Annotated in this window: 49 protein-coding genes (2 of these 49 cut by a window edge); 28 read left to right on the top strand and 21 right to left on the bottom strand. The window is 44.5% G+C overall.

Annotation, left to right across the window (positions count from 1 at the left end):
* Positions 1–1,509, bottom strand: partial view of a phenylalanine--tRNA ligase subunit beta gene (pheT, locus tag E5358_RS08040; protein ID WP_135939714.1) — the 5' portion only. It extends 972 nt beyond the left edge of the window; 1,509 of the gene's 2,481 nt are visible here — the first part of the coding sequence; it begins with the start codon at positions 1,507–1,509; its stop codon lies off the left edge, out of view.
* Positions 1,510–1,695: 186 nt separating this feature from the next.
* Here pheT and E5358_RS08035 point away from each other — a divergent pair, with 186 nt between their 5' ends.
* The 5 genes from E5358_RS08035 (at position 1,696) to E5358_RS08015 (ending at position 6,998) form a co-directional block, all read left to right on the top strand.
* Positions 1,696–1,878 (top strand): hypothetical protein, encoded by a 183-nt coding sequence (locus E5358_RS08035; protein ID WP_135939713.1) that lies wholly within the window; start codon positions 1,696–1,698, stop codon positions 1,876–1,878.
* Between the two features lie 149 nt (positions 1,879–2,027).
* Positions 2,028–2,252, top strand: a complete 225-nt coding sequence (locus E5358_RS08030; RefSeq protein WP_135939712.1) for a hypothetical protein — start codon at positions 2,028–2,030, stop codon at positions 2,250–2,252.
* An 807-nt stretch (positions 2,253–3,059) separates the two neighbouring features.
* Positions 3,060–4,373 (top strand): TolC family protein, encoded by a 1,314-nt coding sequence (locus E5358_RS08025; RefSeq protein WP_135939711.1) that lies wholly within the window; start codon positions 3,060–3,062, stop codon positions 4,371–4,373.
* Positions 4,370–5,404: an HlyD family secretion protein gene (locus E5358_RS08020; protein ID WP_135939710.1), complete on the top strand. Its 1,035-nt coding sequence runs from the start codon at positions 4,370–4,372 to the stop codon at positions 5,402–5,404. Before E5358_RS08025 ends, E5358_RS08020 begins: the two co-directional genes overlap by 4 nt.
* A 1-nt stretch (position 5,405) precedes the next feature.
* The gene (locus E5358_RS08015) at positions 5,406–6,998 is read left to right on the top strand and encodes a hypothetical protein (RefSeq protein ID WP_135939709.1); all 1,593 of its coding nucleotides are present in this window, start codon (positions 5,406–5,408) and stop codon (positions 6,996–6,998) included.
* A 377-nt stretch (positions 6,999–7,375) separates the two neighbouring features.
* Here the strand turns inward: E5358_RS08015 and pfkA are convergent, their stop codons facing one another.
* The 5 genes from pfkA to E5358_RS07990 all read right to left on the bottom strand — a co-directional run bounded on the left by pfkA (position 7,376) and on the right by E5358_RS07990 (position 12,786).
* On the bottom strand, positions 7,376–8,353 hold the full coding sequence (gene pfkA / locus E5358_RS08010; protein WP_135939708.1) for a 6-phosphofructokinase: 978 nt from the start codon (positions 8,351–8,353) through the stop codon (positions 7,376–7,378).
* Positions 8,354–8,400: 47 nt separating this feature from the next.
* A complete protein-coding gene (locus tag E5358_RS08005; protein ID WP_277821224.1) occupies positions 8,401–9,795 on the bottom strand; it encodes an SLC13 family permease in 1,395 nt (464 codons plus the stop codon).
* A 49-nt stretch (positions 9,796–9,844) separates the two neighbouring features.
* Entirely contained in the window at positions 9,845–10,639 is a 795-nt protein-coding gene (locus E5358_RS08000) for a thymidylate synthase (protein ID WP_135939706.1), read from the bottom strand.
* Positions 10,636–11,376 (bottom strand): porin family protein, encoded by a 741-nt coding sequence (locus E5358_RS07995; RefSeq protein ID WP_422121069.1) that lies wholly within the window; start codon positions 11,374–11,376, stop codon positions 10,636–10,638. Before E5358_RS07995 ends, E5358_RS08000 begins: the two co-directional genes overlap by 4 nt.
* Positions 11,377–11,457: 81 nt before the next feature.
* Positions 11,458–12,786 (bottom strand): amino acid ABC transporter substrate-binding protein, encoded by a 1,329-nt coding sequence (locus E5358_RS07990; RefSeq protein ID WP_135939704.1) that lies wholly within the window; start codon positions 12,784–12,786, stop codon positions 11,458–11,460.
* Positions 12,787–13,106: 320 nt separating this feature from the next.
* Between E5358_RS07990 and E5358_RS07985 the strand changes: the two genes are divergently transcribed.
* The 4 genes from E5358_RS07985 to E5358_RS07970 all read left to right on the top strand — a co-directional run bounded on the left by E5358_RS07985 (position 13,107) and on the right by E5358_RS07970 (position 19,448).
* Positions 13,107–13,757 (top strand): T9SS type B sorting domain-containing protein, encoded by a 651-nt coding sequence (locus E5358_RS07985; RefSeq protein ID WP_277821220.1) that lies wholly within the window; start codon positions 13,107–13,109, stop codon positions 13,755–13,757.
* On the top strand, positions 13,754–16,594 hold the full coding sequence (gene uvrA / locus E5358_RS07980) for an excinuclease ABC subunit UvrA (RefSeq protein ID WP_135939702.1): 2,841 nt from the start codon (positions 13,754–13,756) through the stop codon (positions 16,592–16,594). Before E5358_RS07985 ends, uvrA begins: the two co-directional genes overlap by 4 nt.
* 60 nt (positions 16,595–16,654) lie before the next feature.
* Positions 16,655–17,314 (top strand): DUF2461 domain-containing protein, encoded by a 660-nt coding sequence (locus tag E5358_RS07975; RefSeq protein ID WP_135939701.1) that lies wholly within the window; start codon positions 16,655–16,657, stop codon positions 17,312–17,314.
* A gap of 88 nt (positions 17,315–17,402) precedes the next feature.
* Positions 17,403–19,448, top strand: coding sequence for a helix-hairpin-helix domain-containing protein (locus E5358_RS07970; RefSeq protein ID WP_135939700.1), 2,046 nt, complete (start codon positions 17,403–17,405; stop codon positions 19,446–19,448).
* A gap of 588 nt (positions 19,449–20,036) precedes the next feature.
* On the opposite strand, the gene E5358_RS07965 is transcribed toward E5358_RS07970, so the two are convergent.
* Both E5358_RS07965 and E5358_RS07960 read right to left on the bottom strand, forming a co-directional pair.
* Positions 20,037–22,214 (bottom strand): TonB-dependent receptor, encoded by a 2,178-nt coding sequence (locus tag E5358_RS07965; RefSeq protein WP_135939699.1) that lies wholly within the window; start codon positions 22,212–22,214, stop codon positions 20,037–20,039.
* A gap of 894 nt (positions 22,215–23,108) precedes the next feature.
* Positions 23,109–24,005 carry a helix-turn-helix domain-containing protein gene (locus E5358_RS07960; protein ID WP_135939698.1) on the bottom strand — a complete coding sequence of 299 codons (897 nt, stop codon included), beginning with the start codon at positions 24,003–24,005 and terminating at the stop codon, positions 23,109–23,111.
* A 406-nt stretch (positions 24,006–24,411) separates the two neighbouring features.
* On the opposite strand from E5358_RS07960, the gene E5358_RS07955 reads away from it, so the two are divergent.
* Together E5358_RS07955 and E5358_RS07950 are read left to right on the top strand one after the other, a co-directional pair.
* Positions 24,412–25,860 (top strand): tryptophanase, encoded by a 1,449-nt coding sequence (locus E5358_RS07955; RefSeq protein ID WP_135939697.1) that lies wholly within the window; start codon positions 24,412–24,414, stop codon positions 25,858–25,860.
* A 444-nt stretch (positions 25,861–26,304) separates the two neighbouring features.
* Positions 26,305–26,901: an N-acetyltransferase gene (locus E5358_RS07950; protein WP_135939696.1), complete on the top strand. Its 597-nt coding sequence runs from the start codon at positions 26,305–26,307 to the stop codon at positions 26,899–26,901.
* A gap of 183 nt (positions 26,902–27,084) precedes the next feature.
* Here E5358_RS07950 and E5358_RS15580 read toward each other — a convergent pair whose 3' ends face one another.
* From E5358_RS15580 to E5358_RS07935, 3 genes are all read right to left on the bottom strand, one after another.
* Positions 27,085–27,681, bottom strand: a complete 597-nt coding sequence (locus tag E5358_RS15580) for a transposase (RefSeq protein WP_135939695.1) — start codon at positions 27,679–27,681, stop codon at positions 27,085–27,087.
* A gap of 539 nt (positions 27,682–28,220) precedes the next feature.
* Positions 28,221–29,231, bottom strand: coding sequence for a GGGtGRT protein (locus E5358_RS07940; RefSeq protein WP_135939694.1), 1,011 nt, complete (start codon positions 29,229–29,231; stop codon positions 28,221–28,223).
* 18 nt (positions 29,232–29,249) lie between these two features.
* Positions 29,250–29,951, bottom strand: a complete 702-nt coding sequence (locus E5358_RS07935; protein ID WP_135939693.1) for an iron-sulfur cluster assembly scaffold protein — start codon at positions 29,949–29,951, stop codon at positions 29,250–29,252.
* Between the two features lie 274 nt (positions 29,952–30,225).
* Here E5358_RS07935 and E5358_RS07930 point away from each other — a divergent pair, with 274 nt between their 5' ends.
* The 7 genes from E5358_RS07930 to E5358_RS07900 all read left to right on the top strand — a co-directional run bounded on the left by E5358_RS07930 (position 30,226) and on the right by E5358_RS07900 (position 35,722).
* Positions 30,226–30,741, top strand: a complete 516-nt coding sequence (locus tag E5358_RS07930) for a DMP19 family protein (RefSeq protein WP_135939692.1) — start codon at positions 30,226–30,228, stop codon at positions 30,739–30,741.
* Complete coding sequence (gene smpB, locus E5358_RS07925; RefSeq protein WP_277821219.1) at positions 30,725–31,201, top strand: SsrA-binding protein SmpB; 477 nt, start codon at positions 30,725–30,727, stop codon at positions 31,199–31,201. The genes E5358_RS07930 and smpB overlap by 17 nt, the downstream gene beginning before the upstream one ends.
* A gap of 70 nt (positions 31,202–31,271) precedes the next feature.
* Positions 31,272–32,804 carry a RapZ C-terminal domain-containing protein gene (locus E5358_RS07920; RefSeq protein ID WP_135939691.1) on the top strand — a complete coding sequence of 511 codons (1,533 nt, stop codon included), beginning with the start codon at positions 31,272–31,274 and terminating at the stop codon, positions 32,802–32,804.
* Positions 32,789–33,439: a deoxynucleoside kinase gene (locus tag E5358_RS07915; RefSeq protein ID WP_135939690.1), complete on the top strand. Its 651-nt coding sequence runs from the start codon at positions 32,789–32,791 to the stop codon at positions 33,437–33,439. The genes E5358_RS07920 and E5358_RS07915 overlap by 16 nt, the downstream gene beginning before the upstream one ends.
* A 31-nt stretch (positions 33,440–33,470) precedes the next feature.
* Complete coding sequence (locus tag E5358_RS07910) at positions 33,471–34,085, top strand: deoxynucleoside kinase (RefSeq protein WP_135939689.1); 615 nt, start codon at positions 33,471–33,473, stop codon at positions 34,083–34,085.
* A gap of 37 nt (positions 34,086–34,122) precedes the next feature.
* Complete coding sequence (locus E5358_RS07905) at positions 34,123–34,995, top strand: GSCFA domain-containing protein (RefSeq protein WP_135939688.1); 873 nt, start codon at positions 34,123–34,125, stop codon at positions 34,993–34,995.
* Between the two features lie 19 nt (positions 34,996–35,014).
* Positions 35,015–35,722, top strand: coding sequence for a phosphorylase family protein (locus E5358_RS07900; RefSeq protein ID WP_135939687.1), 708 nt, complete (start codon positions 35,015–35,017; stop codon positions 35,720–35,722).
* Positions 35,723–35,995: 273 nt separating this feature from the next.
* Here the strand turns inward: E5358_RS07900 and E5358_RS07895 are convergent, their stop codons facing one another.
* The 8 genes from E5358_RS07895 to E5358_RS15335 all read right to left on the bottom strand — a co-directional run bounded on the left by E5358_RS07895 (position 35,996) and on the right by E5358_RS15335 (position 41,841).
* Positions 35,996–36,424 carry an HU family DNA-binding protein gene (locus E5358_RS07895; RefSeq protein ID WP_135939686.1) on the bottom strand — a complete coding sequence of 143 codons (429 nt, stop codon included), beginning with the start codon at positions 36,422–36,424 and terminating at the stop codon, positions 35,996–35,998.
* A 209-nt stretch (positions 36,425–36,633) separates the two neighbouring features.
* A complete protein-coding gene (locus E5358_RS07890; protein ID WP_135939685.1) occupies positions 36,634–38,973 on the bottom strand; it encodes a TonB-dependent receptor in 2,340 nt (779 codons plus the stop codon).
* A 54-nt stretch (positions 38,974–39,027) separates the two neighbouring features.
* The gene (locus E5358_RS07885) at positions 39,028–39,744 is read right to left on the bottom strand and encodes a response regulator transcription factor (protein ID WP_168354615.1); all 717 of its coding nucleotides are present in this window, start codon (positions 39,742–39,744) and stop codon (positions 39,028–39,030) included.
* Positions 39,745–39,858: 114 nt separating this feature from the next.
* Positions 39,859–40,422 (bottom strand): very short patch repair endonuclease, encoded by a 564-nt coding sequence (locus E5358_RS07880; RefSeq protein ID WP_135939683.1) that lies wholly within the window; start codon positions 40,420–40,422, stop codon positions 39,859–39,861.
* Between the two features lie 26 nt (positions 40,423–40,448).
* Positions 40,449–40,667 carry a DUF3791 domain-containing protein gene (locus E5358_RS07875; protein ID WP_135939682.1) on the bottom strand — a complete coding sequence of 73 codons (219 nt, stop codon included), beginning with the start codon at positions 40,665–40,667 and terminating at the stop codon, positions 40,449–40,451.
* Positions 40,664–41,140 (bottom strand): DUF3990 domain-containing protein, encoded by a 477-nt coding sequence (locus E5358_RS07870; RefSeq protein WP_277821218.1) that lies wholly within the window; start codon positions 41,138–41,140, stop codon positions 40,664–40,666. The genes E5358_RS07875 and E5358_RS07870 overlap by 4 nt, the downstream gene beginning before the upstream one ends.
* Positions 41,137–41,355 carry a DUF3791 domain-containing protein gene (locus E5358_RS07865; RefSeq protein WP_135939681.1) on the bottom strand — a complete coding sequence of 73 codons (219 nt, stop codon included), beginning with the start codon at positions 41,353–41,355 and terminating at the stop codon, positions 41,137–41,139. Before E5358_RS07865 ends, E5358_RS07870 begins: the two co-directional genes overlap by 4 nt.
* Positions 41,356–41,391: 36 nt before the next feature.
* Positions 41,392–41,841, bottom strand: a complete 450-nt coding sequence (locus tag E5358_RS15335) for a hypothetical protein (RefSeq protein ID WP_277821225.1) — start codon at positions 41,839–41,841, stop codon at positions 41,392–41,394.
* On the opposite strand from E5358_RS15335, the gene E5358_RS07855 reads away from it, so the two are divergent.
* The 10 genes from E5358_RS07855 to E5358_RS07810 all read left to right on the top strand — a co-directional run bounded on the left by E5358_RS07855 (position 41,744) and on the right by E5358_RS07810 (position 55,224).
* The gene (locus tag E5358_RS07855; RefSeq protein WP_277821223.1) at positions 41,744–42,565 is read left to right on the top strand and encodes a leucine-rich repeat protein; all 822 of its coding nucleotides are present in this window, start codon (positions 41,744–41,746) and stop codon (positions 42,563–42,565) included. The two genes, E5358_RS15335 and E5358_RS07855, sit on opposite strands and share 98 nt — an antisense overlap.
* Before the next feature lie 601 nt (positions 42,566–43,166).
* Entirely contained in the window at positions 43,167–43,772 is a 606-nt protein-coding gene (locus E5358_RS07850; protein ID WP_135939678.1) for a DUF6088 family protein, read from the top strand.
* Positions 43,769–44,806, top strand: coding sequence for a nucleotidyl transferase AbiEii/AbiGii toxin family protein (locus E5358_RS07845; protein ID WP_135939677.1), 1,038 nt, complete (start codon positions 43,769–43,771; stop codon positions 44,804–44,806). The genes E5358_RS07850 and E5358_RS07845 overlap by 4 nt, the downstream gene beginning before the upstream one ends.
* An 83-nt stretch (positions 44,807–44,889) precedes the next feature.
* Positions 44,890–45,654 carry a DUF2971 domain-containing protein gene (locus E5358_RS07840; protein ID WP_277821217.1) on the top strand — a complete coding sequence of 255 codons (765 nt, stop codon included), beginning with the start codon at positions 44,890–44,892 and terminating at the stop codon, positions 45,652–45,654.
* A 4-nt stretch (positions 45,655–45,658) separates the two neighbouring features.
* Positions 45,659–47,248, top strand: a complete 1,590-nt coding sequence (locus E5358_RS07835) for a class I SAM-dependent DNA methyltransferase (protein ID WP_135939676.1) — start codon at positions 45,659–45,661, stop codon at positions 47,246–47,248.
* Complete coding sequence (locus tag E5358_RS07830) at positions 47,235–48,281, top strand: PDDEXK nuclease domain-containing protein (RefSeq protein ID WP_135939675.1); 1,047 nt, start codon at positions 47,235–47,237, stop codon at positions 48,279–48,281. The genes E5358_RS07835 and E5358_RS07830 overlap by 14 nt, the downstream gene beginning before the upstream one ends.
* Before the next feature lie 3 nt (positions 48,282–48,284).
* Entirely contained in the window at positions 48,285–49,409 is a 1,125-nt protein-coding gene (locus tag E5358_RS07825) for a restriction endonuclease subunit S (protein ID WP_135939674.1), read from the top strand.
* Between the two features lie 12 nt (positions 49,410–49,421).
* On the top strand, positions 49,422–52,649 hold the full coding sequence (locus tag E5358_RS07820) for a type I restriction endonuclease subunit R (RefSeq protein ID WP_135939673.1): 3,228 nt from the start codon (positions 49,422–49,424) through the stop codon (positions 52,647–52,649).
* Positions 52,650–52,669: 20 nt separating this feature from the next.
* Complete coding sequence (locus E5358_RS07815; RefSeq protein WP_135939672.1) at positions 52,670–54,973, top strand: PHP domain-containing protein; 2,304 nt, start codon at positions 52,670–52,672, stop codon at positions 54,971–54,973.
* Positions 54,974–54,975: 2 nt separating this feature from the next.
* Positions 54,976–55,224, top strand: a complete 249-nt coding sequence (locus E5358_RS07810) for a hypothetical protein (RefSeq protein ID WP_135939671.1) — start codon at positions 54,976–54,978, stop codon at positions 55,222–55,224.
* Between the two features lie 463 nt (positions 55,225–55,687).
* Here the strand turns inward: E5358_RS07810 and E5358_RS07805 are convergent, their stop codons facing one another.
* Together E5358_RS07805 and E5358_RS07800 are read right to left on the bottom strand one after the other, a co-directional pair.
* Positions 55,688–56,332: an HNH endonuclease family protein gene (locus E5358_RS07805; protein ID WP_135939670.1), complete on the bottom strand. Its 645-nt coding sequence runs from the start codon at positions 56,330–56,332 to the stop codon at positions 55,688–55,690.
* Positions 56,333–56,334: 2 nt separating this feature from the next.
* Positions 56,335–57,671, bottom strand: the 3' portion of a protein-coding gene (locus tag E5358_RS07800; RefSeq protein ID WP_135939669.1) for an AAA family ATPase. Its footprint extends 31 nt past the window's final position; 1,337 of the gene's 1,368 nt are visible here — the last part of the coding sequence; its start codon lies beyond the right edge, outside the window; the stop codon is at positions 56,335–56,337.

Below are 57,671 nucleotides of genomic sequence, written 5' to 3'. Positions count from 1 at the left end.
AAGCGAGGACTTCAACTGTGTAGGAATCTCCACATTATTATATCCGTATATGCGCAGGATGTCCTCGACAACATCGCAAGGACGCCGGACATCGACACGGTAAGCAGGCACGGAAAGTTCCAAACCTTCGGCTGTCTCCTCGTCGATTGTCATTTCAAGTGATGTCACAATAGACTTGATAGTGTCGTTGCCTATCTTCTTGCCGATAAGGTTATCGACATAATCGTATTTCAATGACACCTTTGCCGGTGCGATAGGATTAGGGTATTCGTCACAGATTTCCATTGAAACCTTACCGCCGGCAAGCTCTTGGCAAAGGATTGCAGCCTGCTTCAGAGCGTAGATAGTTCCCTCCGGGTCTATACCGCGCTCGAAACGGAACGACGCATCTGTGGAAAGACCGTGACGGCGTGCCGACTTGCGAATCCATGTCGGGTGGAAATAGGCCGACTCTATGACAACATTCTTTGTCGTCTCGTAAGTTCCGGAGCCTTTGCCTCCGAACACTCCGGCAATGCACATCGGCTCTTCCTCATTGCAGATGGCGAGGTCATGCTCACCGAGAGTGTGCTCCTCACCGTCAAGAGTGATGAACTTTTTGCCTTCGTTGTTGTCCTTGACAATGATATGGTTGCCTGTCACCATGTCGGCGTCAAAGCAGTGGAGCGGCTGTCCATAGGCCATCATCACATAGTTTGTGATGTCCACAATGTTGTTTATCGGACGCAGACCGATGATTGAGAGCTTGTTCTTCAGCCATTCCGGAGACTCCTTCACCTCACATCCTGTGAGTGAGACGCACGCATAACGGCGGCAAGCCTCTGTGTTTTCTATCGTGACCTTTACAGGCAGGTTCTCATTGTCCACCTTGAAAGCGTCGCATGAAGGACGGTGGAGGGTGGACGGCTTACCATTGTTCACAAGCCATGCGTTAAGGTCGCGGGCAACACCGTAATGAGAGAGTGCATCGGCACGGTTGGCAGTGATGTCCACCTCTATGAGCCAGTCGCTCTCAAGGTTATAGTACTCCGCAGCAGGCATACCGACAGTGGTGTCCCCAGGCAGTACAATGATGCCGTCGTGGTTTGTTCCCACACCGATTTCGTCCTCGGCACATATCATGCCGTTAGACTCCACACCGCGCAATTTTGACTTCTTGATGACAAACTCTTTATCGCCGTCATAAAGCACACAGCCCAAATCAGCGACAATAACCTTCTGACCGGCAGCGACATTAGGCGCACCGCAGACAATCTGCTGTGCCACTGGATTTCCCTCAGCATCCTTCTTGCCGAGGTCAACGGTGGTAACATGGAGATGGTCGGAGTTAGGATGTTCCTCACAAGTGAGGACCTCGCCGACATAAAGTCCTTTCAATCCACCCTTGACACTCTGAACTTCCTCAAGGGCACCAACCTCAAGACCAATGGATGTAAGGGCAGCGCAGACTTCCTCAGCAGTGAGGTCGAAGTCCACATACTCCTTAAGCCATTTATAAGAAATATTCATATTTTCAGAAACGTTTTTGAAATTTTGTCTGCAAAATTACTATTTTTTCATGAGAAAAACAAATAATTTCACACATCTGTTTTCCATTCCGATTATTTTTCTTATTTTTGCAAAAGAATGCGCAGCATCATCCTCCGATGGATTCTCGCGCAAAACCGAAAGCCATCCAACCCAAAACAACTCAAAATGAACGCAAAGCGCATACTTTCCCTTATTCTCGAAGCAGTCATGTGCTGCATAATCTTCCTTGTGGTTGAGTTCTTGTTCGAGGGCAGCATCGACATTCAGGAGACACTAATACAAGCGATATTGGTATTGTTCCTGATGAAACTCTTCAAATTGCTGGAGGACTATTACATGAAATACTGACTCCGCGCGTGCTTACTGCATAGCGGATTTGCACCACGCGCCGGCAAGTTGCCGGGAAACAATTATTAATCGTTTTATCATGATGCACCATGTTGTGCCATGTTGAATAATGATGCATCCCCTAATTAACAACTAAACCCCTTACAACTATGGCTGTTGACATCAAGTTTTCCCAATCCTATTTCTGGCTCAATTCATGGGTTCTCGCCAACATCGTACAGCTTGGAACGCAGAGTTTCTGCGACAGATTCGTGGACTACCACATAGACCCATGTCGCCGGTTGTACGACCAAATGGTGCTGGCAGCGCGTTGCGGAGTGGCGAACATTGCGGAGGGAACGGCACGCCACATCATGATTCATCAGGTTGCGTAATGGCTTCTCAAGCTGCATTGTGGTTCTTTTCATGTTGTGGCATGAAAAAGCCCACTCCGCCACCCCCAATTCGCAACGCTCCATTCCGCCATTCACACTCCTTCACCTTTGTTAAACAGTGGAAATATTTTGACAATCGCAAGTCTCTTTTTTCACTCCATCCACACTTGAAAAAGAGAAAACCAACGCTGAACGACACGTTTTTGCCACTTCCCCACCCCATTCCTATCGAATGACACCACCATTCGATACTTTCTACCTTATCATTCAATACACTTCGCATCGCCATCCAATACCATTTACCCCTCAAAACAATACCTTTTATCACCTTATTTATTGCCCCCTGAAGCCGAAAAAGCGCGCATACAAATCCAACACCCTGACACACAAACAATTACACTTAAGCCAAAATCCATACAAAATTCCCAACATTTTCCCGCAATTCTCCGCAGAAATGTTAAAATCATCATGCCACACAACGCAGAAACAATACCACACATCCTTCATTGTCATTATCGCATCTGCAAAAAAATCTCTAAAAATCGTCCGCTATTCAAGAAAAAATGAGTAACTTTGCAGCGCAATTCATACAGAGTTGCCTTTATATGAACTCAAAAAAGACATCTGTTTCATTTATTAGCGTCCCGGTAAGAAACTGGGGGCATTTGGAGAACTGGAAAAGCACAGCCTCCATGTGACACATTAACGGTTTGGTATCATACAACAGGATGATACTCAGCGAGTCTTTTTCAGTCACCCATGGCAGACTGAAACTACAAAACAAACATTATTAAACATCTTTTTTTCATGAACAATCTTCGATTGCTCACAGGGTTGCTTTCTGTGACCTTGTTGAGCGGTGGAGTGCGTACCCATGCCCAGTCGGTGGTCACATTGGAGGAAATCTTCAAGACCGCCGAGGCAAACAGTGCGCAACTCCGCCCTTCATTCTCTGCACAGGAAGAGGCAGAGCATGCTGTCAGTGTGGCGAGGGCAGGACGACTGCCGGACATATCCGCTTCGCTGTCAGCGAGTTACATTGGTGACGGATTCTCCACGAAACGTGATTTCAGTGATTACCAAAGAGCGCCGATACCTCATTTCGGCAATAGCATTTCGGTAAACGTGACGCAACCCGTGTACACCGGCGGTGCAATGTCACGCGCCATCGAACTTGCCGAACTGAAATCCATGGCGTCACGCTATGCCACTGATTTCCAAAGGGACAACATCAGGCTGCGCCTTGCAGGTTTCTACCTTGACATTTACAAGTACACTAATCTCCGTCAGGTGGTCGAAAGCAACATCACGGCGGCACGGAAGGTGCTGGAAAAAATACGCGCAAGGCATGAGCAAGGGACAGTACTGCAAAACGACATCACGCGTTATGAACTCCTTCTGTCCAATCTGGAGCTGCAACTCGTAAGGATAAACAACACTCTCAGCATCCTTAACAACAATCTTGTGACAACGGCGGGAATGCCGGAAAGCACCGTCATTGTGCCCGACTCTGCCATCCTCGACCGCTCTTTGCCAAAGAACAACGCCGGCCAATGGCAGCAGGAAGCACTCTCCCACTCTCCTTCACTGAGCCTTGCCCGCACGGGAGTGGACATGAGCAAGAAAGCGGAAGCTCTTGTGCGTGCCGAGCGCATGCCGAAAGTGGGATTGCAGGCTGCATGGAGCACCGACGGACCTATCCTCGTGGAAATCCCTCCGATAGACCGCAACCTGAGCTATTGGTATGTCGGTGTCGGCGTAAGCTACAACATCTCTTCGCTTTACAAGAGCAACAAGTCGCTGGCAAAAAGCCGTGCAGCCACCAAGAAAGCCATGGAGGAACTTGCTGTTGCCGAGGAGAATGTCACGCTGGCAGTAAACGCCGACCATGTCCGCTACCTTGAGACTTACGAAGAACTGAAGACGCGAACCAAAGGAGCAGAGCTTGCCGAAAGGAACTACCGCACTGTCGAGACGCGCTACTCTGCCGGCATGGCACTGATTACGGACATGCTTGACGCAGCAAACGCCAAGCTCGAGGCAGAACAGCAGCTTGCCGACGCACGCATAAACATTATCTACTATTATTACAAACTATTATTCATCACCGGAAAAATATGAAACATCGCAACAAAAAATTACTTTCTTACGTTATAACAGCAGTCGTTGTCTCAGCCGTGGCATTATGGGTGGGCAGCAAGTTCGTCCACCTTGGCAATGTGGAGTTCACCGACAATGCGCAAGTACGCCGCCAGATTGTCCCGATAAACAGCCGTGTGCAGGGATTTATAAAAGAGATACGCTTCAATGAGTACCAAAAAGTCAGGAAAGGCGACACACTCGTCATCATTGACGATGCCGACATGCGACTCAACGTTGCACGCGCCAATGCCGACTACCGCAACGCACTGGCAGGGCGCGGTGTGGCTGACAAGTCTGTAACCTCGGCCTCTGCCAATGTCGCTGTGAGCGAAGCGTCCGTGGAAGAAGCCAAAGTCCTTATGGACAATGCTTTCAAGGATTTGGCTCGTTACGAGAAACTTCTTGCAAAAGATGCTGTGACACGCCAACAGTATGACGGCATAAAGACCGATTACGAGGCGAAGAAGGCACGTTACGAAATGCTTGCGCGCCAGCGTTCCGCATCCTCTTCCTTGGTCGATGTCAACCGTCAGCGCATCTCACAGTCGGATGCGGGCATAGAGCTTGCCAAGGCCATGCTTGAGACTGCCGAGCTGAACCTCAGCTATACGGTGATTGTCGCGCCATGTGACGGCTATGCCTCACGCAAGACCATTCAAGAGGGACAGCTTGTACAGCCGGGACAGACTCTGCTTGACGTGATTGCAGATGATGATGTATGGGTTGCTGCAAACTACAAGGAGACACAGCTCCGCCATATAGCTCCGGGCAGCGATGTTGAGATAAAGGTGGACGCCATCCCTGGTGTTGTGTTCCATGGGACTGTGAAATCTCTGTCAAAAGCCACTGGCGCGTCACTCTCACTGATTCCGCAGGACAATTCCGCCGGCAATTTTGTAAAGGTCCGCCAGCGCATTCCTATAAGGATAGAGTTTTCGGGAAGTAACAAACCGGAGGACATGGCACGCCTCAGCACCGGCATGAATGTGGAATGTAGCGTGAGGTACTGATATGGCAGACTGGCATGCTCCACAGGGACCGTTCGACATTCCGGACGTTCCCGACTTCGTTCCACGGTGGCTGAAGCCATGGCTGTTCATCCTCTTTGTGCTGATAATCCAGTTTTCGTCAGGCGGAGTGTATCTCGCTGCCATATCGGACATGGTAGGCTCAGCGGCATTGATGCAGGAGGACATCCTCATGGCGGGCTATGCCTCATTGATAGGTCTTGCCATAAACTTTGCCGTGATGTTCCGTGTGAAATTCCGTTTCTCCACACGCAGCCAGCTTATTGTCTCAGGATTCGTGCTTATAGCAGCCAATATTATATGTGCAATAACCACAAGCGTTCCGGTGCTTGTCATGACATGCTTCATTGCCGGATGGTTCAGGATGCAGGCAACACTGGCATGCAACTCCACGATACAGCTGTGGCTGACACCAAGCCGCGACATGGCAGTGTTCTTCTGCTATGTCTATCTGCTTGTGGACGGTGTGATACAACTGAGCGGATTGGCAGCCATATACACCGCATTCTTTTCCGAATGGCAGTACATGAATTGGCTAATGACAGGAATGCTGGCTTTGATGATTCTCCTGGTTATGCTCTTGGTGAAGCCTGTGCGCGGTCCAATGTCCCTCCCACTGGTAGGCATCGACTGGATAGGCGGTGCACTGTGGGCAGGATTCATGATGTCGTTCACATTCATCTGTATCTATGGCAATCATTATGACTGGTGGGACGCTTCTGAAATAAGGTGGGCAACAGTGACCGGGCTTGCGTTCCTCAGCATCAATCTGTGGCGGGCGACATTCCTTCACCACCCATACATATCGTTCCGCGCCATGAAGAACAGGAATGTCAGACGCGCCACATGCATCTATCTTGTGTTCTTCACACTTATGGCTACGGAACATGTGTTCGAGCATAACTATGCTGCCGCCATACTCGGATTTGACGAGACAAACCTCATTGACCTGAACCGGTATGCCTTGGTCGGTATTGCCCTTGGCTGCGCATTCACATATTTCACTTTCGCACTGCGCAAATGGCGGTACAAGACGATGACGGCAATAGGCTTCGCGCTTGCCGCCGGTTATCTTACATGGTTTTATTTCTTCATAGACTATGGTATAGAGAAGGAGATGCTCATTGTTCCACTGCTACTGCGCGGAGCTGCCTCGGTGATAATATCCATCGTGTTCCTGACCTCGATTGTGCAAAGCGGTTTGCCATTCCAGGTGTTTCCGCAGGCGTTGACAATCAATGGGTTCACGGGAGCTGTGATGGGTGCTACCCTCGGTCCTGCCATTATAGGTGAATGGCTGGAACATACAATGGCAAGCAATGCAGCGCTGCTCAGTGCAAACATTGTCGATTCCAACCCTGCGGTGGATCTTTCGTCCATTGGGGAATACTATGGAATGGTGCAGTTGCAGGCTCTCATCGTCTCCATGAAGGAAATTTACGGCTGGCTGTTAATCGTGGCATTGCTCTCGTTACTGACCATACTTGTCAGCTATGGAAACATGCGCCCTTTTGCGATATTCCCTAAATGGAGTTCCATACGGCGTTGCATAAAGTATTTGGCAAGGACTGAGTGAAAAAGGTTGTTGGAGATTAAACAAAATTGAACGCATAATCATGATACACCAACAATCATACCCCCATTCATACCCCTATAAAATTTGGATTTGCATGTTTATTGTTGTACCTTTGCACCAGCGAAGATAAGCTGCACCTCAGCATACATGAACAAGTTCTGTCTGCATTCGGTTTGCATTATCTTTGCACAGCCTTTCAAGAAAAGCAAGCGGTCTTTGAAATATTTACCATAAACATTTTAGCAAATTCACAAGAGCCAAGGCTGGTTTAAACAAGAAACCGGTCATGCTTCATCTGTGAATGAAACTACTTTCACCCACAGATGAAGCATGACCGGTTATATTGTTCCTTATATAAAAGGGCTCTATTATACTTTTTATATAGAGAGTTCTTCGAGTACCTTGATGAGTTTCTTATCAAAAGGTTTGTCGGAGCGGATAGCTTCTGACAATGGCACATAGACAACCTCATTGTTACGTACACCAACCATAATGTTGCGCTGCCCCTGCATGATCGCCTCTATTGCACCGACACCTGTACGTGAGGCAAGGATGCGGTCACGCGCTGTCGGAGTGCCGCCACGCTGTAGATGACCGAGGATTGAGACACGCACGTCATAGTCCGGGAACTCGTTCTTCACACGGTCGGCATAGTACATGGCACCGCATTTCGGTGATTCAGAGACAATGACAATGCAGGATTTCTTTGACTTGCGTATTCCTCGTTTCATGAACTCTGCCAACTGGTCGACATCGGTAGACTCCTCCGGGATGATTGCCGCCTCTGCACCACATGCAATGGCTGAGTTCTGTGCAAGGAAGCCGGCGTCACGTCCCATTACCTCAACAAAGAAGATGCGTTCATGGCTCTGAGCTGTGTCACGGATACGGTCGACACACTCCATGATTGTGTTCATCGTAGTATCGTAGCCGATTGTGTTATCAGTGCCATAGAGGTCATTATCAATTGTTCCGGGAAGACCTATGCAGCAAATGTCAAACTTGCGCGCGAACTCCATGGCACCTGTAAGCGAACCGTTGCCACCAATCACAACGAGGGCATCAATACCTTCCTTGACAAGTGTCTCATAAGCTCGCTGCTGTCCCTCATCTGTCGGAAATTCTTTGGAACGGGCAGTCTTCAGAATCGTACCTCCCATTCCTATGATTCCCGAGACATTCTCTGTAGTGAAAGGCTTTATTTCTCCATTAATAAGTCCTTCGTAACCGCGGTATATAGCTTTTATGTTAAAGCCATTAGAGATTCCCGCACGTGTCACGGCACGTATGGCAGCGTTCATACCCGGGGCATCGCCACCTGATGTCATGATACCAATAGTCTTAATCTTTGCCATAATTATTTGTTTTTTTTTTGGGGGGGGGGTATTTATTCATCATTATATCAAAAATAGAGAGCCTCAGCAATAAGGACAAGAAGTCCGAGGAGTGCACCGAGAAGCATCTTTGGTGCAAAATGCTTGAAATACCATCCGACTGTCGTTGTATTCATCGAGAAGAGCGCAAGACCTGACAGTGAGCCGATTCCGAATATCGTGCCACCGACTGCTGTGGCATAGGCGATTAGTATCCAATATTCACCATTTGTCATAAATTCCGCCGTACCACCTATAGGATGCAGGGACAAGAAAGCCGCCGCCGTGGCAAATGAATCCAAAGCAAGACTGACAACAGCGGCCATCAATGGCGCAAGGAACAGACTCCATGTATCACCGAGAGTATCCAGACATAGTTTTCCAAGCCACAGACTTGCTCCAGTCTCCACCAACACACCCATCATCAGCATCACACCCATGATGAAGAGCATCATCTGGAGCATACCATTGTGCATTGTCCGTGAGGAATTACGCTGAGTCATACGACTGTTGACAATAAGTTTATGGTTGAATGTCTCATTTACTATGGAAAGCAATGCGAGGACGCATAGTGCACCAACGAAAGGAGACAACTTGGTTATATCACGAAAAGTTGGAATGAACCATAGTCCACCAATACCGAAGAAGAACATGGCTACACGCTGCCATACCGTAAGGCGTGTATCGTCACCTCTATATGGAAGTGAGAAACGCTCAAGCTCAACACGCTCAGGCAATTTCAACGACATAAGGAAGGTAGGGACAGCCCATGCCACAAGGCACGGCAACGCCATCCATGCAGAGAAATGGCTTGGAGTAACAGCACCCATATTCCACAACAGCAGTCCGTTAGGGTCTCCGATGACTGTCAACGCTCCGCCAATGTTGGCACTCAGCACAATGACAGGTCCGAAGATTGTCCGCTGGCGTCTGTTTGGAAGCATCTTGTGCATCATGACAAGCATCATTGTCGTGACCGTAAGATTATCCATGTTGGCACTCAGCAGGAATGTCAGCACAGCTACAGACCACAACAATCGCTTGCTGTTGCGCGTCTTTATCCAATGAGGAAAGAAATCAAAGCAGCCATTAGTATCCAATATTTCAATGATGGTCATCGTAGACATCAGGAAAAGAACAATCTCAGAAGCCTTTCCCACATATTTTATGAATATATTGGATGCTATATATTCCTTCACAGCGACACTGTTGGCTGTCGCACCACGCAGGAAAGACATGTAGTCCGTTGGGTGCTGCGCCATGACAAAGTCCGAGCCGAAACAGATGTACAAAACCCAACCTACCGTACTGGCAAAGACTGCCAAGGCGGCTTTGTTGACAGAAGTCTTGGGAGTGGCGGCAATCAATATGAATGCCAGCAGAATAAATATGGCTATAACTATTGTCATTGTCTTGTCGGTTATATATTGTATGAACCTGTAAATATGATGTCTCTAATTGTCCTCTGTGTCCTTATACACTCACAGTAGCCTTAATATGTGGCCATGGAGCATAGTCTGTGAGTTCAAAATCCTCATATCTGAAAGAGAAGATGTCCTTAACATCCGGATTAATCTTCATCTTTGGCAATTTGCGAGGACTGCGTGTAAGCTGTAATTCTGCCTGTTCGATGTGGTTAAGATACAAGTGCGTATCACCTGTTGTGTGGATGAAATCTCCGCACTGCAGCCCGGTGACTTGTGCCATCATCTGAAGCAATAGGGCATAGCTGGCAATATTGAACGGCACACCGAGGAATGTGTCAGCGGAACGCTGATACAACTGCAGTGACAGTTTATCATCAGCAACATAGAACTGGAACAGGCAATGGCATGGCGGGAGAGCCATCTGCTCTATCTCTGCCGGATTCCAAGCACTGACAAGCATACGGCGAGAGTCCGGAGAATGCTGAATCATATCCACAACCTGACGTATCTGGTCTATAGTTCCTCCACAATAGTCCGGCCAGGAACGCCATTGATGTCCATAAACGGGACCCAGCTCACCATTCTCGTCTGCCCATTCATTCCATATACGCACTCCGTTCTCCTGTAAATATTTTATGTTCGTACTACCACTGAGAAACCACAGCAGTTCATGGATTATGCTCTTCAAATGTAGCTTTTTGGTCGTAAGGAGAGGAAATCCTTCGCTCATGTCAAAGCGCATCTGATTGCCGAAGATGGACTTTGTTCCTGTTCCGGTACGGTCTGTTTTCACCACACCTTCCTTCATAATCCTGTCAAGCAGGTCAAGATATTGTTTCATTTTTTACGTTTTGCGTTCTTTGTACGTACTATGTCAAAGAGATATGTTCCCTTGAACACTATACTATTATGATTGGAGCGTGAAAAATGGTCTTGCTTCGAATCACCATAGATATTTCCAAGACCATAGTAGTAACGTGCCTCCAAAGCTATATGCCCCACCTTTTTCATGGAAAGTTCCATGCCCAGACCTGCCGTTATACCAAAATCAAACTTTTTCTCAACAGGCATCGCATACTGTGCACATTCCGGACTGACTCTCTCCGGGTCTGTCTTCAAGGCGTCCTCATACTCGAAATTTGTCGTGGCTTTTTCCGAAAGCATAAATCCGAACTGAGGTCCCATATTCAGAAAGAACTTTGCACCTTTTTCCTCTCTTCCCCAACCCAAATGGGCAAGCAAGGGAATCTGGAAATAAGATATCCTACGCTGATAAGCTGCCGCTTCTCCTGTGTGAGCGCCGGTTTGCAATATGCAAGGAAGACCATCTATGCTCTCTATACGTTCCTTCCAACCAAGTTCTGCATAGTTCAATTCAATCTGTATGGCACAGATAGTATTGAAATATTTCTCACATGTATATCGAGCTGTGACACCGAAATTTATGCCTCCAAGCATATCCTGCGGTATGCTGTTTTCAAAAGCGATTTTATTAAGCTGATAACCACCATTGAATCCAATGACAAAGTCATTACGATAGTCTCCTACCTGCGCTTGTGCATCAGGAGCAAGCAACATAGAACCCAGTGCCGTGAATGCTACAACACTAAAGAGCCGTCTGTATGTTCTCATAAGAATACTCATCACGACACCCATGTTTTAGAAATGAATAAGCATGAATGCAGTATTCTTATAACCACCCTTACCAACACGTTCAAAAATCAAAGGTGTCTGCACCGGTGTATAGTTGCGCTGGGAAGAGGTGCCATGGAATTCCTTTCCATATTTTCTGTAACCCTTAACAAAAAACATCAGATGGTCATAGCCTGTAATGGCAAAACGAGGAATAGCACTCTGCATCGGTGACTTGAAATAGTCAAGATACTCCTTCTCCAGACGCTTCACTCCTAATGACGCCGTATCAAGGTTGTATACAGAAGGAACATAGGCATCATATTTATGGAACTTATTCTGCAATGTCTTTGTGTACATAAACCACTCGTTGTAACCGAACATTGATATTAGCATACCTGGATTTGCCTGTGAAAGAATATCGAGTTTTTCAATGGCCTTGGCTGTCTCAGCATAACGTCCGGTGTTCAATACGACCACGTTCCGCATGTTTCCGGAAAATGCCTTTGCAAACATTTCCTGAGAACTATTCAGATTGGTTATGCTATATGCTATTTTTTTCTCCTCAAGGCGTTTGCGCAATCCGAAAGTGAACGCACCTTTCTTGGACGTGACATCGTTACAGTCAATAAATATCGGATGGGCATTGGCAAACTGCGCCATAAACTGATCTATTGACTTTGCTGTTATGTCTGCCTGTGTCTGATATACCTGATGTATTTGTGGACAAGTCTGCACATCATCACCGGTAATTGAGAATGGAATAACCATGGTAATGTTCTTCTCCATACAGAAATCTGCCAACTGACGAACCTGTGATGTGTAAAGAGGTCCGAACACCACATTACATTTCGCCGCATTTGTCGCAGAAAGAGTATTGCCTATGTTATCCTCTTCCGCCACATTCCAAGCATTGATTGTCAGATTATATCCTTCCTTCCTCAGGTCTTTGGCAGCAAGGAGCATACCACGGTAGTACTCCACCATACGCTTGCCGTCACCATTAATATCATGCAAGGGCAGCATCACTCCGATATTAACCGTGGAGGCATTGGCTGTCGCTTTTGATGTGACAGATGTATTTGTGCCTGATGTTGCCTGTGTTTCAGATAACTGAGGATTATGTTCCGGAATATTCACCGACATTCCTTTCTTTAATACAAAATCCGGCTCACGCATAAAAGGATTGGCATTTTTCAGTTCGTCAATCGTAACCCCATACTCTTTAGCTATGCCAAATACGGTCTCCTTTTTCTTCACCTTATGGACAGAAAGGATTTTTTGGGCAGATAGTGACATTCCGCCAAAAAGGAACATGACCAAAACAAATATTGTCGTGTAAAATGCGTGTTTCATATCTTACATCCTAAAATTAAAGATTACGGACTATACTATAACTTGCGTTCTTGTATGTTTCTTGCAGGGACACTCTCATAAAGACATTGCAAAATAACTCCATTAAAATGCAAAAAGCGTCAAGACCTGATTTGCAGTGCCCTACTTATGTTAATTTGACCGCAAAATTAGTTATTTTTCTTTGATTAACAAAGTTTTTTTACTACTTTTGCACAAAATTCGTAATAAAAAATACATGTATTCTTATGAGATATTTGCTCTTAGTGTCATTATTAATGACAACCTCTTACCTATTCGGACAATCCAAACTACCGTCAATAATGCCTTCCGTAGAATACACCACACCTGACGGAATGACCGACAATACTCCTCAGAAAGAAAACGCCTCAGCTCCGGTCAACGCATCATTCCGAGCCAATCCTACAGATGCAGATGATTGGGACGCGCACTATGAATGGCGTTTCACAAAAGAAGGAGAAGAAGAACCGTATCTCACACGTTACGATGAGAATACAGATGTGGTTTTCACTGATTTCGGCAAAGTGTCAATTGTATGTTATGTTCAGTTCGTAAATAAAGAGGACAAGAACAACATCGTCCAAATAAGGGACAACTACTGGGGAGTAGAGCAAATGCCATTCACCATCAATGTTTCCTCATCCAAACTTGAGATGCCAAACGCTTTCTCACCTAACGGCGATGGCATAAATGATGTATACAAGCCAAAAAGCGGCTACTTGTCCATCGTGGAATTCCATGCCACAATATACAACCGTTGGGGACAGAAAATATTCTCGTGGGATGACCCTTCCACAGGATGGGATGGCACTCATAACGGCAAACCCGTAAAAGATGGAGTCTACTACTGCATAGTAAAAGCTCGCGGTGCCGACGGCAACACATTCAACTACAAGCGCGATGTCAACCTTCTGCGCGGATATGACACAACATCAACCACAACAAACCCATGATTGAAGTATTTGGAGCAAGGGTACACAACCTTAAAAACATAGACGTACAGATACCGAGAAACTCACTCACCGTAATAACGGGACTCTCCGGTTCAGGAAAGTCCTCGCTGGCTTTTGACACCATTTTTGCAGAAGGACAAAGGCGGTACATCGAAACATTCTCTGCTTATGCACGCAATTTCCTTGGCAACATGGAACGTCCGGACGTTGATAAAATTACAGGACTTTCACCGGTTATCTCCATAGAACAGAAGACTACCAACAAGAATCCACGTTCCACAGTTGGCACACAGACCGAGATTTACGATTTCCTGCGCTTGCTTTTTGCACGTGCAGGAGAAGCGTATTCGTGGATGACCGGTGAGAAAATGGTTCGCTATACAGAAGAGAAAGTCATAAGCATGATACTTGAACGCTATGCGGGAAAAAAGATTTATGTCCTTGCTCCACTCATTAGGAACAGAAAAGGTCATTACCGTGAACTTTTCGACCAAATGCGCCGTAAAGGCTATCTTTATGTACGCGTTGACGGGAAAGTTCTTGAGCTTGAGGAAGATATGCGTGTTGACCGATACAAAAACCACGACATTGAGGTGATTGTCGACAAACTTGCCGTAAAAAACGGTTCTGAGGAACGACTTAAAAACACTGTTGGCAATGCCATGAGACAAGGCGACGGATTGGTGATGATTCTTGATAAAGAGACAGAAGAGACAAAATTCTTCTCCAAACGACTTATGTGTCCAACCTCCGGTATCGCATACAAAGACCCGGCACCAAACATATTCTCCTTCAACTCTCCTGAAGGTGCGTGCCCACGTTGCAAAGGTCTTGGATACATAAACGAAATAGACATCGACAAAATCATTCCGGATAAGAAAATCTCCATTTATAGCGGAGGCATAACGGCATTGGGGAAATACAAGGCACAACTTATCTTCTGGCAGATAGAATCCATACTTTCCGATTATGGATGCACACTAAAAACTCCTATAAAGGATATTCCAGAGGAGGCTATGAACGAAATCCTTTACGGACGATTGGAGGACGTCCGTGTGTCAAAGGAGCTTGTCAAAACATCTTCTGACTATTTCACTGACTACCAAGGAGTGGTAAAGTACATTCGTTCCATAATGGATGACAACGATAGTGCTGCCGGACAGAAATGGGCAGACCAATTCCTTGACACCTGTACCTGCCCTACTTGTCAGGGGCAACGACTTGACAAGGAGGCTTTGTCTTATCGTATATGGGACAAAAACATTGCAGAACTCGCGTCAATGGACATCATAAGTTTGAGAGATTGGCTCATCGAGGCAGAGAAGCATCTGTCCGAGTGGCAAGCAAAAATAGCCACAGAGATTCTTAAGGAGATACGCACACGCCTTAATTTCCTACTTGATGTCGGACTTGACTATCTGTCCCTCAACCGCCAGTCTGCAACATTGTCCGGTGGAGAATCACAGCGCATCCGTCTCGCAACACAGATTGGTTCGCAACTCGTCAATGTGCTTTACATTCTTGACGAGCCTTCCATTGGCTTGCACCAACGTGACAACGAACGGCTTATACGCTCTCTGAAAGAATTGCGTGACCTTGGCAACACTGTCATTGTCGTAGAACATGACCGTGACATGATGCTTGCCGCAGACTGGATTATAGACATCGGCCCGAAAGCAGGAAGAAAAGGCGGAGAAGTCGTATTCCAAGGAACTCCTGCAGACATGATGAAGACTAACACCATCACTGCACAATATCTCTCCGGAGAACGGAAGATAGATTTGCCTACCGAGATTCTTCCTGACGGTGAGAAACATACTCTTCGCCGACAGGCAAACAACGGCTGCATAAAGATAAAAGGTGCACATGGCAATAACCTCAAAGGTGTGACAGTAGAGTTCCCTCTCGGGGTACTGACTGTTGTCACGGGTGTGTCCGGTTCTGGAAAATCCACACTGATTAACGAAACGCTGCAACCGATTCTGTCACAGCATTTCTACCACTCGCACAAGCGCCCGATGCCTCATGATAAGGTTGAGGGACTGGAACTTATAGACAAGGTGGTCACCGTCGACCAAAGTCCTATCGGACGCACTCCACGTTCCAATCCTGCAACCTACACAGGTGTATTCTCCGACATACGCAACTTGTTCATACAACTTCCTGAATCAAAAATCAGAGGTTATAAACCCGGACGCTTCTCCTTCAACGTTAAAGGTGGTCGCTGTGAGACTTGTGGCGGCAACGGTTACAAGAGCATCGAAATGAACTTTCTACCGGACGTGCTCGTGCCATGCGAGACATGCCACGGAAACCGTTACAACCGTGAGACATTGGAAGTGCGCTATAAGGGAAAATCTATTGCCAACGTGCTTGACATGACAGTGAACCAAGCGGTCGAGTTCTTCGAGAACGTGCCGAATATCCTTCAAAAGATAAAAACAATACAGGATGTCGGTCTCGGATACATTAAGTTAGGGCAATCGTCCACAACCCTTTCAGGCGGTGAAAGCCAGCGCATAAAACTCGCAACCGAACTCGCGAAAAGGGATACCGGCAAAACCATCTATATCCTTGACGAGCCGACTACGGGACTTCATTTTGAGGATATACGCATACTTATGGGAGTCCTGCAGAAACTTGTCGACAAAGGCAACACCGTGATTGTCATTGAGCACAATCTGGATGTCATAAAACTTGCCGACTGGATAATTGACATGGGACCTGAAGGTGGTGCTAAAGGCGGCACGGTTCTTTCTTGCGGAACTCCGGAAAAGGTGGCGAAAGCACGAAAAGGATTCACACCACGATTCCTTAAAGAGGAACTGGAACGATAATGCCTGTACCAAATACCACAACATATTCCACCAATCCAAATAATTAAAGACAGACAACAGATGAAAGAGATAATTGATTTCTTCACAGAATTGGCAAAGCACAACGAGAAAACATGGTTCGACGCACACAAAGCCGAATATAAAACCGTTAAAGCTCAATTCGATGCCTTTGCGTTAGAATTCATGAAAGGCGTAGAGGAATTTGACCCTCGCGTGCAGGGACTTGGAGTCAATGACATAACATATCGCATCTATCGTGACTTGCGTTTCACACTGGACAAAAGTCCATACAAGACATGGCACGGTGTCTATGTCTGCCCCAAAGGCAAGAAATCTGGAATGTCCGGCTACTATATTCATTTTGAACCTGCTACTGACACGTATTTCCTCTGTGCCGGACTCTACAATCCGGAAAAGGATGTCGTGAAAAGTATCCGTGAGGAGATTATGTGCAATGGGGACAAAGTGGTGGAAGCCTTATCATTATGCGAAGATTTCCAACTGCCATGGGACAAGGCTCTTAAAAAGATTCCTGCAGGATTCAGCGCAACAGATAAGTACAGTGACTACTACAGACTGAGAAGTTTTGAAATCTACAAGCCTGTTAAAAAGCGCGATGTGCTGAAAAAGGATTTCCTGAAGAACGCTCTTGCTGATTTCAGAAGGACTTACGAATACAACGAAATCCTGAATCGATGCTACGACTATGCGAATGATTGATGCACTGCTCAAATAGCGCAACAAACATATCGCAGCAAAGCATACTTTGACAACACCCCATTTTTACCACCCCTAAACCTAACTACCTATGAGACAGTATGTCCTCACCCTATTATTTCTCCTCCTGCCCTCATTCCTTTTTGCGCAGGAGGAGAGTGATACATTCCAAGATGTCTACAATTCATTGTCTGACATGGATGATTTCGATGAGGAAGGATGGACGGAAGCGTATGACAACCTTACCGCCATGGCACAAATGCCACAGAACATCAATGCTGCAACTTATGAAGATTTGCTGGCAGTTCCATTGCTTACTGAGGAACAGGCTGTAGCCATAATATATTATCGTGACCTTTATGGTGACCTCCGTTCTATCTCTGAACTGTCACTCATTACTGCTCTTGACCCTCCACGATGCAAAATTCTTTCCGCAATCTTCTATGCCGAACCAATACCCAATAATGCAAAAGGCATACTGAAATATCCGAAAAGCAGTCTGCTCATGACGCTTGCCGTCCCGACTTATGAACGGAAGGGGTTCAAAGAGGGGAAATATCTTGGAGACAAACTTAGCCATAGCATAAGATACCAACTGAAAACGAACCGTCTGCAGATTGGTCTGACAGCATCCAAAGACGCCGGAGAACAGTTTTTCTGTGGCGAAAACCGAAAAGGCTGGGACTTTTACACAGGATTCGCACGCCTGAAAGAGACCGGAATAATGAAAGACCTTATTGTCGGACATTATCAGGTTTCTATAGGAATGGGACTCATACTCAATAATGGTTACCGCCTTTCAAAGACTTCATTGCTGCTTACACAGCCGTCTTCCAAGACATCTTTGCGGGGACATACATCAAAAATGGAGAGCAATTACTTGCAAGGAGTTGCCTCAACCATAGCACTATGGCGCAGGAATGCAACTAAGAACATTTCTCTTACCCCATTCCTGTCATGGAAATATCTTGACGCTACAATGTCTGACACAGAACCTCCGACAATCTCCACAATCGTCTCCAACGGCTACCACCGCACAAAGGAAGAACTCATGCGACGATATGCCACGACACAGACTGTGGCGGGTGCTTCGCTCGTGTATACTTCATTGCCATTTCGCATAGGCTTGAACATTGTACACATTCATCTCAAAGACTCACTCGCACCATCTAAGAATCAGATGTACCGCCGCTATTATCCGGAAGGAAAGGATTTCACTGACGGCTCACTCTCCTACTCTTTCATCACCCCGAAACTGCAATTCTCAGGTGAGACGGCATTGGGAAAGGCAGCAAAATACAATGAAAAGGACAAGGACGGCATAGCCCTTGCAACGGCAAACGCCATCAGATGGAATTTCCACCAACAGTGGTCAGCATTCGCTTTGCAAAGGTTTTACAGCTACCGGCATACACCCTTGCTCGGAAGAAGCTTCGGCGATGTCAGCAACTGCCAGAATGAGAACGGCATCTATGCAGGCATGATGACAACAGCATTGCGCAACATCACCCTCTCTGCATACATTGACGGCTCCCACCATCCTTGGATAAGGTATGGATATGACAACAGTTCTCGCTCATGGGATACATACCTCTCAGCAGCCTATGAACGCAAGAACCTTTCCGCTACCCTGAAGTACCGCTACCGAGAACAAGCTACAACCGAAACCGGCTCAATCCTTCCGCAATTTGGAAGCAAAATCAATGGCACTGCACAACATACATTGCGTTCCACTGTCAAATATACCTTCGGACGGTTTCAATCTTCCTCGCAGCTTCAAGGAACATTCCTACCGACATCCAACGATTGGGGCTATCTACTTTCTGAAGGTTTTGGCTACCAAGCCATAAAATGGTCATTGTGGTTGTCCATCACATATTTCAATACTTCCGATTATCTCTCCCGCCTTTACATAACAGACAAGAGCATAACCTACGGCGCAACCTCATGCATGCTGTACGGTCAAGGACTTCGCACCAATCTGCTTGCCAAAGCGATAATAATCAAAGGTCTGCAAGCCTCTGTACGCTGCAACATCCTGAACTATTTCGACCGTGACAAGATTTCCTCCTCTTACCAGCAGATAGATTCTTCCTCCCAAACCGACCTCTATTTCCAACTAAACTGGAAATTCTGATTTCACAATTCCATTGCCGGGCAGAACAATATAATAATGTGAGTTCGACGAATTACCGCTATACATCAAGATTCTCAACCTAAATTCGTCGAACTCACGTTATAATAAGGTATACTACATGAACACGAAAATGTTCATATCATTCTGTAATACCCCAAATTTGTTCGTCAGATTTCTTTGTAAAATATTAAGTATGTAAACATGTCAAAGAGCACTTGTAATCTCTAATCCCATTATCAGGATTGCGATTACAAGTGCAAAGGTACAACATTTCACCAGCGATTCCAAATTTTATAGGGGTATCAATGGGGGTATATACATGTATTTGTTCTCCACAGAACTAAAAATATCACATCATATCTATTGGTATCACAGCCCCGTATTGCGACTATACAGTCAAGAAAATTGCACTTCTATCTTGAATGTATATGTCCGACAAAGAGAAAAGGCCGTATCATAATTCAAAATAGAGTTATGATACGACCTTTTATGTGGGTTCTATGGATTACACCGTAAAGATAGGAAATTGATGTATGAGTTACGTTTTGCCATCTTTACTTCCGGCATTTCCTTATTCTTCCGCTGCGATTAGAAGCGGATTTTGATGCCGGCATTCATCACAAAGCCATCCAACGGAGCGTAGATGTCACGGAACACTGGGTTTGTGATTGTACCGGTGTGGATAGTGTCGAAGCGAGTCTGACGGCGGTCGGTGAAGTTCTCGAAGTTGGCATAGATGGAGAAACGCTCCCAAATCTTCTCAGCCATGAATCCGCACACCCAATAGTCACGGCCCGTTGTGCCGTCACCGAGCTTCTGCTTGCTGAAGTAATAAGACTCGAGACCAACCTTCCACTTGTCCTCAACCTCATACATCAGTACAGCATTGAAGCGGTGCTTCGGAGTGAGGATGTTCTCAAAGCTGATTTCACCGTCTTTTGTGGCAACGTCCGTGAAGGTGTAGCCCAGGAACAGGTGGAAGTCCTCATAACGCAGCTTGACATTGGTCTCCAAGCCTTTCGTATCAGTATGTCCGTCGATGTTCACCATACGGAAGAGGTTGTCGTCCGTCTCCTCCATCATAAGCGGATGATTAAGGTAAGTATAGAAGAACAACTGGTTGATGCTCAGCGATACATTGTCATTGAAAAGCGATGTCACATAGTTGAAATCAAGGTTCGCTCCATAACTTCTTTCAAGTTTGTTGGTCTCGTCATTGATGGGAAGGACATCCCTGAACTGTATCCTCTCACTGTCCTCGGTGAAGACAGTAGGAGTCTTATAGCCGAAACCACCGCCGAGACGTGATGAGAACTTGTCGGTTATCTTGAAATGTGCAGAGACGCGTGGCAGTACTGCAGCACCGTAATCAACGACATAATCCGTGCGCAGACCAGTCTCAAGATTAAGCCAAGGAGCTGCTTTCCAGTTGCTTTGCACGAAGGCACCCATGGTTGTCTGGTTGTAGTCGCGCAACTGAAAGTCAGCAATCTTCTCCTCTTCAAACTTGTCTGTCCAGAGGTTTGCTCCCGCCACAAACTCCACTTTCTCATGAGTGTTGGTGTAAGCCAACTCGCTGAAGGAAGAAATCTGTGTGCCTTCAAAGTCATAGTCCCTCATGCCTATGCGGCGGTTGAAGTATGTCACACTGTTCTTGAAGTCGATTTTGCTTGTCTCGTTGAAACGATGCGCTAAAGTAATCTGCGAAGAATGGCGCTGCGTCTTGTTCCTTTCAAAATAAGAATGCTCATCACTGCCATGACCATTGACATACTCGATGTCACCGCCCATACGGTCCTCGAACATCATGTTGACACCGACACTTATCTCTGTGTTCGCTGTCGGATAGAGGAACAGTCGCGGATTGAACACAAAACGGTCAAACTCCGGTATCGCCGTGAAGCCTGTGTCCGACGGGTCATAAGCCCAGTTGCGGTTATAGGCGGCGAAGATTGTCGTGCCAACCTTGCCGAAACGCTGTCCGTAGAATGTGCTGATGTCAAGTCCCTTGCCTGTTGTTCCGTTGAGATGAATGCTCAGGTCGCGCTTCTCCTCCGGAGTTTTTGAGACAAGATTGACAAGACCTGCGATGGCACCGCCACCATAGAGCGTTGAGGTAGAACCCTTGATAATCTCCACCTGCTTAAGGTCGAGAGGCGGTGTCTGAAGAAGTCCCAGTCCGCTGGCAGCACCTGCGAACACAGGGAAGCCGTCTTTCAGGATTTGAGTGTAGCGACCGTCAAGTCCTTGTATTCTTATCGACGCGTTGGCAGAGGTCGCGGAAGTCTGCTGCGTGATGATACCCGTGCTCTCATTGAGGAGCATACGGATGTCACCCGGCTTCATGCTGCCTTTCTCACCCAATTCCTCACTGGAGATGAACTCCACGCGTGTAGGGATGTCCTGAATGGTACGTGTGCCACGAGTTGCTGAGACTGTAATCTCCTCAAGCATCTCCTCGTCCTCTTCCAGGAACACTTCCACAGGCTTGTCCGCGGAAAGAGGGAATGTGTAGGTCTTTGTCTCACTCTCGTAACCTATGTATGAGAAGGTGATGCGCTGCTGCCCGTCAGGTACATTCTCAATGACTATCTCGCCATCGGCATTGGAGACGACAGCGGTTTTGTTGACAGCAAGGACGGCACTCACACCGATGAGTGCTTCTTTTGACTCACCATCCTTGACGATGGCGCGGAATATGTTCTGTGCAAACAAGGTCTGTACTGACAACATCATGATTGCCAGCATTATGTTTCTTATGTTCATTGCTTCCTAAATAATTGATATTTAATGTTATACAAGTGCTGTTTCCTCCGGACATACGCCTGAGAAAAAGCATAATAATCAAACCCAACAAAAGATTGCCGGGCATTTGAGTGCGGTTATGCAGCCACAGTCCGGCAATGCGGACGGCAGCCACGAACCTGCATTATTCAGAAAACAAAGTGCTTTGGTGGTTTTGGCAAGGGCGTGGAGGCAGAGGCAACAACATCCTCCTTGTAATTGATAAATTCCGTTTTGCATCTCTGTTGCGCCACCAGTCGTGAAAAACAGACAGGCTTGACAATGGTGCAACCCGTACATGTGTTGCAATGCAAGAATGGCGAACAGCATGTGCAGTCGCAATCGTCCTCGTCCTCACATCCGTCGCAAACGGTACTTGCGGAATGGAACAGACATTCATCCATCAAAAAGCACGGTGCTGTCGACAACAGTACCGTAACAAGCGCCAATATGAATGAAAGTCTGCGAATCATGTGTTATTTGTAAATTCTCTTAATTTTCGGTGCAAAGCTAATGCAAATCGAGTGCAGAACCATCAAGCTTGCTTGAATGCTATGCCGAGATGCAACTTAGCTTATGCAAAGGTAATAACTTTTTATGAAACACGCAAGCAAATGTATGTATATTTCACAATAAATAGTAACGAACAGCGATAAGCGGCGCAGCAGCTGAGATGGCAAATCAAACGAGCCAAATTTCCGACCCCTAACACATTGCAAAACGAAGAGTAACCTTTTGCATGGTAAAGTGTTACCTTTGACATGGTAAAAGATTACGGTTTAAGAGGCAAAAGGTTACGGTTTACGGCTCCATTTATAACATTTTAGTAATCAACACATTACATTATTATTTATTTCTTATTACACCGGCAATCGCTTACCGCTTGGAAAGATGGGCGGCACGGTATTGCGTCGGCGACTGGCCGGTGTGGTTGCAGAACATGCGGGTGAAGTGGTTAGGATAGTTGAAGCCGAGTTCCTGGGCTATCTCCGAGACGTTCATGGTCGTGGTGGTAAGCAGGCGTTGTGCCGTTTGGATAACCTTCTGCTTGATAAGTTCCTTGGCAGTGATGTGCATCTGCTGCTTCACGAGGTCACCGAAATAGTTTGGCGAGAGACTGAACTGCGCTGCACACCATGCCACTGTGGGCTGCCCGAGTTTTGCAGCCTGACCGCTGGTGATGTAGTTGCTGATGAGGCTGTGGAGCTGTTCGGCAAAGTCGTTGCTGTCCTTCAGATGTTCGGAGAACTGACGCTCAAAGAAGCGTTTGCAATAGGACAGCAGCACACCGATGTGGAGGCGCAGCATGTGGTTGCGGAGGTTGTCTGTCGGAGCATGGAGCTCGGTCAGCAGATTGGAGAAACTGCGAAGGATTGCCTCGCGCTCGCCGGTTGTCAGGGTGAGGGCATCGGGCATATCGTGGAAGAAATACTCAAACATGTAGAAGTCGCGCCCCAGTCCGCATTTCTCCAACAGTTCCTTTCGGAACACAAGCATCCATCCTCGCGGTGGCACATCGGGGGTTAAGTCCATGTGCACCTCCTGCCCGGGGCGCAGCGAGAAGATTGTGCCGGCAGTGTAGCCAATACTTACACCGTCGCGCACCAATGTGCCAAAATCGCTGTCCATCAGCACTATGCAGTACATGTCGAAATCTGTCGGCTCGAACAGGCTCAGGTCGGCATAAGCGAGATTTCCCACCGCAGCCAACGGATGGAGCGTCGGCTGGCGGAAATATGTGTTGTATTCGTCTATGTTTTGTATAACTTTCATGCTCTAAACAGTTATCGTACATTGTTGATTTATAGTCCCTCGAAGGATTAGGTATTGCTCGAAGAACACAAAGAAGCAAAAGAAACTTTTTCCTATATAACTCGCTGAAAATGTGGCGGAGCCACACCTTATGAGTATTTTTTTACACATGCAGAGGCGAAGATGTTTCTTTTGATTCTTAGTTTTCTTCGAGCCATGACCCTAAAAGTTTTGATTGCTTATTTATATAACAAGGAAAAGGGGCATTTATTGTGCAAAACATGTAAAAATGGTAAGTATTAATGGTACGAGAAAGGTATATAAGTAAAAATGGTATCATAATAAGTAAAAAAGTTACAGATTATAATTTGTCTATCCATTAACTTTGTGGCAGAATAAGAAACAATAACAAAAAACTATAACTACTATGGCAGTAAAATTCTACAAGAGCGAGAACCAGGTGCCGCTCGAAATGCACAAGGTGCGTATGGTACAGAAGCTGAGCCTTCTCCCTGTCGACGAACGCCTGAAGAGAATACAGGCGGCAGGCAACAACACTTTCCTTCTACAGAACAAGGATGTCTACATGGACATGCTTACCGACTCCGGCGTGAACGCCATGTCCGACCAGCAGTTTGCCGCTTCGTTCATCGCTGACGACTCTTATGCCGGTTCCGCAACGTTCCTTCGTGTGAAGAAAGCCATCAAGGATGTCTTCGGCACGGACAATGTGCTGCCATGCCACCAGGGACGCGCTGCCGAGAACATACTCGCAGAGGCTTATGTCACAGAGGGCAAGGTGGCGTTCATGAACTTCCATTTCACAACCACAAAGGCTCATGTGACACGCAAAGGCGGCTCCGTAGAGGAACTTGTCGACCCGAAAGGTCTGCTGCCGCAGAGCAATGACCCGTTCAAGGGCAACTACAATCTTGAGAACCTTCGTCAGCGCATTGACGCTGTCGGTGCTGACAATGTGGCATTTGTGCGTGTGGAGGCTGGCACGAACCTTATCGGCGGACAGCCTGTCTCACTGGAGAACATGCTGGCAGTCACGGATATATGCCACGAGAAAGGTGTGCGCTCGGTGCTTGACGCATCGCTGCTGCAGGACAACATCTACTTCATGAAGACGCGCGAGGCACGCTGCAAATATATGGAGGTGGGCGACATCTACCGCCTGCTTGCCGACCATTTCGACATTATCTATTTCTCTGCCCGCAAACTGAGTTTCTCAAAGGGCGGTATAATCACGTCGAAAGACCCGAAGTTCACAAAGGAGATGATGTCGTTCATCCCGCTTTACGAGGGCTTCCTCACCTACGGCGGTATCGATGTGCGCACCATGGAGTCCATGGCTGTGGGACTTTACGAATCGCTTGACATGGAGTATATCAGCCAAGGGCCTGAGTTCATCAACTACCTGTGCAAGGAACTTGACGATTATGGTGTGCCGGTCATCCTTCCTGCCGGCGGTCTTGGCTGCCACCTCAATGCCGGAGCCTTCGTCCCTGACATGCCTCACAACCAGTATCCGGCGGCTGCAGTAGCGGCTGCGCTGTACATTGCCGGTGGCGTGCGCGGCATGGAGCGTGGCACAATGTCGGAACAGCGTGAGCCGGACGGCACGGAACGTTATGCGGAGCTGGAGCTTATGCGCCTCGCCGTTCCCCGCCGTGTGTTCACATTGTCACAGATAAAGTATTGTGCCGACCGTGTGAAATGGCTGTGGGACAACCGCGAACTCATTGGCGGACTGGAATGGACAGAGGAGCCTGAAGTCCTCCGCTTCTTCTTCGGCAGGATGAAGGAAATCGGCTATTGGCAGGAAAAACTCGCCGAGAAGTTCCAAAAGGACTTCGGCGATAGTCTGTAAGGAACAATTCTTTTGTTTCTTATCTTTCTCTGAGCAACACATATAGTCGTTTGTAAAAGAGTAAGTTAGTCAACAAAATTATCATGTCTTATGTTCCATTTTGTTGGCTAACTTACCTATATTCACACAAAATTGAAACCATTTGTTTTCAAAACTAATTATAAAATTAGGATAATTATTAGGTAGTTTAAGAAAAACAATATAACTTTGCACTATAAAAAGGAAACAGACTATACAACTCATATATAATCAATTAATTATTTATTCCTATGGCTATTGCAATACACACATCGCCCGAATTAACAGGTCGGAGTGCGGAACTTTTTGTTAAAGAAGCAGAAAGCCGTAACACCACTCGCCAACCATTGACAAAACAAGAAGAATGTTTGTTGAACAAAATCGTAAACAAAGGTCGAGCATTCAGAAAAAAGCTATTGGAAGACCATGAATAGTAAATTCTCCCTTTACGACGAATGTTCGCTCCTGCTTTGGGATGAAGATATTAAAAACAATATCAGTCCTATAGACTGCGGAGAGTCTGACTTAAACGACTTCTTTGCCAATGATGCCATACTTTATTCCCAACAATTATTGGGAAAAACTTATGTATGGATAACAGATAATGAGCCAAAACAGATAGTCGCAGCATTTACTGTTTCTAACGATAGCATCAAATCGCGATTAATCCCTAAAGCATCCTTGAACAAAATTAACCGTCCTATTGACAACCATAAAAGAGGACGTACATATCCTGCTGTTTTAATAGGGCGATTTGGAGTAAGCAAAGATTTTCAGGGTGGACACCGTCATGTTGGTTCTCAAGCAATGGAATTCATAAAACTTTGGTTCACAAGCAAAGAAAACAAGACTGGATGTAGGTTTCTGTTGGTTGATGCTTATAATAGCGAGGGCGTTTTGAATTTTTACGAACATTGTGGGTTCAAATTTATTTATCGTACAGAAGAGGAAGAAAAAGATTTTTATGGAATAAACTCGGATGACACTTTACGAACACGTATGATGTATTTTGACTTGAAATAACATAGCGGATATTGTTTGTGATTCTTTGTATTTGAGCACTATAAAGTTAGGACAAATTCCGCTTATTTACCAAATTTTCAGGCGATTAATTTCGTCGCACTCACGTTATTTATATTTGAATGATTTATACCTTACATAATTTCATAGTTATAGCGATTTCGTTATATCCGCTTTTTTTCTGCTCTAATTGAAGCTGCCTTCTTGCATTTTCTTCCTCAACTTTCTTTTTACTAATTTCCTCTTGTTCGCGTATAAAATTGTAAATTGCTGTATTATAATATGTAATTTTAATTGTAAAGCGTTCAGAGTCATATGACCCTCTATAGTCTTTAACAATATTACCAATATGGATAGTTTTTCCTTTGAACACCCAATTAGCATAGTGCAGACTCCTTTACAATCTCCATTCGTATATTGATTATATGATTCATAATTGTCATACGTTCCATATTTGTCAACGGAACCGTCAACATGTGACAGTGACAAATCCACCTTGTCCTTGTTCCCTTTGACCAATTCGGTGAAAGCGCGCTGCCAGTCACCGGCCTTGCACCATTTACGATAATGGTGCAAGACCGTGTTCCATGTCGGGCAATCGCCGCTGAAGAGATGCCCGACAGGGAGAAGACGCCATTGGCAGCCTGTCTTCAGCTTGTACAATATTGCATTTATAATCTCTATAATGTTAAATTTTGATGTGAAACCTCGTTTTGCCACAGAAAGATATGGAAGAATTAAATTTTTTATCGTATCTTTGCAAAGTACAGCGTATTTTGACATTGGGATATATATTAAAGTTTGGTCACAATAATATAATAAACCTTTTGGAAAATACGCTGTATTTTTTGTATTTTAGCGAATAATTAACGAATATAAATTAGTTTGAACAAGTTCGTTAAAATTAATTTCAAACTGTCATTTATCACCGCATTCCAATGTTGATACCCCCATTTGTACCCCTATAAAATTTGGAATCGCTTGTGAGATGTTGTAATTTTGCATCAGCGAAGACAGACTTCGGCTCAGCTAAAGTTAGCTTTATTGCGTTCGCCTTGCATTATCTTTGCATAAGTAATCAAAAACCCATACAATGTGGTGAGAAATTACAAGTGCTCTTTGACAGATTTACCATACATTTTATTATAATAGAGACAACTCTTTATTAATGTTCCACCCAAATATAAATAAAAAAAGGTCTCCTCAAGGATGAAACCTCAAAGAGACCTTATTATGTTTATGACCGTGAAAAGCCTGGCTCATCCCAAAGAGAGAGCCGCTTTTGGTGGTCTGCCACCGCAGGATTGCCTGCAACGTGGGATTTACTTGTTCAGAGCGAGAGCAACGTTAACGGCGCAAGCTACTGTACAGCCAACCATTGGGTTGTTGCCGATACCGAGGAAGCCCATCATCTCAACGTGAGCAGGAACAGAAGAAGAACCTGCGAACTGAGCGTCAGAGTGCATACGTCCGAGAGTATCGGTCATGCCGTAAGATGCAGGACCTGCTGCCATATTGTCCGGGTGGAGTGTACGGCCTGTACCGCCACCAGAAGCAACTGAGAAATATGGCTTGCCTGCAAGGATGCGCTCCTTCTTGTATGTGCCCGCTGTCGGGTGCTGGAAACGTGTTGGGTTTGTAGAGTTACCAGTGATAGAAACGTCAACATTCTCCTTCCACATGATAGCAACGCCCTCACGAACGTCGTCAGCGCCGTAGCAGTTCACCTTAGCACGTGGACCGTTAGAGTAAGCCTTTGTCTTGACAACCTTCAGCTCGCCTGTGAAATAGTCGAACTCTGTCTGTACGTATGTGAAACCGTTGATGCGTGAGATAATCATCGCAGCGTCCTTGCCAAGACCATTGAGGATGACACGGAGTGGCTTCTGGCGTACCTTGTTAGCCATCTCTGCAATCTTGATAGCACCCTCAGCAGCAGCGAAAGACTCGTGGCCTGCGAGGAATGCGAAGCACTCTGTCTCCTCGCGGAGAAGGCGTGCTGCAAGGTTTCCGTGACCGATACCTACCTTACGGTCGTCGGCAACAGAACCCGGGATACAGAAAGCCTGGAGACCGATGCCGATAGCCTCAGCAGCGTCAGCAGCTGTCTTGCAGCCCTTCTTGATAGCGATAGCAGAGCCTACGACATAAGCCCACTTAGCGTTCTCGAAACAAATCATCTGAGTCTCCTCACATGTCTTGTAAGGATCAAGACCTGCCTTCTCGCAAATCTCGTTAGCCTCTTCGATAGAAGAAATACCGTTCTCGTTCAGGGCAGCGAGCACCTGCTTGATACGACGGTCCTGTGATTCAAATTTTACTTCTCTAATCATAGTCTGTTTCCTCCTGGATTATTCTTTACGTGGGTCAATAGACTTAACAGCACCCTGCTCAGGTTTTGTGCGTCCGTATGTACCTGTTACTGACTTGAGAGCCTCGTTAGCATCAACGCCCTTCTTTATAGCGTCCATGAACTTGCCCATGTGAACGAACTCATAACCGCAGACCTCGTTGTCCTCGTCAAGGAACTGCTTTGTGATATATCCCTCTGTAAGCTGGAGGTAACGTGTACCCTTAGCCTTTGTGCCGTAGAGAGTGCCGCACTGTGACACAAGACCCTTGCCGAGGTCCTCAAGACCTGCACCGATAGCAAGACCGCCCTCAGAGAATGCAGACTGTGTGCGTCCGTAGACAATCTGGAGGAAGAGCTCACGCATAGCTGTGTTGATAGCGTCACACACAAGGTCTGTGTTGAGAGCCTCAAGGATAGTCTTGCCAGGAAGTATCTCAGAAGCCATAGCAGCTGAGTGAGTCATTCCTGAGCAGCCGATTGTCTCGACAAGAGCTTCCTCGATGATACCGTCCTTCACGTTGAGTGAGAGCTTGCAGCAGCCCTGCTGTGGGGCACACCAACCAATACCGTGAGTCATACCGGAGATGTCCTTAATCTCCGTTGCCTTAATCCACTTTCCCTCTTCCGGAATCGGAGCAGGACCGTGGTTAGGACCTTTTGCAACGACGCACATGTCGTTAACTTCCTTTGTATAAATCATATTTGCGAAAAATTATGAGTCACAAGTGTTCGTCATTGGCAATAACGCGCACTTATTGCTCAGGTTTAATAATTAAAAATCCTGAATGCAAAGTTACAAAATTATTTTAAAGAATTAGGAAAAAGAATGAAGTATTTGTTTTTTTTACAGTATTTTTGATGTAAATAAAAATATTTTTCGTAATTTTGCCGTACAAATTTCACGTATCTGCCTTACTGTACACACTCTCCATACAACAACGGAACGGCAGCATACGGCAAACGCTATACCAATAATGATACAGGTTACCATAAACGACAAGGCTCTGCAACTGGCAGCAAAAGCCGGAATGGACGAGTTTGTACAGGTCTTCGTAGACGGCATAATGGATGCCATCGGAGGGGAACTGACGGCAGAGACCATGGCAGAACTCAACTCCGACCAGATTACTCTCGTCGCTTATTCCATGCTCCGTGAGGAAGTGATGGACGGAGGGTTCATACAACTCATCCATAACGGACAGGGCAAGTTCATCTTCTTCAACCCGTTTGCCAAGGCTCTGGCACAATGGGGGCTTGTCGACCTCGCACGAATCATAAGGAAAGGGCACAAGCTGTACAAGAAGTACCATGAAGAAATCGAGGTGGAATGCACCGATGAGGAGTTCATGGCGATGTTCGAACGTATGCCGGAGTTTGACGACCTTGACGATGCTTTCGTTGCGGACGAAGAGAAATGGACAAGTGAAATAGCGTATTTCATTGACAACAATATAGAGAAATTCGCATCAATAGATGGCAAAGAAGGATAAAATGCCGAAAGGCAAAATCATGATAAAGAACAAGAAGGCGTCATTCGACTACTTCTTCATCGACACTTACACGGCAGGAATGGTGCTCACCGGCACCGAGATAAAAAGCATCCGCCAGGGGAAAGCCTCCCTGGTGGACACATTCTGTTATGTGCATAATGGAGAGATATGGGTGAAAGGCATGAACATCTCGCCATATTTCTACGGTTCTTATAACAACCACGAGCAGAAGCGCGACCGCAAACTTCTTCTGAACAAGAAAGAAATAAAGTACCTCGAAGTGAACACCAAGCACCAGTCGGGCTTCACGATAATCCCTATCTGCGTCTACATCAACGAGAACGGGTTCGCAAAGATGGACATCGCACTCGCAAAGGGTAAGAAAGAGTATGACAAACGCAACACATTGAAAGACAAGGAGGACAGACGCGAGATGGACCGTGCCATCAAGCGATTCTAACAAGTAGCTGTTGGAAATTAGTTTACACCGAATCACTTAAAATTACAAAATAATTTTCAATAGTTACTTGATGGAACTACTTAAACGACTTTATACAGACACTTTCGGCGCCGAACCGCATTCCGTTGAGACAATGACCAGTGCCGGAAGCAACAGACTCTACTACAGATTCTATGACAGGGATGGGAAATCCGTGATTGGTGTCATAGGAACTTCTCAGGATGAGAACCATGCTTTCATAACAATAGCGAAGCATTTTGAACGCAGACAGCTGCCTGTGCCTCACGTCATTGCCCAAAGCAAAGATGAAATGAGGTATCTTCAGGAAGACCTCGGCTCACGCTCTCTGTTTGATGCTGTCAAGGGGGGACGTGATGCCGGTGGCAGATACAACAATGCAGAGAAAGAACTACTGAAGCAAACCATACGCGAACTGCCGAACTTGCAGATTCGAGGAGCACGCGGAATGGACTTTTCCGTATGCTATCCGCAACCGGAGTTTGATGTCGCCAACGTACTTTTCGACCTCAATTATTTCAAATACTGCTTCCTGAAAGCCACTGACCTTGACTTCCACGAACTGAAACTGGAAGCCAATTTCCGTATGCTTGCCAAAGACCTTGTCGCATTAGGCACAACGGAAAGTTTCATGTACCGTGATTTCCAGGCACGCAACGTGATGCTGGACAAGAACGGCAAACCGTATTTCATAGACTTCCAAGGTGGCAGGAAAGGTCCTTATTATTATGATGTGGCATCTTTCCTTTGGCAAGCATCGGCACGTTATTCCGACACTCTGCGCAAAGAACTCATTGAAGAGTATTACAATGCGCTGCAGCAATATACAGAAGTGCCGAGCCGTAAGGAGTTCAACGAGAGACTCCGGCTGTTTGTACTTTTCCGCACACTGCAGGTTCTCGGTGCATACGGTTTCCGAGGATATTACGAACGCAAGAAGCATTTCATCGAAAGCATACCGCCTGCAATCGAGAATCTCAGGCAACTGCTCCGTGAGAATGATTTCCCTTATCCTTATCTCATGGACATGCTTGCACGGCTCTGTGCCTTGCCGCAATTCACACCTGCCCCTGAGCAGCCGAGAAAGCGAGAGGACGGTTACAAGATTGCGGAAAACGATGTCTACAAAGCCAATCCGCAGGACGGTCCTGCCACATTCTCGAAATACGACGGCAAAGGGCCTTTGGTTGTCCGCGTGATGAGCTTCTCTTTCAGAAAAGGCTTGCCGGATGATCCATCTGGAAACGGCGGAGGATATGTCTTCGACTGCCGTTCCACACATAATCCCGGACGCTACGAGCCATACAAGCAACTGACCGGACTTGACGAGCCTGTCATCCGCTTCCTTGAGGACGACGGTGAGATACTTACGTTCCTCGATTCGGTTTACCAACTCGCTGACCACCATGTGGAACGATATATACAGCGAGGCTTCACATCACTGATGTTCTGCTTCGGATGCACAGGCGGACAGCACCGCTCTGTCTATTCGGCACAGCATCTTGCAGAACACATCCACAAGAAATTCGGTATTAAGGTAGAAATCTGTCATAGAGAACAAAACATACAATGCACATTGCAATAGCAGGAAACATAGGTTCGGGAAAGACAACACTCACAAGAATGCTGGCAAAGCACTACAAATGGGAATCGAAATTTGAACAAGTTGTCGAGAACCCGTACCTTGAGGATTTTTATAAAGACATGAAGAGATGGTCATTCTGCCTTGAAGTGTTCTTCCTGAAAGAACGTTTCAAAGATGTCCTTGCCATCTCCAATAGCAAGAACACTGTCATTCAAGACCGCTCCATATTCGAGGGCGTATATGTCTTCGCCAAGAACAACCACGACCAAGGGACTATCTCTGACCTTGATTTCCAGACATATATGGAACTCTTCGAGCAGATGATGTCTATCGTGAAGATACCGGATTTGATGATTTATCTGCGGGCTGACATCAACCACCTTGTCGCAAACATTCAGAAACGTGGACGTGACTACGAACAGAGTATCAAACTTGATTATCTGAAAGGCTTGAACAAACGTTATGAGGATTTCATATACAATGACTATCCCGGAAAAGTCCTTACCATAGATGTCAACAACATGGACTACGAACACAACTCGCAGGATTTCAGGTATATCACGGACAGGATAGACAGTCTCCTGTATGGTCTTTTCCCACTGAAAGAAGAGGATGACAAAGACAGAAACGCTTAAAGAACAAACATAAACACTTCATACCTTTACAATGCATATAGCAATAGCAGGAAACATTGGCTCAGGAAAGACCACTCTGACCCAAATGTTGGCAAAAAGATACGGTTGGACACCACGATATGAGCCTGTGGACAACAATCCTTATCTATCAGACTTCTACGGTGACATGAACCGCTGGTCCTTCAACCTCCAGATTTTCTTCCTAAACAAACGATTCCGCGAAGTAGTGGAAATAGCAAAGTCTGACGACATAATCATTCAGGACAGGACAATATTCGAGGATGCGCGCATCTTCGCACCTAACCTTCATGCTCAGGGTTACATGAGCGACCGTGACTTCGCAAACTATTCCGACCTCTTCGACCTCATGATGTCACTCGTCGGAATGCCTGACCTCATGATTTACATCCGCTCAACCATCCCAAACCTTATTTCACAAATAGAGAAGCGCGGACGCGACTATGAGCAGACAATGCGTATAGACTACCTTACCGGACTCAACAACCGTTACGAGGAATGGATAAAGAACTATAAGGGCAACCTCATCATCATTGACGGAGACACTTGCAAATTCGGTGATAACCCGAAGGATTTCCAGAAAGTTACGGACATGATTGACCAAAACCATCTATTCGGACTTTTCTGAAACACCACCACGACAGCAGAACACTTATATAAAAAACATGGACTTGCACACACCTGTCACACTCCCACCCCACGCCATCACTCTGGAAACAGACTCTAAAGTGATGATGCTTGGCTCATGCTTTGCCGAGAACGTCGGCGGACAGTTGCAGATGCGCATGGGAAATGACAAGGTGGATGTCAATCCATTCGGCGTTCTCTATAATCCGGCAAGCATTGCACAAGCTCTGCGTCTGCTGATGAGGTCTGACTCTAAATCCATCGCCACGGACGAGAAGTATATATTCCATGGACAGGACGGTGCATGGCACAGCTGGCTTCACAGCAGCCATTTCTCTGACACCACAAAGGAAGGCTGCCTGGAAAAGATAACATCACGACTTTCCTCCGCAAAAGCGATGCTGAAGGAAGCGGCATTACTTTGCATAACGTTTGGCACAACGCGCCATTATGTGCATGATGACATCATCGTCGCCAACTGCCACAAAGAGCCGCAAAGACGTTTCCGAGAGGTTGAGCAACCGCTTAACGAGCTGACTGCCATGTGGCAAGAAGTGATAAAAAAACTTTTGGAACATAATCCAAAGCTAAAGATTTGCCTCACAGTCAGCCCTTATCGTTATAAAAAGTATGGTTTCCATGAATCACAATTGCAAAAAGCAAAACTTTTATTGCTTTGCGACAATCTTTGCAACAACGACTCTGTAGCCTACTTCCCCTCCTACGAAATACAGCTTGACGAACTGCGTGACTACCGATTCTACAAAGACGACATGCTGCACCCTTCTGACTTGGCTGTGAGCATTATTTCCGAAAGATTCATGGACTGGACTTTCTCGCCGGACATGAAAACAGAAGGCGCAAAAAGACTCAAAGAATATCGTCATGCGCAACACAGGCAACTTATTTAACCTTTAATACACAGAACACATGAAAATATGCTATATCGTCGCCATGGAGGCTGAAGCAAAGCCTTTTGTCGAGAAATTCGGAGTTGAAAAGGTCGAAAGTGCTTTCGGCAAACTGCCATGCCAACTCTACCAACACAGGCTTTCGGAAAAAGATTCCCTACACATCGTCGTCAACGGACAGCAGCACGGCTCAAGCCTTATCGGCTGCGAGGCGGCATCGATAACGACACTCAAAGCCATTGAGACCATACAGCCGGACATCGTAATCAACAGCGGAACATGCGGAGCATTCAAAAAGAACGGCGCGGAAATAGGCAAAGTCTACATCGGCAACGGAGTGATGTTCCACGACCGGCGCGTAATGGGCGATGACAAGTGGTACACACAATCCATCGGCAACTACCGACTCTCCAAACTCTCCGAAGAGATAGCCGCCGCCCTAAACATGCCAATGGGAAAAGTCACCACAGGCTCTTCGCTCGACATACAGCCTTGCGACCTTGAAATCATGGCGCAGCATGGTGGAGAACTCAAGGACATGGAGGGAGCAGCCGTGGCTTTCGTCTGCTCACTGCTCGACATCCCATGCCTGCTTGTCAAGTCGGTCACCGACCTCATCGACGGTGGCGAGAACACTCTTGACGAGTTCCTGCGCAACCTTGCCCACGCTTCCGAAGAGCTGAGCAAGGCGAATGTCAGGATTGTGGAACACCTTATCAACAAATAATCCTCAGACAACCAAACGATTGGTGTCATCCGGAAAAAAATAATGACAAGCAATCAAGCTGTTGTATATTAGCACATTATAAGGTTATTCTTCCAAAGGAGCTTGTTGTGTGAACCGCGTTAGCGGTTCTCCGCACAGAGGTATCCTGGCATAAACATATATACATTATATTTTGTCAGACACATACAATAACAGAATGTCATTGGAAATTCTCTTGTGAGACGCTTCCAATGACATTCTGTTATTTCAGATAAGGCTCAGGACCTTACGCCCCTACACCTTTTCCTCTTCATCCAAAAGGGCACCCTGCACCTCTATCCACTCCAGCTCGTCGCTGTCGACAAGGGCGCGGGTGTAGCTCTTGCTGCCGGAGAGGCGTTCGCGCTCGGGCAGGAACTCCACGCGCACAGCCTTGACCTGCCTCTCGAAGTTGAACTCGTCGAGGGTCTCCACGCCTTTGCTTTCGAGGGTATAGCGGAAATATCCCAGCCCCTTGATGTGCACACTCTTGCCCTGGCTCATGCGTGTGTGCATCACTCCGGCAATGTCTCCGAGGACAGCTTGCACGTCACTGTTTGATACTGTGGAAATCTTAGCCAAATCCTTGGCTATGGTTTCCGTCTCCACAGGCTTGCCCTGCACGACTGCGCGAGGGTAGTAAACCTTTGATTTCTTGTTGTACATTTTCTTCCAGAATGGCATAGTACAAAAGGTATTAAAAAGTTAGTAATTTATATCGTCGCTGACTTGACATTCCCGTGTCGGCGACTTGGGGTGCTCGAGTCGCCGACACGAGATGCTCGAGTCGCCGACTCGGGAAAATGCCCTCAGCGAGCTTTTTTGACGCTTCGTTGCAAAGTTACACTTTTATTTGAGATTTCCAAAATATTTTCCGCAATATTTCTGTTGTTTCAGAAATATATTTTATAGCTTATCTGCGGAAGCACATTCGCCTCGCGCTCTGCCTCGACAGTGTTGTCATGGAAGTTATAGCGATGACCGTAATAATCCTTGTAGCCTGTGATGTTTATCAGTTTTGCGGCAAACTCGTGGGAAACGTTCCTGCGGTTGAGCTTATAGCTTACGGTAAGGTGCGCCAGCACCATTGGTGAGAAGTGGCATGAATAAGGGTTGCTCTCGTCATGTACGGCATCCTGCTGCAGCATTGAGCTTTCGGTGTCTATGGGCGAATAGCGGTCTCCTCCCTGCACAGTGACCTTTCCGCTCAGTCCGAGGATGTTCTGCCGGCTGCTGTCAAGCATCCATTCCTTTCCGGCAAGGAGATTGACTGTGAAGTGGCGGTTATAGCGTGAGTCAAACCATTTGCCGTCATCGGCGGTACGGTATTTTGAGTTGTACAGCGAGGCAGTCGCCATGTAGTAGAATCCGCGTGTCATGTACTGTTCGAGAGTGATGTCTATGCCGTAGTTCATGGCGTTTCCCTCGTTTTTCAGGCAATCGGAAATGAACCAGTCATCGTTGCCTTGCAGGTTTATCATGGAGAATGTGCTTCCGGGGATGACCGGCACATCGTAGAGCCATTGGAAATAAGGTTCTATCCTCAGGTGGAGGTTGTCGCTCAGTGAATGGTCGTAGCCGAGCGAGAGGTAGTGCGCCTTGATGAAATCAAGGTTCTTGTTTATCATTCTGCCGGTGGCATCTTTGGTGAAATAGTAGTTCAGCATCTCCAAACGGCTGTGCATGCCATAGGCAAGAGAGAGTGACCGGCGTGGCGCAAACTTCCATTTCATGCTCAATCGCGGTTCGATGGTGTAGTGGTCATTGAGCGTGAACCACTGTCCGGCGATGCCAAGGTTCATGTCCATCTTGTCACCGAGATGTAGCATTGACTCCGTATAGGCGTTGACAAGCGAGCTGAATCCCGATTCGTCAGCAATGTCGGTCAATTCGCCCAAACGGCCTGCCGCATCGGCAAAGCGGAGGTCGTAGCGCAGTCCTGTCCAGCGGATTCCGGTACGGTTGGTATGGCGCAGGCTGAAACGTTTCTGCAAATAGCTTGAAGACACAAGGTTCAGGTACGTGTTGCGCACTATATTCTTAGGGAGCAACACTGCGTTGTCATCACATAGTTCGGTATGCATGTCGATGCTGCTGACTGTCGCTGCCAATGACGATTGAACATGTGCGCCGTCACCAACATATATCTTATGCTTTATACCCGCCGCTCCCATATACTGCTTCACATCCTGGTTCTGCCTGTCCTGCTCGTACTTCCACAGATTGCGGTCGGCTTCGGGAGTTGTGCCTGAACGGTCAATGAGCCCTACGCCCCATGCCGAGAACGTGCCTGCCTTGCCTGCAGGAAGGAAAATGTTGAACGACAAGTCCTGATAATCCGTGCCGTCAGCATCCTCGGGAAGCATGAACGAGAGAAGCGAGAGTGTGGAATAGCGATAGTTGAAAAGATAAGAACCGCCATAGCCTTTCTTTATCGGGCCTTCGGAGGCTGCCTCGATGCCGAGAGAGCCGACTTGGAATGCATGGCGGTAGTCGGTGTTGCATCCGCGTCTCATGTACATGTCAAAGACTCCGGACAAAGCGTTGCCATACTCTGCCGGGAATGCTCCCGTAAAGAAATCGGAATTGCCAAGGACATGATTGCTCAAAGCCGTGAATCCTCCGCCGCCGAAACTTGTCACATCGGCAAAATGATTGGGATTTGGAATTTCCACTCCTTCCATGCGCCATTGCAGGAACTTTGGCGCATTGCCTCGCACAGTGATGCCGTTGTTGCCGACATTCTGCGTCACTCCGGCAAAGGAAGAGACCAGACGGGCAGGATCATCGGCGGCACCGGCATAGCGTCCTGCCTCTTCCACGCTAAGCATGCGTCCGCCGAGAGCCATGTCGTTGATAGGTTTCTGCTTGTTGATGCGCGGACGCACGACCACCTCTTCGAGTGCAGCAGGGCTTTCGCTCATCTCCACATCGACGGCAATCGTCTTGCTGCCATTGACAAGAAACTCTTTGATGATTACAGGTTCGTAGCCCATGAAGCTCGCATTGAGGTCATAACGTCCCACAGGAACATCATTAAGCACAAAGTTTCCCAAAGAGTCTGTCACACAGGCTATTGTGCGCCCGTTGCCCGAAAGCGTGACTGTAACGTATGGAATGGTTTTGTTCTTGTCTCTCTCTGTTACTGTTCCCCTGACTGTCTGAAAATTCTGCGCACAAACGGCAGTAAAGAACAGTGTGCCGGACAGCAGCGTGATGAATCTCTTGTACATAATGTTTTTGGTGCAAAATTACTCAAAATGCAAGAGATTGGAAATACTGAAATTTCAGTATTCTATCAGACCGAGTGACAGAGCGCAGCGTACTGCCTCATGCGAATTGTCCACATTCAGCTTCTCCAATATGCGCTGGCGATGCGTATTTACCGTATGTGGGCTTATGTGCAGGCTGTCGGAGATTTCCTTGCTCAGCTTCCCTTTGGCGATAAGGTTCAGAATTTCAAGTTCGCGCCGTGTCAGTATCGATTCCTTTTGCAGATACTTTGCCAATGGCGAGAACACTTCTCCAGTGGCGGTATTGATTATCTGGTAGTTGACAGTAAACGGCGACGACTGGTTGGGCGATATTTCAAGGATGCACAAAGCAAGCCATATATTTCCTATGCTGTCAGTCTCCAAGACCTGCAGCGTCTCGGTGACACGCCTGAACCTGTCGCCAACCTTTGCCCTGTATTCGCGCACAATCTTCAGATTGCTGACATTCTTGTTTCCTTGGAATACATGCTGTAGCATGGCGAGCACATTCTTCATGACATCGTCCAAATCATCAGGATGCACCTCCGTATCTTCTTTTCCAAACAGTTGCTTGTGGTACTCCGACATGTACACATGTTCGAATCGGCAGTTGTCGTATATGGTGACTGCCTGATTTCTCATAATGTCCGACTGCGAGATGTTCCTGATGTGCCGTTGCAGCAAATCGTAGTCCAAATAATTGCTGCCAACCTTTCGAGAAAGCAGCAACTGCTTATATTCCTTATTCAAATCCTTGGTCATGGATAATAAATCATTGTAACCTTTTTTGTTTATTTTACAGATTATCTGATATTTACACATAACTATGAGCCATTGGTCACTTGCCTGCCTATTATGCTGTTGTTACTTGCAGAAAGGTTCCGGCTCAGCTGCCATTGTATAAGAGGATTCCTCATTCGGAAACTCATACGGCTTGGGCTTACGCACTGTATCAAGAAATATTTCATTAAGCTTTTGCGACAAAGCCATGAGTGTCTGCTCCCTGCATTTCGGCTTCAGCATACACTCCCAGACAACAAGCACACGCCACCCGGCTTGATGATAAGCGGCGTAGTTACGGTAGTCACGCTGCCTGTTACGCGTGATTTTCCTGAGCCAGAACTCCCTGTTGGTGTGAGGAATCTTGCAGCAACTACTGTCCTGCAACTCAACTACGCCATAAGTTCCGGGTTCTGTCCCTACAGCCTCGACATTATGTCCATGCCAAAAGCAGCCATTGACAAAGATGACTGTCTTTATCTTCCGTATGACAATGTCCGGCTTCCCCAAGAATCCACTGACATAAAGTCTGTAACGCCATCCCTCACTCCACAGCCAACGACGCACGACAATCTCGGGCTTCGTGTTCTTAGCCCTTATGTGCGACATGCACTTGTGCCGTTGTGTAGGAGATAGTTTGTCGGACATGGTTTTTCTTTTTTGCTTATCAAGGCTTATTTTTGCTCCTCGTACTCACGCATAATCTCTGCCGCCAAATATTTGTCACTGCGACAATGTAAGTCTGCCACTTCATCCTGAACAAGCTCTGCAATTTCTGAATTGTAAAATATATCAGTAGCCTCTTCAAGGGAAACTCCATACATTTGGCTCATCTCCATTATGATGCGTGCATATTTTGCATCCATCACTATCTGTTTGCTGTCATCGGTCATAATTTCTTACGTTCAATATACGTTAGACACTGTTGCAACATACGTTCCGAACGGATACAGTATTGAATGTTGGGATGTTCAAATTTCAAACGATTCAATGCAACTTCCTGCGTAATATGTCCATTGAAATACAAGTCAATTGTCAAAATAACTTTATCGTTCGCTATTCCACCAACCACCATATCGTATTCTTCCGTCTGCCTCCCTGAACGACAGTTTGCCACAAAATCAAGCCATTCCTTGTCGTAAGCAAGAAAATCCCGTACCTTCCACTCATCATTGTCTGCATCCAAGGTGTAAATATTCACATAGGCATTTTGACGGCGACGAATAAAACGCTGTGCATATTTCTCAGCCTGTTCACACATGGATGTGAGATAGAAACCACGCCCAAAATCAAGATACTCACGCGAATGCTTTGTATCAGGATTATCCACTACTACATTTGAAGCGTGGTATAATGTCATTTTCATACCGCAAGAACTCCTTTCTCTTTCATATAGTCAATAATGTCATCAGTAAGGTAATGCGCCCCGAAAGTGTGAAGCACATCATACGATGGAATGATATAGTCATACAGTATACCGGAATCTTTCAGTTTCCGATATACTATATTTCGTGGCATCTGTAATCGGCGTGAGACCTGCCCGATACAGAAAGTAACAAATTCTAATGTAGTCTTATTCATCCTTTATGGTGCAAAGATTATCTATCAACCTGCGACTTACATGAACAATGGTGCAGAAAGATGCTTGATTACCGATATAGCAAAACCTAATACAATTGCATTGGCAAGAATGATTGGAACAGCTTTCTTTTCCTTCTTGCCAACAATTATCACAATTGGAAGGGCCATGAGAAAAGAAACTATGGGACCTACAAAAACATATGACACATTCAATTGCGGGAGCGTTGTGTTGAAAATGATGAATGTTGCAACTACGTACTGAATGAAAGCTGACAAACAATCTGCTTCATCCATCTTCTTCACAAGCATAGGGACTGCATCGACAATCCCAATAACTATTCCTACTGCAATAGTAAATACAGTTTCTGGATGCAGTAGCCTAACTTCTATAGAGCTACCGAATTCTATAGTTAGTATAAATCCGTACACTTTCAGAGACTGCAAAAAACTATCATCCATAATACTCCCAAAATCCATCACTTTCATTGGAAAGGAAGCTTTTGATAATTGTGCAAACAATGCATATGTGACAGTTAACGTTAGCAATCCTAGCAAAATCACTCTTGGCACATCTGTGTTTAAGAATGTCTCAACCAATAATTGTAGTCTTTATGTTCCATTTGGCAGCAAAGAATTGTATGCTACCGCTGAGCAGTGGAAAGCTTTTGGTAATATCGTTGAAATGCCGGAGTCTACAGAACCGGATATGTCAGATCAGCCAACAGAAAAATGTGCTACTCCTGTGATTACACTTCATGGAAATGAACTTGTAGTGACTTGTGCAACAGAGAATGCGAGAATCCGCACAACCATAACATCCGATGACATGACCAAAGTCACTCATCAGAGTGGCGAGGTATTCTCTCTGGCTGGTCTGTATCTTGTGACATCATACGCTAAAGCAAGTGGAAAAGAACAAAGCGAACTTGCAACGGCTGTATTGGTATGGTCAAAGGCTGCAGACATGGAAACTGGTGTTGATGCTATCGATATGAATACTGACCGTGCATTGCTAATCCGCAGTGTTGGTGAAAACATAGAGATTGCAGGCACATCGGCTGATGAAACAATAAGCCTTTATAATATTTCCGGTCAGCAGCTTTATATGGGAAAATCAACAACAAATGCAACCACCATACCGGTAGCACTTACGCATGGTGAAGTCTATATTATCAAGGTTGGTGAGCAGTCAATAAAGTACAAGTTCTAAACGGCATTTGATTATAAAAGCAGGGATTCATCAATGATTTGATGTGTCCCTGTTTATTTTTTCATTATTTTGTTTGGTATTTTGTATCTTATTAGCTACCTTTGTTCTATAAATGGAAAATAAAAAACAAAGATAAGACATGTTGTGTATTTGTTACTTGTTGGTAATCAGTATTATACGTGTTATACGGTAGAAAAGTGGCTGTAATAGTTTCTAAATGAGTTCTGCAAGTGAAATTTTAACGTATTTAACTATCCTTAAGACGAAAAGTAGAAACGATTTGCCTTCAAAAAAGAGAAAAGGACATCCTTTTTGTTGGCAAGGTACACACATCACTTTACTTTATTATGTAAGCGTATATAAAGTACGCTTAAAATAAAGATGAAAGTAGGGAAAAGAATAATCATCATGCTGTAAGTTATATTTTCCCTACTTTTCTTTTTTTGAAGGTCAAGGTCTTTATAATAATGCCATCCATGCATAATTTGTCTGCTATACTACTTGTTTTATCATTAAATATTTGATTCGCTGGAAAGAAAGTAGCTTGTTTATGTTTTGATTTCACAAAAATATCGTAACTTTGTGGCAAAATATACAACCAATGGCAGAAAACAGTTCTTTCAAAGCAATGGAAGCGATTGTTGAGCGAACAGAAAACGGGAAAATCCTGATACCGGATGACTTCACATTATGTGGAACTCCGGACTCTGTTCGCTCCGGTCTGACGCGCCTATGCAAAAACGGGAAGCTGAACCGTTTTGCTAAGGGTATATACTATATCCCTATGTATGACAAATGGGATGGAACACCTCGCGAGCCATCTCTTGATGCGATTGCCCAACGGATAGCGGACAGGGATAAAGCACGGATTATTCCAACAGGCATATATGCACTCAACCGTTTGGGGCTTTCCACACAGGTTCCAACCAACATTGTATATATCACAGACGGTTCGGCACGTCAGGTGAAGTTTGGAGCAGGAAAAAGCATCATATTCCGTCATAGCAACGACCTTAGCAACTTTGCCTATCAGTCCAAAGTGATGCAGATGGCAATCATGGCGATGCGCGAAATTGGAGAAAATGCCATTACAGAAGAGCAAATAGCCAAGATAAAAAACATAATAAAAGACTCCGTGTCGGAAGACGACTTCAATCATGATATTGTGCTCACTCCGATTTGGATAAGAAAAATTTTGCAGCGATGAAGTTCGTAGATTTATCAAGACAAGACCAAGTGGATGTGCTCGACCGCGTTTCCACAGAGTTGAATATCCGTCAGCGTGAGGTCATTGAGAAAGACTGGTGGGTCACAGCGGTGCTTCGCGCCATGTTCAATCTTCCATACGCCAATCACCTTTCGTTCAAAGGTGGCACTTCGCTAAGCAAGTGCTGGCACTTGATAGACCGCTTTTCAGAAGACATTGACATTGCTATTGACCGTGAATATCTTGGTTTCACCGGCACATTGTCAAAGACGCAGATTAGCGACAAACTCCGCCGTGCAGCCTGCTCGTTTGTAAGAGAAACCATGCAACACGATTTGGCGGAACAGCTTTATCAAAACGTAATATCAAAGGATAAGTTCAAGGTGAACGTAAACATTACTCCTGTCTCAACAACCGATCCGGAGGTGATAGACATAAACTACGACTCTGTACTGTCACTTTCCATCGAAGGTAACGGTGGACAGTATATCCTTCCCAAAGTAAAAGTGGAAGTCAGCGGCAGGTCGATGAGCGAACCTGTCAGCGAGATTGCACTCAACTCAATGATAGATCAGGTTTATCCTAATGCGCCATTTGCTGAAGAAAAATTCACTGTTCGGGCTGTCATACCGGAACGAACATTCCTTGAGAAAGTATTTTTGTTGCATGAGGAATTTGCCAAGCCAAAAGAATCGATTCGGGTGGAACGTATGTCACGCCACATGTACGACATCGGCCAGATGTTGAAAACACCTATTGCCGAACGCGCCATCAATGACAAGGAACTCTATCAACAAGTAGTAGAACACCGTCGCACATTCATCGGTCTGCGTGGTTTTGACTACGATACGCTTTATCCGGCGACACTCAACATCATTCCACCGTCTGAGATTATTGAACAATGGCAAGAAGACTACGAGAATATGCGTATGTATATGATTTATGGTGAGAGTGTGCCGTTTGATAAGTTGGTGAATAAACTTAAAGAGTTGAATGTTTTAATAAAAGGAGTATTTATAACTCCACAAAATTAAGAATATGGGCAAGTTGTTGAAATAAACATTCAAAGTATTGGGTGTAACTGTGGATGACTTGTTGAGAACAGAATAATAAGGTTATGGGAGCAATCAAATTATATAAATATCTGGATTTTAACGGTGGATTAATGATGCTATCTAATAGTAATATTCAATTCACCAATGCTACGCAATTGAACGACCCGTTTGATTGCCACCCGTCGTTAATTGATTTCTCCAATGTTCCGAAAGAAGCCTGTGGTGGATGGACTCCGGAAATAATTGAAGAATTGAGAAAAGATCCATTTCGTAGAACCAGAGAAAAGGTGTGGATATGTAGCCTCTCCAAAATACATGACTCAATCTTGATGTGGAGCTATTATTGCAAGCATAAAGGTATATGTATTGGTCTGGATATGGAGAAAGCCCAAAAGTATCTTTCGAGAATACAAGGAAAAATCATGATTGGTTGTTCTGAGGTGGAAGTACAATACAAGGATATTGTAGAGAAACCTGATTATTTCAGGGATGCAAAAGATTTTTTCCGTTATCAGTTGTCCACAAAAGCAAAGGTTTGGGAACATGAACAAGAGGTCAGACTGTTTATTTTAGACCCTTGGCCGACATATATGAGTTTATTGCCAGGGCAAAATGATGATAAAGGTCCGATTGATTGGAAAGAGGTTCGGGCTTTTCCTAAAATTGGAGGAGAGTGTTTTGAGTCTGTCTATTTGGGAATCAATATGGATACAGATGAGAAATCAAAAATAACAAGCGTTGCACGAAAGATTAATCCAGACATTAAGATTTACCAAATGGGAATTGATGCAAATGCTTTTAAGTTGAATACAGAATTGATAAAATAGTAAAATGGCTAAGAAACAGAATAAGCCGGTGAAGGAAGAGACCCTTGAAACGATACTTTTCAATTGTCGTAACAGTCTGCGTGGGCGTGCAGCCATGACAGACAAACGCGACTTGCTGTTGACCCTTGTATTTTTGAAATTCATAGGAGAACGGTTCAAACAGCAAAAGGAGAAAATCAGGTATGAGATAGTGGAAGTTCAAGGCATTAATGATACGGATTTCATTGAGTTGCAACTTTCACGTCCCAATCAATATATGCAGGATGGTGTGTTTTTCCTGACAGATGAAACATTTTGGGACAAACTGATTCTCACATCGCCTACCGGTATGGCTATCGCTTTCGATACAGCTATAAAAACTTTGGATGACAACGAACCTAAATTGAAGAATGCTCTTCCACAGCAGATTTTCACGAAAACAGCCCTTGAACCGGGAGTTCTGAAAAGCGTAGTGGATGAAATAAACAAGATAGATCCACAGAAATTTAATGGCCACGACCTTATAGGACGTGTATATGAGTATTTTTTGCAGGCTTTTTCCATCAACGCAGACAAAGAGGAAGGAGAATTTTATACGCCACATTCTATAGTAGAGCTTATTGCCTCACTTATTGAACCTTTTGATGGGACAGTCTATGACCCTTGCTGTGGTTCTGGAGGTATGTTTGTTCAAGCGGCAAAGTTCATAGAGGCTCACGGTGGAAACACTAAAGCCATCAATGTCTATGGGCAGGAATCAGAACCGGCAACCTATCGTCTAGCAAAGATGAACTTGGCTATCCGAGGCATCTCCTACCATTTGGGCAATAAAGCCGTGTCCACATTCTCCGATGACCAGCACAAGGAACTCAAGTTTGATTATATCATGGCGAATCCGCCATTCAATTTAAAGAAATATGCCGAATACGGAGGTTTTGAAACTGATCCTCGCTGGCAAGGCTATGGAGTGCCTCCTACCAGCAATGCCAACTATGCGTGGATTCTTCATATTCTTAACAAATTGAATGTCAGTCGTGGAATAGCGGGCTTCCTACTTGCTAATGGAGCTTTGGATGACAGCGATACGCAGGAAATACGTAAACAGTTAATCGAAAGCGACAAAGTGGAGGCTATTATCGTTTTGCCACGAAACATGTTCTATTCTACCGATATATCCGTCACTCTTTGGATATTGAACAACAACAAGAAAGGCGGGTCATGGCATGGAAGGCAACTTCGCAATCGTACAGGTGAGATTTTGTTCATTGACTTGCGGACTTGGAACAGTAATATATACGAGAAGAAATATGTCCGTCTAGCAGAAGCGGACATAGACAGAGTACGTCAAATATATTTCAACTGGCAAACCGAGAATTTTGTTGAGTATGCCGAGCCGGAATTATACTATGCAGCACATCGAGACGAAATTCAAGAAAAGGGATATTCCCTCGTACCCTCCAGATACATTGAGTTTATAGATCGAGACACGGAAATAGACTATCAGTCTGCTCTTTCTGAAATGAGTCATAAATTTGATGTGCTGAAGAAAAGATGGGATGCAAACGAAACGGAACTCGTAAACGCTTTCAAAATTTTAGGGTATGGAAAAGAATAAGTTGCAACATCATGATATAATAACCGATACACTCTTTGATGACATTCGGAACATCATAGAACAAGGCCGTCAACAGGCATACGCAGCAGCCAATCAAATTACGGTACTTACCTATTGGCATATCGGGCGGCGTATAGTGGAAGAAGAACAGCATGGAGAAGCTCGTGCGCAGTATGGTACTCGGTTGATTAAAACATTGGCAGAACAGCTGATGCCTAAATACGGCAATACGTTCAGCAAGCGAAATCTGGATTACTTTCGCCAATTTTATTTGTGTTTCAATGATTTGGAGATTGTGAACACGCGTGTTCACAATCTGACTTGGTCGCACTTCCGCTCGATTATACAGGTTGCAGACCCCAAGGCCAGAGAGTGGTATGTAAAAGAGGCATCGGAACAGATGTGGAGTGTAAGGACACTCAATCGCAACATCGGTACACAATACTATGGTCGTCGTATGGCTTGTGTAAGGGAAGGATTGGCATTACCCTCTCCCGATATTGAAGCCAATGATCCATTGGAGTATATAAAGAGTCCGGTGGTTGCTGAGTTTTTAGGCTTCCGCAAGGATAGCAAATATGACGAGAGCCAGTTGGAACAAGCCTTAATAGACCATTTGCAACAATTTATTATGGAATTGGGGCGCGGATTCGCTTTTGTCGATAGACAGAAACATATTTCAACGGATACCGGTGATTTTTACATTGACCTCGTATTCTATAACATCAAGCTCAAGCGTTATGTGCTGTTTGAATTGAAAACACATCCTCTGACACATGCGGATGTGGGACAACTGGATATGTATGTGCGAATGTATGATGACCTTGTAAAAGATGAAAATGACAACCCAACCATAGGCATACTACTTTGCACCGAGACCGATAAGGTCTTGGCAAAATACTCAGTACTTAACGGTAGCGAGCAACTTTTTGCCGCTAAATATATGGCCTATATGCCAACGGAAGAAGAGTTAAGTAGAGAGATAGAACAGCAAAAACGTTTCTTCTTGGAACAACACGGAAAGGAGGAGTGATATATGGATGCTGGTAATGTAAAATGGGTTAGGATCGGAGATTATATCGAGCAATGTGACGAAAGAAACTCAGCGAATGTCAACTATCCTGTAATCGGTATAAATCGAGATAAAACATTTATGCCGACTGTTGCAAATTTGGATGGAGTAGATATAGCCAAGTATAAAATTATCACAAAAGGAATGTTCGTATTTAGTGGAATGCAAACTGGAAGAGACATCTGTATCCGCATCGGATTATACGATAATGAACAACCAGCTTTAGTCTCTCCTGCATATACAACATTTGTCATCAACGATGATAAAAAAGTTTTGCCAGAATACCTTTTCATGTATTTTAATCGAGACGAAAGCGACCGTTATGGTTGGTTTATTAGCGATTCCAGTGTTCGAGCCAATTTGGATTGGCCGCGTTTCCTTGATATTGAGATTCCGTTACCATCCCCTAACGAGCAGCAAAAAGTAGTGAATGCGTGGAAAGCATTTAGGGAAATCAAAGAACAAAATGAGGCTAAAGCAGCTCCGCTTATGCAAGTCTGCCAAAGCTATATTCAAAAGGCTAAAAAGAATAATGCAGATAAATATCGTATTGGTAATGCTATAAAAATTGTAGATACTGTAAATAAAGATGGCCATTCTTATGAGGTTTTAGGATTGAATAGCAATAAAGTATTTATGCCTACAATAGCTTCAATGGACACTATAAATACAAGTAAGTATAAAGTTATTAGAAAGGGGGAATTTGCATTTAGTGGTATGCAGACTGGCAGAGATAAATGTATTCGTATAGCATTATATGAGAAAGATACCCCTGCTCTAATATCACCTGCTTATACAACTTTCGCTCTTGATGAAAATGAACCAATTCTCCCGGAATATTTTATGATGATATTCAAAAATTCGGAAATGGATAGATTAGGTTGGTTTTACAGTGATTCAAGCGTTAGAGCAAATTTGGATTGGGATAGATTTATTGATATTGAAATTCCGTTGCTTCCTATTGAATTGCAGCGTGCAATTGTCAATATCTACAAATGCGCTAACGAAGCCAAACAAATAGCTGAAGACGCCGACCGGCTTTCGCGTGAAGTGTGCCCAGCATTGCTTCAACACGTTATACATTCTTAAATCGCAGCGATTATGGCAAACAAATGGAAATATTATGAAAGTCAATTCGAGGAAGCAACTATCGAACTTCTCCGCGAGGCACATTGGCAATATACATTCGGTGATGATATTCACCGGAAATATACCGACCCACTCATCGAAGAGGATTTAAGGAATTTTCTTGCCACTCAATACAAGGATAAGAATTTGACCACCTCCGAGATAGATGGCATGGTCGCCAATCTGCGCAATACAGGCGGTCAGAATGACTATTACGCTCTTCGGAATGCTTTTTTGCTCTATCGTGACGGTTACGACTTTGCGTATAGCGATGGTCGGGATAATCCGTTCCGCTTGGAATACATCGACTTCGAGCATCCCGACCATAATATTTTCCGTTGCGTCAATCAGTTTGTCATGGAGCAAGGTCGTGAGAATCGTCGCCCTGACATTCTGCTTTTTGTAAACGGCATACCCGTCTGCATCATCGAATTGAAAAATCCGACAAAACAGAATGCCACCATTCGCGATGCCCATACGCAAATTTGTATACGTTATATGCGGGATATTCCGGCATTGCTGAAATATTGCGCATTAGCAGTAATCAGTGACGGAGCCAAGAATGCTTTGGGTACGACATATACGCCATTTGAATTTTTCTATGAATGGAAGAAGATTGAGAATGAGGACAAAGCCGGAAAGGGACTTGACACGCTTCGCACGCTCATTCGTGGGGCATTGTCGCCGGAACGCATATTGGAGATATTACGGGACTATGTCTATTTCCCCGATCCGACAAAAGAAGACGACACGACTGAAATCGTATGCCGCTATCCTCAGTTCTTTGCTACGCGCAAGCTACGAGACCATATCCTGAATCATTTGCGTTCTGTCGGAGGTGATGGTAAGGGAGGTACATATTTCGGAGCCACAGGGTGTGGAAAAACTTATACCATGCTGTTCCTTGCACGCCAACTGGCTTTGCGATGCAGAAAGCAACTGGGTAGCCCTACGATTCTCATCATAGTAGATCGGGAAGATTTGGAAACACAAAGCGGAAAACTGTTCTGTCGTTCGAAACAGTATCTTGAAGATGATGCAGTGAAAGTCTTTGAGACAAGAAAAGAACTTGCAGAAGAGATGGGCACACGTAAAACCGGAGGTGTCTATATCACGACTATCCAGAAATTTGCAGAAACCACAGGATTATTGACAGAACGTTCCAATGTCATTTGCTTAAGTGATGAAGCCCATCGCTCTCAGAACAATATCGGTTCGAAACTATCCATACAAACCGAAGGAGAAGCCGATAGGATTGGAGCGAAAATCACATACGGATTTGCTAAATATTTACGGGATGCGTTGCCGAATGCTACCTATGTTGGTTTTACTGGAACTCCCATTGACGAAACCATACATGTATTTGGAAAGGTCGTAGACCAATATACGATGAGGCAGTCGGAGGATGACGGCATAACTGTCCCAATTAAATATGACCCTCGATTGGCTCGTGTGTTCCTCAATAAAGAACAGGCAGAGAAAGTAGAAGAGTATTATCGCCTATGTGCGGATGAGGGGGCAACGCCGGAAGATATTGCCAAGAGCAAAGCTGCCATGTCAAGCATGGAGGTGATTATCGGTGATGAAGATGTCCTGCACCGTGTTGCAAAAGACATTATCGAAGATTACAAGCGTCGGACAGAGACAACAGACCGTTTGCAAAAGGCCATGATTACTTGCGCAGACCGTAAGATAGCATTCAGGTTGTATAAAATCATGCGAGAGATGCAGCCCGATTGGTTCGAGAAAAAGAAAGCATTGAACGAACTTGTATTGACAGCGGACGAAAAGAATAAGCTGAACGACATCGCATTTGTCAATATGGTTATGACCAGAGATAAGGACGACGAAAAGGAACTTTACAATCTGCTTGGAGACAAGGACTATCGTAAATTCCTTGATTCAGAGTTTAAATCGGAAAAATCGAATTTCCATATCTCTATCAATGTGGATATGTGGATTACGGGATTCGATGTGCCTTGCCTGACGATGCTTTATAATGACAAACCGCTATCTAAACATACGCTTATTCAGACTATTTCGCGTGTAAACCGTAAATTCGGCACCAAAGAGTATGGTTTTATCATCGACTACATAGGTATTCGCGAGGAGATGAAAAAGGCCATGAAAAAATATGGTGGCGAAGTCGGGCCACAGGAAGATTTGGAGGTTGCACATGAAGTATTGCGGAATGAACTGCAACTTTTGCGAGAGCGATTGTCAGGACTGGTATTCGACCGTTTTTTCGGGAAAAATGACCTTGCCCGACTTCAGTTCATTCAGGAAGCGGCTGAGTATATCCTTGCCAACAGTGTGGAACGAAAAGGTGAGGTTTCTTTTCTCAAACTTTTCAAGGAACATGTCAAACGCCTGCGTTCTGCTTATAATATCTGTAACCCTGCCGGTATTCTGACCGAAGAAGAGGTAGCATGGAGTCAATGCTTCATGGGTATCTGCTCATACGTGAACAAAATGACTGCCACAGAGCACGACACAGAAAGCATGAACAGGCATGTGGAACAGATGGTTCAGGAAGCAATTCTTGCAAGTGGTGTGGAACGAGTAATGAATGAAGGTGTTGAAGAAAATATTTTCAGCGACTCATTCGCCAAAGAGGTAGATGAAATAAAAATGCCGTTTACCAAGTTTCAGATTCTTTGTAAACTTGTCGCTAAAGCAATCAGAGCATACAGCCGGACAAACAAGATACAGGCTGAACATTTCCAGAAAATGCTTGAAGATACGATAGATGCCTATAATACAAGGGACAAGTTGACATTCACCAACGATGTAACACAGAACGTAGTGAATAATGTATGTGACATTGTTTCATACAAAATCAATGAGCTGTCGAACAATCTGATAAACATTCTGAAAAAGCTTAAAGTTGATAGCGAGAAATTCAAGGAATTGGGTATCACTTTTGAGGAGAAAGCTTTCTTTGATGTCCTTGTCGAAGTGCGGGACAAACACGGTTTTGAGTATGCGGATAATCGTTGTATTGAGTTGGCAAAGAAAATCAAGACATTGATAGATGATACCGCTGTTTATGCCGATTGGCTAAATAACGACAACTTAAAAAGCAAACTTGCCAGCCAGCTTACTTACCTTCTCTACAAAGAGGGTTATCCTCCTCAATGGGATGAAGAGGTATGGCAAAAAGTTCTGGAACAGGTAGAGAATTATAAGAAACATGAATAAACTAAATAGAACAAGTTGACATGCAACCAATATACATAGATTTACACATACATACTTCAGAGGATGCAAATAATCTGAATACCAACTACGATATAGCAGAATTGGTCGGTCAAATAAAGAAACTGAATGGAGACAGTCCGTTTATGATTTCGTTAACAGATCACAACACCATTAACAAGTCAGCCTATTTGAAGGCCCAAAACCTGGGTCTTAACTTAATTATTGGTGTAGAATTACACATTCAAAATCGGGCAGAGGCAAAATCGTACCATTGTCATATATATTTTAACGCCCCTATAGAAGAGGCTGGAATAGATTCGCTAAACGAGATTCTGGATGAGCTATATCCTAATAAATTACCAGATCGAAATGACCCGAATACGCCAGATATCCAAAAAATCATTAATAGTTTTGACACATTTGATTTCATCTTACTACCACACGGCTCACAAAAACATGGAGCATTTAATTATAGCATCAACGATGGTGAAAATTTAGACAATGCAATCAATAGAAGTATATATTATAATCAATTTGATGGCTTTACATCAAGAAGTACCAAAGGGCTGGAGGCAACTCATCGATATTTTGAACGACTCGGAATATCGGAGTTCATTAATCTTGTGACTTGCTCTGACAACTATTCTCCCAGTATATATCCTCGCTCGCATAGCGGCAATGATGATGATTTCATCCCAACATGGATGTTTGCGCAACCAACATTTGATGGATTACGACTTTCGCTTTCTGAAAGTACAAGACTTGTGGCTAGTCATGAGAAACCAATACGACGAAGTGATTATATTGGGCATATAGAATTGCAGAATGAACATATAGATGTGAATGTAAACTTAACCGAAGGTCTGAATGTCGTAATTGGCGGATCTTCGTCCGGGAAAACTTTATTTGTGGATTCATTATATAGAAATATTCATCAGGATTTTGAGGGCTCGAAGTATATAGAGCGTTATGGTGTAGAGAATATAATTGTAGAGAATACAAGTGGGATGACCCCATATTATATATCTCAAAATTTCATCGCAGAAAATATCTCGGATAATAACGAAAAAAGCATTGACAAAATAGAGATATTAAGGAATATTTTTCCTGCAGACAATGAAATTAATCGTAGCATTACAACGGGGCTAAATAGATTGCATGAAGTAATTAGTGAAATGTTGCAGTATGTGGAGAAAATAGAGGACTGTGAGCGAACCTTGAATGCATTACCTAATCCAGGACAGTTGATTGTTACTGGCATAGTAAAGAAAAATGCGTTGAATATATTGATGCCAACGGCAGAAGAAGAAAGTCTCGTTAAGTATCCTTCGAGTCAATATAAAATCGATTTAAAAGCAATAGAGACTATTAGAACTTTTTTAGAGAATAATCCTTTGGTTGAAGGTGCAAATGAAGAGATTAACTCCATAAAAACAAAACTTGCTTTAGCGGCAAAAGCCTATACTGTGTTTGATGATGTGTCTATGGTCGTAAAAGAACATAAACAAGTTGTAGACAGAATACTGAAAGATGAACTTGGACAGCAGCAATCCCGCATCACAAACAAGGATAGTTTACTTAAAACTGTAGGTGAATATATAAAAGCTCTTGCGGGCTTTAAGCACTGTAAACAAGAGTTAATCAAAACAAAATACTCTTTTCAGACTAGAGAGATAGAAGCAAGAGGACATAAATTGTCTGTTATTAACAACTTTAGTTTTAACGATAAAGTACTAGTAGATGCATTGAAATACTGTTTAAAATCTAATATCAATACTATTGCAGATGTTACTCCGTGGAATTTGATGAGCCGTTATTTCAAGAAAAATCCCAATGTCGAATCATACAACGATATGACTCAGAAAGTATATACGAAATTGATGGAGTTAAATACACGTTCGTATAAGATTGTGACAAAAGACGGAAAAGATTTTAATAATTTGAGTCCAGGATGGAAAACGGCAATTTTGTTGGACTTAATACTAGGGTATGAACAAGATACTGCGCCCATTATTATTGATCAGCCAGAGGATAATTTGGCTGTGAAATATATAAATTCGACATTAACAGAAACTATCAAAGCTGTAAAATGGAGTAAGCAAGTGATTATGGTAAGCCACAATGCAACGATACCTATGATGGCAGATGCTCAAACAATTGTTGTTTGTGAAAACGATGGAAACAAGATAACCATTCGCTCTGCATCATTAGAAAGTGAGGTATTCGGACAAAAAGTATTGGACTATATTGCTGATCAAACTGATGGTGGCAGGACATCAATCAAAAAAAGAGTCAAGAAGTATAATTTTAAAAAATACAATTAAATATGAAACTGAAATTCAATAAAACAGAGGATGGTGATATCGCTGCTGTAATTCTTGATAATACAAAGCAGGAGGTGTTCTCGTACATCAAAATGATTGCCGCCCTTCTTGATGGACAGCCTATCGAATGTGAATATGGTGAAGGGATAACACCTGAAGAACAAGAACAGATAAAAAGTTTAAATGATGCCATATGGGAAAAAGTCCATCCAGAAGGAGAGAACGGAGAAATAAGCCTTTTTGGTAAATAGTATAATTATATAGTTCGTTTATATTTTGCTGTTCCATAGATTATAATCTTCATATAAGAAATACCTAATTCCATTTCTTATATGAAGATTTTTATTACATTCAAACATTTTATTGTTTCATATAAATCAAAGTGTGAAATTTTTCTATAACATTTCGTGTGAAATCATTTCATTTATGTGCTGATAAACATGTTGCATGTTCCTTACTACTGCATCATCAAAGGAGGTTGCTTTGCCAGATAATTGTGTTTTTTCAGACTATTGGTGTTCCATATTTGCCATAACCTTTTCAGTCTTGTGCCTTTAGCGATGACTAATTATTGTCACGTATGACGAAGATGCTGCCTTTTTGGGCTTTGTGATATGTTTTTTCATGCGGACTCCTCCATTACTTTAAGGGGATATTCGTACCATGAAGCACATATTGTTTTTGACAGTGACTTGATTATTCTATAATGCACTATCACAGTTTGTTTAACTTCTTCTGCAAGTAATAGATTGCCACTCCACAGTATGGATAGTAGACTTGTTTTTCATCCTTACTATACATGCTTGAGTATTTCTCAATCATGTGACACAGAAATGATTTATCTAACTTTCCATTTCTTTTTACATAAGACTGTATCCCTTTGACAAGTTCATCAATCATGCTTTTACGATTAGCCTTCAACAATGCAGTATTGAGATTAAGAATGTCATTGAGTTCTTTATCGTAAATATCATTTGACGATTTTATGCAGCCATCGTTAGAATAGGAAAGAGAGTTTATAAACACATTATCAAATAAAGAGAAACTGATGTCGTCTGAGCCTTTATTTTTGTCACAATGATCTTCTGTGCCAATATGACCGGGACAACATATTACCATATTATTGTAATCCAATTTCTTGTCATCATGTTTCTCCCTACTCAACATATGTTCGATACGGTGACCCTCATTGGATACACTGTCGCGATGAGGGATTCGGCGCATACAATAGGCACAGATATATCCTTGCTCTTTATAAAGAGGCTCAACAAGTTCCGGTATAGACTGATAATCCACATTTGGAGTCAGGCGATACCTTAGCCAAGCATCCGGCTCTTTCTGCTTCTTTATGAGTATCATGCCTATTCCTCCAAAAATGTTATCATTGTTTCTAATTGAGTGAACTCTGGGTCATCAGTTTTGGTTTTCTCTTTCAGGGAATCAAGTTTTGCCGTAGCATCATGGAATTGTCCTTTGTCGATAAGCCCTCTGATTTCTTTAATCTTTTCTGCTATCTCTTCCGCTCTTATCGATTGTCCCATATAAGCATTGATGATAGTAGACGCATCCATTCCGTATGTATTCAATTCGTGATGTACGTAAGTATCATTCTCCCTGTCATACTCCAGTTTATACACTACATTATCAGGGCATGACTCCACGGATGAAATGACTAATGGAGAGTGAGTGCTGACTATAAACTGAACGTTCTTGAAAGTGTTGTTCAGCGCTTTAAGTACACGCACCTGAAGTGCAGGATGCAGATGTTCATCAATCTCGTCAATAATCACTGTGCCATGAGTTTCCTTGTATGCCTCATTGCCATATATGGTCTTATTGAGCAATGCGCAGCGAATGGCAATATCTATTACAATGCTTACTAAACGACGATAGCCATCAGAGAGAAAATCCGTCTTAACTTCTCGACCGTCTGCAAGAAGGAACACCACCTCACCGTCATTGGGTCTGATTTCTATATCATTAATAATTCCACATCCTTCAGCACCAAGGGCACTTTTGATGGCATTACGTACATTTTCTATCTCCTCATCTCCTCTCTTTGCCTCGCGCAACACAAGGATACGTTTTATCCAGCAATCAAGCAATCCTTTTGAATCGAAACTTTCAAAATATCCAAACGACGGTTTTTGAGGGTACTTCTTAAAGTTCTTTTTCTCCTTATCAAATTTGCGAATGGAATGAATATCCTCTGTTGTATAATAAGCATATACCGGCAGTGCATTTATCTGCCTTGCCAATCCATTCTCCACGATGACTGCTTTGGATTGCAGCATTGTAGCATAATCCTTTAGACACTTCAAACCAGAAACAAGATTACGTGCATTCTTTTTTGACTTCTTTTCAATCATCAAGTCGCAGTACTCTCCGGATTCTTCATTCCTCCAACAAGTAGGAATTGTTTGTCCCCCCTCAATCTTCAATGCAGGAAGGTCATCATCGTCAAGGTGGAAGACAATACGTATCGGTTTGTCTTCACTCTCAATAGTTTGCTCTGCCCTTATTTCTCTGAAATCTTCGTCATCTGCACTCTTCCAAATAGTATTTTCGTCACTGAATCCAGAAAAGAAAGAGTTTATTACAAGGTTGCAGGCACGAAGCAAGGATGTCTTGCCAACAGAGTTGTCACCAATCAGCAGATTTATTCCTCTACGAAAAGACATGCTCTTCTCTGCATAGC

Origin of the sequence: Palleniella muris (genome assembly GCF_004792655.1) — a bacterium.
GTDB lineage: Bacteria > Bacteroidota > Bacteroidia > Bacteroidales > Bacteroidaceae > Prevotella > Prevotella muris_A.
Note: the sequence above shows the minus strand (reverse complement) of the source record. Positions and strands in the feature narration are given on the sequence as shown.

Excerpts from the sequence above, each read along its gene's own strand:
- E5358_RS08035 (WP_135939713.1), top strand. The coding sequence starts at position 1,696 with ATGAACGCAAAGCGCATACTTTCCCTTATTCTCGAAGCAGTCATGTGC.
- E5358_RS08030 (WP_135939712.1), top strand. The coding sequence starts at position 2,028 with ATGGCTGTTGACATCAAGTTTTCCCAATCCTATTTCTGGCTCAATTCA.
- E5358_RS08025 (WP_135939711.1), top strand. The coding sequence starts at position 3,060 with ATGAACAATCTTCGATTGCTCACAGGGTTGCTTTCTGTGACCTTGTTG.
- E5358_RS08020 (WP_135939710.1), top strand. The coding sequence starts at position 4,370 with ATGAAACATCGCAACAAAAAATTACTTTCTTACGTTATAACAGCAGTC.
- E5358_RS08015 (WP_135939709.1), top strand. The coding sequence starts at position 5,406 with ATGGCAGACTGGCATGCTCCACAGGGACCGTTCGACATTCCGGACGTT.
- pfkA (WP_135939708.1), bottom strand. The coding sequence starts at position 8,353 with ATGGCAAAGATTAAGACTATTGGTATCATGACATCAGGTGGCGATGCC.
- E5358_RS08000 (WP_135939706.1), bottom strand. The coding sequence starts at position 10,639 with ATGAAACAATATCTTGACCTGCTTGACAGGATTATGAAGGAAGGTGTG.
- E5358_RS07995 (WP_422121069.1), bottom strand. The coding sequence starts at position 11,376 with ATGTTGCTTGCTCCTGATGCACAAGCGCAGGTAGGAGACTATCGTAAT.
- E5358_RS07990 (WP_135939704.1), bottom strand. The coding sequence starts at position 12,786 with ATGAAACACGCATTTTACACGACAATATTTGTTTTGGTCATGTTCCTT.
- E5358_RS07985 (WP_277821220.1), top strand. The coding sequence starts at position 13,107 with ATGCCTTCCGTAGAATACACCACACCTGACGGAATGACCGACAATACT.
- uvrA (WP_135939702.1), top strand. The coding sequence starts at position 13,754 with ATGATTGAAGTATTTGGAGCAAGGGTACACAACCTTAAAAACATAGAC.
- E5358_RS07975 (WP_135939701.1), top strand. The coding sequence starts at position 16,655 with ATGAAAGAGATAATTGATTTCTTCACAGAATTGGCAAAGCACAACGAG.
- E5358_RS07970 (WP_135939700.1), top strand. The coding sequence starts at position 17,403 with ATGAGACAGTATGTCCTCACCCTATTATTTCTCCTCCTGCCCTCATTC.
- E5358_RS07965 (WP_135939699.1), bottom strand. The coding sequence starts at position 22,214 with ATGAACATAAGAAACATAATGCTGGCAATCATGATGTTGTCAGTACAG.
- E5358_RS07960 (WP_135939698.1), bottom strand. The coding sequence starts at position 24,005 with ATGAAAGTTATACAAAACATAGACGAATACAACACATATTTCCGCCAG.
- E5358_RS07955 (WP_135939697.1), top strand. The coding sequence starts at position 24,412 with ATGGCAGTAAAATTCTACAAGAGCGAGAACCAGGTGCCGCTCGAAATG.
- E5358_RS07950 (WP_135939696.1), top strand. The coding sequence starts at position 26,305 with ATGAATAGTAAATTCTCCCTTTACGACGAATGTTCGCTCCTGCTTTGG.
- E5358_RS15580 (WP_135939695.1), bottom strand. The coding sequence starts at position 27,681 with ATGTCAAAATACGCTGTACTTTGCAAAGATACGATAAAAAATTTAATT.
- E5358_RS07940 (WP_135939694.1), bottom strand. The coding sequence starts at position 29,231 with ATGATTAGAGAAGTAAAATTTGAATCACAGGACCGTCGTATCAAGCAG.
- E5358_RS07935 (WP_135939693.1), bottom strand. The coding sequence starts at position 29,951 with ATGATTTATACAAAGGAAGTTAACGACATGTGCGTCGTTGCAAAAGGT.
- E5358_RS07930 (WP_135939692.1), top strand. The coding sequence starts at position 30,226 with ATGATACAGGTTACCATAAACGACAAGGCTCTGCAACTGGCAGCAAAA.
- smpB (WP_277821219.1), top strand. The coding sequence starts at position 30,725 with ATGGCAAAGAAGGATAAAATGCCGAAAGGCAAAATCATGATAAAGAAC.
- E5358_RS07920 (WP_135939691.1), top strand. The coding sequence starts at position 31,272 with ATGGAACTACTTAAACGACTTTATACAGACACTTTCGGCGCCGAACCG.
- E5358_RS07915 (WP_135939690.1), top strand. The coding sequence starts at position 32,789 with ATGCACATTGCAATAGCAGGAAACATAGGTTCGGGAAAGACAACACTC.
- E5358_RS07910 (WP_135939689.1), top strand. The coding sequence starts at position 33,471 with ATGCATATAGCAATAGCAGGAAACATTGGCTCAGGAAAGACCACTCTG.
- E5358_RS07905 (WP_135939688.1), top strand. The coding sequence starts at position 34,123 with ATGGACTTGCACACACCTGTCACACTCCCACCCCACGCCATCACTCTG.
- E5358_RS07900 (WP_135939687.1), top strand. The coding sequence starts at position 35,015 with ATGAAAATATGCTATATCGTCGCCATGGAGGCTGAAGCAAAGCCTTTT.
- E5358_RS07895 (WP_135939686.1), bottom strand. The coding sequence starts at position 36,424 with ATGCCATTCTGGAAGAAAATGTACAACAAGAAATCAAAGGTTTACTAC.
- E5358_RS07890 (WP_135939685.1), bottom strand. The coding sequence starts at position 38,973 with ATGTACAAGAGATTCATCACGCTGCTGTCCGGCACACTGTTCTTTACT.
- E5358_RS07880 (WP_135939683.1), bottom strand. The coding sequence starts at position 40,422 with ATGTCCGACAAACTATCTCCTACACAACGGCACAAGTGCATGTCGCAC.
- E5358_RS07875 (WP_135939682.1), bottom strand. The coding sequence starts at position 40,667 with ATGACCGATGACAGCAAACAGATAGTGATGGATGCAAAATATGCACGC.
- E5358_RS07870 (WP_277821218.1), bottom strand. The coding sequence starts at position 41,140 with ATGAAAATGACATTATACCACGCTTCAAATGTAGTAGTGGATAATCCT.
- E5358_RS07865 (WP_135939681.1), bottom strand. The coding sequence starts at position 41,355 with ATGAATAAGACTACATTAGAATTTGTTACTTTCTGTATCGGGCAGGTC.
- E5358_RS15335 (WP_277821225.1), bottom strand. The coding sequence starts at position 41,841 with ATGAAAGTGATGGATTTTGGGAGTATTATGGATGATAGTTTTTTGCAG.
- E5358_RS07850 (WP_135939678.1), top strand. The coding sequence starts at position 43,167 with ATGGCAGAAAACAGTTCTTTCAAAGCAATGGAAGCGATTGTTGAGCGA.
- E5358_RS07845 (WP_135939677.1), top strand. The coding sequence starts at position 43,769 with ATGAAGTTCGTAGATTTATCAAGACAAGACCAAGTGGATGTGCTCGAC.
- E5358_RS07840 (WP_277821217.1), top strand. The coding sequence starts at position 44,890 with ATGGGAGCAATCAAATTATATAAATATCTGGATTTTAACGGTGGATTA.
- E5358_RS07835 (WP_135939676.1), top strand. The coding sequence starts at position 45,659 with ATGGCTAAGAAACAGAATAAGCCGGTGAAGGAAGAGACCCTTGAAACG.
- E5358_RS07830 (WP_135939675.1), top strand. The coding sequence starts at position 47,235 with ATGGAAAAGAATAAGTTGCAACATCATGATATAATAACCGATACACTC.
- E5358_RS07825 (WP_135939674.1), top strand. The coding sequence starts at position 48,285 with ATGGATGCTGGTAATGTAAAATGGGTTAGGATCGGAGATTATATCGAG.
- E5358_RS07820 (WP_135939673.1), top strand. The coding sequence starts at position 49,422 with ATGGCAAACAAATGGAAATATTATGAAAGTCAATTCGAGGAAGCAACT.
- E5358_RS07815 (WP_135939672.1), top strand. The coding sequence starts at position 52,670 with ATGCAACCAATATACATAGATTTACACATACATACTTCAGAGGATGCA.
- E5358_RS07810 (WP_135939671.1), top strand. The coding sequence starts at position 54,976 with ATGAAACTGAAATTCAATAAAACAGAGGATGGTGATATCGCTGCTGTA.
- E5358_RS07805 (WP_135939670.1), bottom strand. The coding sequence starts at position 56,332 with ATGATACTCATAAAGAAGCAGAAAGAGCCGGATGCTTGGCTAAGGTAT.